The organism is Micromonospora yongxingensis (genome assembly GCF_052601155.1).
Genome location: NZ_JBQXEO010000025.1, coordinates 57,266 through 99,972 on the forward strand (window position 1 = coordinate 57,266; position 42,707 = coordinate 99,972).

33 protein-coding genes (1 of these 33 cut by a window edge) are annotated in these 42,707 nt (G+C 72.3%); 16 read left to right on the forward strand and 17 right to left on the reverse strand.

All coding sequences use genetic code 11. The features are described 5' to 3' along the window. Positions 1–1,739, forward strand: partial view of a PucR family transcriptional regulator gene (locus ACTWLT_RS25365; RefSeq protein ID WP_445320510.1) — the 3' portion only. It extends 16 nt beyond the left edge of the window; the window shows 1,739 of its 1,755 coding nt (coding positions 17–1,755); its start codon lies beyond the left edge, outside the window; the stop codon is at positions 1,737–1,739. 144 nt (positions 1,740–1,883) lie between these two features. Here ACTWLT_RS25365 and ACTWLT_RS25370 read toward each other — a convergent pair whose 3' ends face one another. After that, positions 1,884–3,233, reverse strand: a complete 1,350-nt coding sequence (locus ACTWLT_RS25370; protein WP_445320511.1) for a MurL-like N-terminal domain-containing — start codon at positions 3,231–3,233, stop codon at positions 1,884–1,886. Between the two features lie 92 nt (positions 3,234–3,325). Between ACTWLT_RS25370 and murD the strand changes: the two genes are divergently transcribed. Continuing rightward, on the forward strand, positions 3,326–4,675 hold the full coding sequence (murD, locus tag ACTWLT_RS25375) for a UDP-N-acetylmuramoyl-L-alanine--D-glutamate ligase (protein WP_445320512.1): 1,350 nt from the start codon (positions 3,326–3,328) through the stop codon (positions 4,673–4,675). Between the two features lie 34 nt (positions 4,676–4,709). Here murD and ACTWLT_RS25380 read toward each other — a convergent pair whose 3' ends face one another. After that, entirely contained in the window at positions 4,710–5,666 is a 957-nt protein-coding gene (locus ACTWLT_RS25380; RefSeq protein ID WP_445320513.1) for a hypothetical protein, read from the reverse strand. A 76-nt stretch (positions 5,667–5,742) separates the two neighbouring features. On the opposite strand from ACTWLT_RS25380, the gene ACTWLT_RS25385 reads away from it, so the two are divergent. The 4 genes from ACTWLT_RS25385 to ACTWLT_RS25400 all read left to right on the forward strand — a co-directional run bounded on the left by ACTWLT_RS25385 (position 5,743) and on the right by ACTWLT_RS25400 (position 10,321). Next, complete coding sequence (locus ACTWLT_RS25385) at positions 5,743–6,612, forward strand: hypothetical protein (protein ID WP_445320514.1); 870 nt, start codon at positions 5,743–5,745, stop codon at positions 6,610–6,612. 25 nt (positions 6,613–6,637) lie between these two features. Next, positions 6,638–7,411 carry a hypothetical protein gene (locus ACTWLT_RS25390; protein ID WP_445320515.1) on the forward strand — a complete coding sequence of 258 codons (774 nt, stop codon included), beginning with the start codon at positions 6,638–6,640 and terminating at the stop codon, positions 7,409–7,411. A gap of 127 nt (positions 7,412–7,538) precedes the next feature. Beyond that, positions 7,539–8,837, forward strand: a complete 1,299-nt coding sequence (locus tag ACTWLT_RS25395; RefSeq protein ID WP_445320516.1) for an aspartate aminotransferase family protein — start codon at positions 7,539–7,541, stop codon at positions 8,835–8,837. After that, on the forward strand, positions 8,834–10,321 hold the full coding sequence (locus ACTWLT_RS25400) for a CoA-acylating methylmalonate-semialdehyde dehydrogenase (RefSeq protein WP_445320517.1): 1,488 nt from the start codon (positions 8,834–8,836) through the stop codon (positions 10,319–10,321). Before ACTWLT_RS25395 ends, ACTWLT_RS25400 begins: the two co-directional genes overlap by 4 nt. Here ACTWLT_RS25400 and ACTWLT_RS25405 read toward each other — a convergent pair. Beyond that, positions 10,293–11,666, reverse strand: a complete 1,374-nt coding sequence (locus tag ACTWLT_RS25405) for an acyltransferase family protein (protein WP_445320518.1) — start codon at positions 11,664–11,666, stop codon at positions 10,293–10,295. The genes ACTWLT_RS25400 and ACTWLT_RS25405 overlap by 29 nt on opposite strands. Positions 11,667–11,858: 192 nt before the next feature. Between ACTWLT_RS25405 and ngcE (ACTWLT_RS25410) the strand changes: the two genes are divergently transcribed. The 3 genes from ngcE (ACTWLT_RS25410) (at position 11,859) to ACTWLT_RS25420 (ending at position 15,147) form a co-directional block, all read left to right on the forward strand. Further along, complete coding sequence (gene ngcE, locus ACTWLT_RS25410) at positions 11,859–13,274, forward strand: N-acetylglucosamine/diacetylchitobiose ABC transporter substrate-binding protein (RefSeq protein ID WP_445320519.1); 1,416 nt, start codon at positions 11,859–11,861, stop codon at positions 13,272–13,274. A gap of 62 nt (positions 13,275–13,336) precedes the next feature. Continuing rightward, positions 13,337–14,245: a carbohydrate ABC transporter permease gene (locus tag ACTWLT_RS25415; RefSeq protein WP_252420433.1), complete on the forward strand. Its 909-nt coding sequence runs from the start codon at positions 13,337–13,339 to the stop codon at positions 14,243–14,245. Then, positions 14,242–15,147, forward strand: coding sequence for a carbohydrate ABC transporter permease (locus tag ACTWLT_RS25420; RefSeq protein WP_445320520.1), 906 nt, complete (start codon positions 14,242–14,244; stop codon positions 15,145–15,147). Before ACTWLT_RS25415 ends, ACTWLT_RS25420 begins: the two co-directional genes overlap by 4 nt. 338 nt (positions 15,148–15,485) lie before the next feature. Here ACTWLT_RS25420 and ACTWLT_RS25425 read toward each other — a convergent pair whose 3' ends face one another. After that, positions 15,486–16,475 carry an N-acetylglucosamine kinase gene (locus ACTWLT_RS25425; RefSeq protein ID WP_445320521.1) on the reverse strand — a complete coding sequence of 330 codons (990 nt, stop codon included), beginning with the start codon at positions 16,473–16,475 and terminating at the stop codon, positions 15,486–15,488. Between the two features lie 205 nt (positions 16,476–16,680). On the opposite strand from ACTWLT_RS25425, the gene ACTWLT_RS25430 reads away from it, so the two are divergent. The 5 genes from ACTWLT_RS25430 to ACTWLT_RS25450 are packed head-to-tail and all read left to right on the forward strand — an operon-like array spanning position 16,681 to position 21,722. Then, entirely contained in the window at positions 16,681–17,643 is a 963-nt protein-coding gene (locus ACTWLT_RS25430; protein WP_252418322.1) for a MurR/RpiR family transcriptional regulator, read from the forward strand. Continuing rightward, positions 17,640–18,389, forward strand: coding sequence for a sugar isomerase domain-containing protein (locus ACTWLT_RS25435; RefSeq protein WP_252418321.1), 750 nt, complete (start codon positions 17,640–17,642; stop codon positions 18,387–18,389). The genes ACTWLT_RS25430 and ACTWLT_RS25435 overlap by 4 nt, the downstream gene beginning before the upstream one ends. A gap of 27 nt (positions 18,390–18,416) precedes the next feature. Continuing rightward, complete coding sequence (gene ngcE / locus ACTWLT_RS25440; RefSeq protein WP_445320522.1) at positions 18,417–19,868, forward strand: N-acetylglucosamine/diacetylchitobiose ABC transporter substrate-binding protein; 1,452 nt, start codon at positions 18,417–18,419, stop codon at positions 19,866–19,868. 16 nt (positions 19,869–19,884) lie between these two features. Further along, a complete protein-coding gene (locus tag ACTWLT_RS25445) occupies positions 19,885–20,793 on the forward strand; it encodes a carbohydrate ABC transporter permease (protein WP_445320523.1) in 909 nt (302 codons plus the stop codon). After that, positions 20,793–21,722 (forward strand): carbohydrate ABC transporter permease, encoded by a 930-nt coding sequence (locus ACTWLT_RS25450; protein ID WP_445320524.1) that lies wholly within the window; start codon positions 20,793–20,795, stop codon positions 21,720–21,722. The genes ACTWLT_RS25445 and ACTWLT_RS25450 overlap by 1 nt, the downstream gene beginning before the upstream one ends. Positions 21,723–21,758: 36 nt before the next feature. On the opposite strand, the gene ACTWLT_RS25455 is transcribed toward ACTWLT_RS25450, so the two are convergent. After that, positions 21,759–23,525, reverse strand: a complete 1,767-nt coding sequence (locus ACTWLT_RS25455) for an ABC transporter ATP-binding protein (protein ID WP_445320525.1) — start codon at positions 23,523–23,525, stop codon at positions 21,759–21,761. Beyond that, on the reverse strand, positions 23,522–25,336 hold the full coding sequence (locus tag ACTWLT_RS25460; protein WP_445320526.1) for an ABC transporter ATP-binding protein: 1,815 nt from the start codon (positions 25,334–25,336) through the stop codon (positions 23,522–23,524). The genes ACTWLT_RS25455 and ACTWLT_RS25460 overlap by 4 nt, the downstream gene beginning before the upstream one ends. Positions 25,337–25,430: 94 nt before the next feature. Between ACTWLT_RS25460 and ACTWLT_RS25465 the strand changes: the two genes are divergently transcribed. Both ACTWLT_RS25465 and ACTWLT_RS25470 read left to right on the forward strand, forming a co-directional pair. Then, the gene (locus ACTWLT_RS25465; protein ID WP_445320527.1) at positions 25,431–27,140 is read left to right on the forward strand and encodes a bifunctional 3'-5' exonuclease/DNA polymerase; all 1,710 of its coding nucleotides are present in this window, start codon (positions 25,431–25,433) and stop codon (positions 27,138–27,140) included. A 141-nt stretch (positions 27,141–27,281) separates the two neighbouring features. Further along, positions 27,282–27,875 (forward strand): nucleotidyltransferase family protein, encoded by a 594-nt coding sequence (locus ACTWLT_RS25470; RefSeq protein WP_445320528.1) that lies wholly within the window; start codon positions 27,282–27,284, stop codon positions 27,873–27,875. A gap of 77 nt (positions 27,876–27,952) precedes the next feature. Here ACTWLT_RS25470 and ACTWLT_RS25475 read toward each other — a convergent pair whose 3' ends face one another. The 11 genes from ACTWLT_RS25475 to ACTWLT_RS25525 all read right to left on the reverse strand — a co-directional run. Then, a complete protein-coding gene (locus ACTWLT_RS25475) occupies positions 27,953–29,362 on the reverse strand; it encodes a GH1 family beta-glucosidase (protein WP_445320529.1) in 1,410 nt (469 codons plus the stop codon). Beyond that, positions 29,359–31,599 carry an alpha-xylosidase gene (yicI, locus tag ACTWLT_RS25480; protein WP_445320530.1) on the reverse strand — a complete coding sequence of 747 codons (2,241 nt, stop codon included), beginning with the start codon at positions 31,597–31,599 and terminating at the stop codon, positions 29,359–29,361. Before yicI ends, ACTWLT_RS25475 begins: the two co-directional genes overlap by 4 nt. Beyond that, positions 31,596–32,489, reverse strand: a complete 894-nt coding sequence (locus ACTWLT_RS25485) for a carbohydrate ABC transporter permease (protein WP_445320531.1) — start codon at positions 32,487–32,489, stop codon at positions 31,596–31,598. Before ACTWLT_RS25485 ends, yicI begins: the two co-directional genes overlap by 4 nt. A gap of 1 nt (position 32,490) precedes the next feature. Beyond that, positions 32,491–33,459, reverse strand: coding sequence for a carbohydrate ABC transporter permease (locus tag ACTWLT_RS25490; protein WP_445320532.1), 969 nt, complete (start codon positions 33,457–33,459; stop codon positions 32,491–32,493). Between the two features lie 68 nt (positions 33,460–33,527). Then, positions 33,528–34,832 carry an ABC transporter substrate-binding protein gene (locus ACTWLT_RS25495; RefSeq protein WP_445320533.1) on the reverse strand — a complete coding sequence of 435 codons (1,305 nt, stop codon included), beginning with the start codon at positions 34,830–34,832 and terminating at the stop codon, positions 33,528–33,530. 85 nt (positions 34,833–34,917) lie between these two features. After that, positions 34,918–35,967 (reverse strand): LacI family DNA-binding transcriptional regulator, encoded by a 1,050-nt coding sequence (locus tag ACTWLT_RS25500; RefSeq protein WP_445320541.1) that lies wholly within the window; start codon positions 35,965–35,967, stop codon positions 34,918–34,920. 353 nt (positions 35,968–36,320) lie between these two features. Next, entirely contained in the window at positions 36,321–37,232 is a 912-nt protein-coding gene (locus ACTWLT_RS25505; RefSeq protein WP_445320534.1) for an amidohydrolase family protein, read from the reverse strand. Next, a complete protein-coding gene (locus ACTWLT_RS25510; RefSeq protein WP_252418305.1) occupies positions 37,229–38,038 on the reverse strand; it encodes a metal-dependent hydrolase in 810 nt (269 codons plus the stop codon). The genes ACTWLT_RS25505 and ACTWLT_RS25510 overlap by 4 nt, the downstream gene beginning before the upstream one ends. Before the next feature lie 102 nt (positions 38,039–38,140). Beyond that, positions 38,141–39,772 (reverse strand): serine/threonine-protein kinase, encoded by a 1,632-nt coding sequence (locus tag ACTWLT_RS25515; RefSeq protein WP_445320535.1) that lies wholly within the window; start codon positions 39,770–39,772, stop codon positions 38,141–38,143. 119 nt (positions 39,773–39,891) lie between these two features. Continuing rightward, positions 39,892–41,547 carry a serine/threonine-protein kinase gene (locus ACTWLT_RS25520; RefSeq protein WP_445320536.1) on the reverse strand — a complete coding sequence of 552 codons (1,656 nt, stop codon included), beginning with the start codon at positions 41,545–41,547 and terminating at the stop codon, positions 39,892–39,894. An 83-nt stretch (positions 41,548–41,630) separates the two neighbouring features. Continuing rightward, a partial coding sequence (locus ACTWLT_RS25525; protein WP_445320537.1) for a glycosyltransferase family 4 protein occupies positions 41,631–42,707 on the reverse strand: 1,077 nt, incomplete at its 5' end.

The window sequence follows — 42,707 nt, forward strand, 5'->3', positions numbered from 1 at the left end:
GTGAGGTCCTCGCCCTGGACCCGGTCCGCCACGGCGCGCCGCGCGTGGTCGCCGGGGACGCCGGGCTGGACCGTCCGGTCCGCTGGGTGCACGTCGCCGAGGTACCGGACATCGCGACCCTGCTCGGCGGCGGCGAGCTGGTGCTCACCACCGGCATCGGGCTCCCCGGCGACGACGCGGGGCTGCGCGCGTTCATCGGGGACCTCGCCGACGTCGGCGTCTCCGGTCTCGTCGTCGAGTTGGGCCGCCGGTACGTCAGCGGGGTGCCCCGCGTGATGGCCGCCGCCGCGGAACGGCGTGGCCTGCCCCTGGTGGAGCTGCGCCGGGCCACCCCGTTCGTACGGATCACCGAGGCGGTGCACGCGTTGATCGTCGACGCGCAGCTCACCGAACTGCGTGCCACCGAGGAGATCCACCAGCGGTTCACCGACCTCTCCGTCGAGGGCGCCGACGCCGCCGAGGTGATCCGGCAGGCCGCCGAGCTGTCCGGTTGCCCGGTGGTGCTGGAGAACCTGTCCCGCCAGGTGCTCGGGTACGACCCGGCGGGGGAGAGCGCCGAGCTGCTGCTGGACGGCTGGGAGCAGCACTCCCGGCGGATCCGGCCGGCCGGGCGGACCGCGTACGACCCGGACAGCGGATGGCTGGTGACGGTCGTCGGCGCCCGGGGGCAGGACTGGGGGCGGCTGCTGCTGCGCTGGCCCGCCGGCGGGGAACTGCCGACCCGGCGGGGCACCGATCCGCCGGGGCCCGGTCCGCGCCCCGGCGACGGGCCGCCGACCCGCCTCACCATCCTGATCGAGCGGGCCGCGTCCACCCTCGCGCTGGGCCGGCTGATCCGCCGCGACGCCGAAGGGCTGGAACGGCAGATCCACCGCACCCTGCTCACGGCGCTGCTCGACCACTCCCGTCCGGTGGACGAGGTGGCGCTGCGGGCCAAGGCACTCGGCGTGGTGCTCGACCGGCGCCACCTGGTCGGCGTGATGGTCCGGCACCGGGCCGACGACCCGGCCGGGGAGGGCGGCCCGGAGGCCGGCCCGGCCCGGCTGCGGGACCTGTCCGAGGCGGTCGGCCAGGCGCTGCGGGAGGCGAAGCTGACCGGGTTGACCAGCGCCGTCGACGACCACTCGGTGGGCGTGCTGCTGGCCCTGCCGGAGGCGGTCGCCGAGGACCGCGCCCTGTCCGCGTTCGCCGCCGCGCTGCGTCGGGTACGCCTCGACGCCGGCGCGTTGCGGGCCACGTCCGGCGCTGACACGTCCCGGGCGCTGGCCGACGGCGGTGGCCGGTCGACGGGCGGGGTGATCGTGGCCGCCGGGTCCGGGGTGGGCGGCCTGCGGGAGGCCCGGCGGTCGCTGGTCGAGGCCCGGCAGATCGCCGAGGCGGCTCGCCGTGACCGCCGTGACCTGCCGATCTTCCGGCTGCCGCACGTGGGTCTCGCCGGCCTGCTGCACCTGCTGCGCGACGAGCCCCGCCTGCAGACCTTCGTGGAGCGCGAACTCGGGGCGCTGCTGGAGTACGACGCCCGGCACCCCCGGGAGCGGCTGCTCGACACCCTGCGCGCGTACCTGGAGCAGGGTCGCAACAAGTCCGCCGGCGCCGCCGCCGCCCACCTGTCCCGGCCGGCTTTCTACGAGCGCCTGGCCCGCATCGCCCGCATCCTCGACGTCGACCTCGACTCCGTCGAAGCCTCCCTCTCCCTCCACGTGGCCCTACTGGCCCTCGACGCCGTCCGCACCCCCTGACCCCCCCCACACCCGGCTGGTCCCGCGCCGCCATTTCCCCTGTTGATCAAGAGGTTTGCGTCAGAAATCGAGCGCGCGATGACGCAAACTTCTTGATCAACACGGGGTAGGGGCGCCGGGGAGGGCGGGGGCGCCCGGGGGGGGTTAGGTGAGGGTGGTCAGGGCTTTGGCGTAGGTGGGGGGGATGTGGTTGGGGCCGCCCGGCGTGAAGACGTCTGAGGTGGCCACTGCGGACCAGGCTGTTGCCGGGACGGCGTCGACCAGGGCGCGGATCACCGGGGCGTCGCGCCACTGGTCCTGTTCGGCGAGCAGGCCCAACGCCACCACCGACTCCTCGACCTCGCCCACGCACTCGAACGGCTTGTGTCCGTCGACGCCGAGCAGCTCCCGGTAACCGGGGATCTGCTCCGGGTCGGCGAGCAGGTCGCCGCCGAAGATGTGGGTGACCCGCTCACGCGGCATGAACGGCGCCATGGCCAGGAAGACGAACCGGCACTTCGGGCAGTCGCGGCACCAGCGTTCGCTCGCGTCGCGTAGCTTGAACGCGGCGTTGCAGCTGGTCACCACGTCGTCGTACCGGGTGAACTCGGCGAAGAGCCGGGCGATGTGCAGCTCGGACAGCGAGCGCAGCAGCGAGAAGTACGGCTCGGTCAGGCCGGCGTGCTCGGCCAGCGCCGCCCGCAGCAGCCCCTCCGCCTCGACGCCCTTGGACCACTGGTGGTTGATCTCGTGACCGTTCCAGACCAGGTTGGGGTCGGACGCCGAGCGCTCGTTGGACATCACGACCGGGCCGAGCCCGTGCAGCACGGCGGTGGCCACCGCGATCAGCGAGTTGATCGCGGTGACCGGGATGTGCCCGTTCAGCGCCCCGGCCGCGTTCAGGTCGAACAGCACCGGGTCGATCCGCCGTCGGGCGGCCAACGGGGTCAACCCGGACGCCTCGTTGACCGAGACGATCACGTGGTTCGGGTTGACCGAGAACGGCACCGGGTCCAGCTCGGCCCGGCGCAGCGCCTCCAGGGTGACGATGGAGTCCTTGCCGCCGCCGACCGCCGAGAGCGGGCGACGGTCGGAGTCGTCGTACACCCGGGCCGGCGACACCTCACCGGCCGGCACCTCCGGGCGCAGCTCCAGCACGTGCGGCAGCTGGTTGCGGTACGCGTACTCCGCCAGGCCCTGGGTGTAGACGGCGGTGACGTAGTCGACGGCGGCCGGGCCCAGCGGCGCCGGCAGCACCAGCCGGGGCGGCGCGGCGGCCTTGTAGTAGCTGACCCCGGCGACCAGGTGCAGCACCTCCAGCACCCGGGCGAGGGTGGCCACCGTCTCGTCCGAGGGCGGCTGGGCGGGCAGCGGAAGGGTGATGACCTCGGTGAACCGCTGCTCGCCGGCGGGGCCGGTCAGGGCGTAGTCGAACAACACCTCGCCGGTGGCGAAGTCGATCGAGTAGGACGGGAAGGTGAAGGCGTCCATCCGCCGGAGCTGCTCGTTGGGCACACGCCATACTAGGCCCTGGTTCGTCCGGCCGTGTCCGGCTGTGCCGGACCGCGCCCGCCCGCCCCGCCGCCGCGACCCCCGAGGAGAGCCCCGTGCGCCTGTCTGACCTGCGCGGACGTACCGTCGCCGTCTGGGGGACCGGCCGGGAGGGCCGGGCCGCGGTGACCGCGATCGCCGCGCACGGCCCGGCCGAGCTGGTCGCCGTCGACGACAGCGCGAACTTCCTCTCGCTGCCGTGGGACGGCCCGTTGGCCGAGGCGGCCCCGCTGGTCACCGGGGAGGAGGGCTTCGAACGGCTGGCCGCCGCCGACGTGGTGGTCCGTTCGCCCGGTGTGCCGCAGACCCACCCGTGGCTGGTCGAGCTGCGCCGGCGGGGCATTCCCGTCACCCAGGGCACCGCGCTGTGGATGGCCGACCACGCCGCGCGCACCGTCGGGGTCACCGGCAGCAAGGGCAAGAGCACCACCTCCAGCCTGATCAGCCACCTGCTCACCGCGACGGGCCGACCGAACGTCTTCGGCGGCAACATCGGGGTGCCGACCCTCGACCTGCCCGAGGCGGAGCTGTACGTGCTGGAGCTGTCCAGCTACCAGTGCAGCGACCTCACCGACTCGCCCCGGGTGGCCGTGGTCACCGCGCTCTTCCCCGAGCACCTGGACGCGCACGGCGGGGAGCGGGAGTACTACCGCGACAAGCTGAACCTGCTCGCCCACGACCCGGAGACGATCGTGGTGAACGGCGGCGACCCCCGGCTCGCCGCCGAGCTGGGTGACCTACCGGCGACCCGCACCGGTCGCCCCGACACCACCCACGTCGCCACCGGAGCCGACGGCACGCCCTGGTTCCACCTCGGCGACCAGCCGCTCTTCCCGCGCGCCGTGCTGCCCCTGGTGGGCCGGCACAACGAGGGCAACCTGTGTGTGGCGCTCGCCGTGCTGGACGCCCTGGGCGTCGACGTGGTGGCCGAGAGGGACAGCCTCGCCGTCGCGGTCGCCGAGTTCCAGGGGCTGGCCCACCGGCTCACCGAGATCACCGACCCGTCCGGGTTGACCTTCGTCGACGACACGCTGGCCACCAGCCCGTACGCGGCCATGCACGCGATCGACGCGTACGACGGGCGGCCGTTGACCGTGATCGTCGGAGGCAACGACCGGGGGTTGGACTACTCGCCGCTGGCCGAGCACCTGGCGGAGCGGGAACTGACCGTGATCGGCATCCCGGACAGCGGCGCCCGCATCGTCGAGGCGCTCGCCGGCCTGCCCAAGGTGCGTACCGAACTGGTCGACGACCTGGTGGACGCGGTGCGGCTGTCCCGGGAGCTGACCCCGGCCGGCGGCGTGGTGCTGCTGTCCCCGGCCGCGCCGAGCTACGGCCGGTTCCGCAACTTCGAGCACCGCTCCGAGGTCTTCGCCCAGGCCGTCGCCGACACCGCCGGGGCATAGCCGGGGCAGCGCGCATGCCGGCCGGCGACGGCGGTCAGCGCTCGTCGTGCAGGGCGCGCATCGAGCGGATCGCCGAGCGGATCTCCTGGAGGTAGCGGCCCGGGGTGAGTGTCTGCTCGGGCAGCACCGCCAGGTCGGCCAGCGCCGGGTCCACGCCGACGGTGTCGATGTCGCAGCCGTACGGCACGGCCAGGGTGCGCAGCGCGTCGCAGTGCTGGAACGGCACGTAGATCGGCGCGGTGACCATCAGCACGTCGTCGCCCGGAGCGAGCTGGACGTGCCCGGCCCAGAACCGCTGCGTGTCGGCGGTGTGCGCGCGCCGCCGATCCGGTTCGCTCGACGGCGCGGCGAGCACCCGTACCGACGGCAGTCCCGCCGGTCGGTAGGTCCGCGAGGACCAGGAATGGTGCGGATGGCCGGCGTCGAGACCGTCCTGTTGCGCCGGTGCGGTCACCTGGAAGATCCGCCGGACCGCCGAGTCGAGTACGTCCACCTCGGTCTCGTCGGCCGGCAGGCCCGCGTCGGCCAGGGTCCGGCGTTCCCACTCGGTCAGCGGACGGAAGCTGCCCAGCACGGCGACCTCGCCGGTCACCCGCAGGCCGGCGCGCAGCAGGTGGGCGGCGTACCCGACCCGGCGTACGCAGGCGTGCGCCAGACCGCCGAGGACCACCAGATGGGCGTACGCCGGTTTGGCCGGCGCCACCGGCCGGACCAGCCCGAGCGCGGCCGCCGACGTGAGCACCAGCTCGGTGGTGGCCGGGTCGAGGTACGGCTCCCGGGCGTCGGGCCGCTCCCGGCCGCCCCGGAAGTCCCAGTGCCGGGCGGAGAACTCGTCCAGGAACCGGAGCACCTCGGTGAGGTCACCGTCGGGCCAGCTGCCGCCGAAGCCGGCGACCAGTCGGCGGATCGGGTCCGCGCAGACCCATCCGGCGATGCCGGCGGTCGGCTCGCCCGGCGCGCCGACGGTCAGCGGTACGGGCAGCTCGGGCACCGCCGGATCGTACCGGGACGGCTGCGTTGTCGTCCCGTCGTACCCTGGCGGCAGCCGACGCCCGGGAGGTACGTCGATGACCGATCTGCTCCGCCGCTCCCGCGTCGACCGGGCCGGGCCGGCCGGTGGGTTCGTCCGGCTGCTGGCGCACACCGACCCGGTCGCGCTGGTCGGCATCCTGCTGTCGATCTCGCTGTCGGTCACGTTGGACCTCACCAACGCGGCGACCGGGGTGGAGTCGTTGCTCGCCGGGTTGATGGGCACCACCATCTCGCTGCTGGTGGATTCGTTGGCCCGGGCCGAGCGCCGCTTCCACCTGCGGACGCTGCTGGAGGGGCCGCCCTGGCTGGTGCACGCGGTACCCGAGGTGGTCACCGGCACCCGGGAGGCCGTCGAACGGCACCCGGGCACCCGGGTCGCCGAGGAGGCCCGGCGCCGCTTCGAGCGGTTCCGGGCGCAGACCGAGCAGTTGCGCGCCGGTCGGATCGTCCGGCCGGGTGACGACTGCCAGGACCTGCTCGGCGGCACGCGGGAGTGCGTGCGGCGGCTGGACGCGGTGACCAACGTGATGCCGAGGGCCAGCGGTGAGCTGAGCTGGTGGCGCAGTGACATCGGTCGGCACTACTGGGCGGCCAACGTCGAGGCGTTGGGTCGCGGCGTACGGATCACCCGGGTCTTCCTGCACGCCGGGCTGACCGACGAGCTGACCGAGCTGGTGCGGGCGCAGCGTCGCGCCGGGGTGCGGGTGGGGCTGCTGCCGTGGGGCGTGGTGGACGCCTCGCGGCACGTCAACCTGACCGTGTGGGACGGCACCGCCTGCTGGGAGGGCGTGATGAGCGCGCACGGTGAGATCACCGAGAACCAGTTCTCGGTCAACGCGGCGGACCTGGCCCGGTTGACCGATGTCTTCGACGTCTGCGTCGAGGCCGCGACCTTCCTCGACTGACCGCGACCGGAGGGCATGCGCGCCGATGACCGTCAGCGGAGTGTTGCTGGTGACGGCGGTGGTGTGGGCGGTCAGTCTGATCCGGTCGGTGCGCCTGCGGGCGTTCGTCTACAGTCTCCCGCTGCCGATGACGGTGGCGCTGGTGAGCACCGGGCACCGGGTGGAGGGCGCGCAACTGCTCGGGGTGCTCGGCCTCAACCTGTTCTTCGTCGTCGTGGCGGTCACCCACCACCGGCTGCGCTGGCCGATCCTGCTCGCCGACGCGGCCGGCATCGCCGGTTACGTGGCGTTCAGCGCGGGCCTGCTGGCCGTGCCGGTGCCGTTCGGGCCGGCGCTGGCCGGCACCGTGGCGCTCTGGGCGCTGGCGATGCTGCTGCTGCGCCGGCAGCATCCCGCCCCGAGGCCGGCGCCGGAGACCGACCCGCAGCCGGAGACCGACCCGCAGGCGGGGACGGGGCAGCCGTTGCCGGCGCCGGTCAAGCTGCTGGTGATCCTGCTCGGCGCGACGCTCACCGGGCTCCTCGGTGAGCTGCTGCGGGCGATGGTCGTGACCTTCCCGTACTCGGGGGTGCTGGTCGCCGTCGAGAGCCGCCGCGACCTGGTGGCGTTCAGCCGGCACTTCGCCCGCAACAGCCTGGCGCTGGTGGGCTTCCTGGCCGCGTACCACTGGTGGCAGGGCCACTCGCCGGTCCTTGCCGTGGTGGCCGGCTGGGTGGCCTTCGCGGTGCTCGCGGCGGCGCTGCACGCGCCGGCTGTCGGCGGCGCGGCCCGACGCCGGACGGTGCTGCGCGCCGACTGACGCTCCCGCCGCTGGGCTGACGCACTGTCAGGAGCGGACGACCGCTGCGCTACACAGTGGCAGTTGTCCACACCGGCACCCGGTGGGAGCGTGCGGTATCCATGAATGCCGCTGAAGGGTTGCCACGATGACCGACGACCTGCTGGCCCGGCACCGGGCCGTGCTCCCGTCCTGGATGCCGCTGTACTACGCCGAGCCGATCGAGCTGGTCGCCGGCTCGGGCCGCCGGGTCACCGACGCCCAGGGCCGCAGCTACCTGGACTTCTTCGGCGGGGTGCTGACGAACATGATCGGCTACGACATCCCGGAGATCCGGGAGGCGGTGGAGCGTCAGCTTGCCACCGGCATCGTGCACAGCTCGACGCTCTACCTGATCCGGCAGCAGGTGGAACTGGCCGAGAAGATCGCGCAGCGTTCCGGCATCCCGGACGCGCGGGTGTTCTTCACCAACTCCGGCACCGAGGCCAACGAGGCGGCGCTGCTGGTCGCCACCAACCACCGCCGCTCGCACCAGATCCTGGCCGTGCGCAACAGCTACCACGGCCGGTCGTACGCGGCGATGGGCGTCACCGGCAACCGCAACTGGTCGGCCAGCGGGCTCAACCCGCTGCAGGTGGCCTGGCTGCACTCGGGTGACCGGGTGCGCGGCCTGCTGGCCCGGCTGAGCGACGAGGAGCAGGTCGACGCCGCGGTGGAGGACCTGCGCGAGGTGCTGGCCACCCAGACCGCCGGCGACGTGGCCGCGCTGATCGCCGAGCCGATCCAGGGTGTGGGCGGTTTCGTGCACCCGCCGGACGGGCTCTTCGCGGGCTGGAAGAAGGTCCTCGACGAGCACGGCATCCTGTTCATCGCCGACGAGGTGCAGACCGGCTGGGGGCGCACCGGCGAGCATTTCTGGGGCTACCAGGCGCACGGGGTCACCCCCGACCTGCTCACCTTCGCCAAGGGCATCGGCAACGGGTTCGCGCTGGCCGGGGTGGTCGGCCGGGCCGAGGTGCTGGAGTCGGTGCCGGCGATCAGCTTCTCCACCTTCGGCGGCAACCCGATCTCCACGGCGGCCGGCAACGCGGTGCTCGACTACCTCGTCGAGCACGACCTCCAGGCCAACGCGGCCCGCGTCGGCGCGATCCTCGCCGACGGCCTGCGCGCCGCGGTGGGTGGGCTGGACTGCGTCGCGGAGGTACGCGGCAAGGGGCTGATGCTCGGCGTCGAGTTCGTCCGGGCGGGGACGAACGAGCCCGATCCGGCGCTGACCAACCGGGTCTTCGAGGCGTGCCGGACCGGCGGCCTGCTGGCCGGCAAGGGCGGCCTGTACGGCAACGTGCTGCGGATGGGTCCACCGTTGACGTTGACCGAGGAGGAGGCCCGTGAGGGCCTTGCCATTCTCGTCGACGCGATCCGCTCCTCGGCGGGGGTGGCGGCATGAGCATCGGTCACTTCATCGACGGCAAGCGGGTCGGCGGCACGTCCGAGCGGCGTGGCGACGTGTTCGACCCGGCGACGGGTCGGCGTACCGCCGAGGTCGAGCTGGCCTGCACCGCGGACGTCGACGTCGCGGTGCAGGCCGCCGCCCGCGCCGCCCGGTCGTGGCGGGACGCGTCGCTGGCGAAGCGGTCGGCGGTGCTGTTCGCCTTCCGGGAGTTGGTGCACGCCCGCCGGGACCGGCTCGCCGAGGTGATCACCGCCGAGCACGGCAAGGTGCTCGCCGACGCCGCCGGCGAGGTGCAGCGCGGCCTGGAGGTGATCGAGTACGCCTGCGGCCTGCCGTCGGCGCTGCGCGGCGCGTTCAGCGAGAACGTCTCCACCGAGGTCGACTCGTACACCATCCGGCAGCCGCTCGGGGTGGTCGCGGTGATCTCTCCGTTCAACTTCCCGGTGATGGTGCCGCTGTGGTTCGTGCCGGTCGCGGTGGCCTGCGGCAACGCGGTGGTGCTCAAGCCGAGCGAGAAGGACCCGAGCGCGGCGCTGCTGCTGGCGGAGTGGTTCGCCGAGGCGGGCCTGCCGGACGGGGTGCTGAACGTGGTCAACGGCGACAAGGAGGCCGTCGACGCGCTGCTGGACCACCCGGAGGTTCGGTCGGTGTCGTTCGTCGGCTCCACCCCGATCGCCCGGTACGTCTACCAACGCGGCACCGCCGCAGGCAAGCGGGTGCAGGCGCTCGGTGGGGCGAAGAACCACATGGTGGTGCTCCCGGACGCCGACCTGGACCTGGCCGCCGACGCGGCGGTCAACGCCGGCTTCGGCTCGGCGGGGGAGCGGTGCATGGCCATCTCGGTGCTGGTGGCGGTCGAGCCGGTCGCCGACGCGCTGGTCGAACGGATCGCCGCCCGGATGGCCGGTCTGCGCACCGGCGACGGCCGGCGGGGCTGCGACATGGGTCCGCTGGTGACCGCCGCCCACGCGGCGAAGGTGCGCTCCTACGTCGACGCCGGGGTGGCCGCCGGCGCGGTGCCGGTGGTGGACGGTCGGGACGTGACGCCGGACGGCGACCGAGACGGCTTCTGGCTCGGCCCCACGCTGTTCGACCGGGTGACCCCGGACATGTCGATCTACACCGACGAAATCTTCGGGCCGGTGCTGAGCGTGGTCCGGGTCGGCTCGTACGACGAGGCGGTGGAGCTGGTCAACGCCAGCCCGTACGGCAACGGCACGGCGATCTTCACCAACGACGGTGGGGCGGCCCGGCGCTACCAGCACGAGGTGGAGGTGGGCATGGTCGGGATCAACGTGCCCATCCCGGTGCCGATGGCGTACCACTCGTTCGGCGGCTGGAAGTCGTCGCTCTTCGGTGACCTGCACGCGCACGGTGAGGACGGGGTGCGCTTCTTCACGCGGGGCAAGGTGGTCACCAGCCGGTGGCTCGATCCCCGGCACGGCGGGGTCAACCTCGGCTTCCCCACCCAGACCTGAGCAGCCGCAGCATGCCCGCCCCGGCCAGGTACGCCAGGAGCGCCGGGACGGGCATGCCGAGCGGCTCCGGGGCACCTTTCGGGGTCGCGCTGTTGATCAGCAGTGCGACCACCACGGCGACGTAGCCGGCCACGGTCAGCAGCCTGCGAACCGTGGTGCCGTGGCCGCCACGACGGCCGGTGCGGTGTCGGGCGCTGCGGGCCTCCACCGGCCCGAAGATGGCGACCAGCACCGCCAGGACGGCAGCGAGCAGCAGCAGCCAGGGCACCCGCCATGCCCACCAGTCGGCCGAGCCGGCCGCCGGTGTGGGCAGCGTGCCGGTCACGTCGAGCAGCCCGATCAGCAGGATCGCGGCGGTGAGGTGCCAGAGGAAGACGGTCAGCACCACCAGGTTGACCGCGATCACCACCTGCCACGGGCCGGTGCGGCGCAGCAGGCGCTCGGCGGGGCCGCGCAGCAGCAGGATCAGGCCGAGCTGGGCGGTGGCGAGGGCCAGCAGCGCGAGGCTGGGCGGCGCGGCGTTGTCCAGCCTCGCGCCGGGCACGTTGAGCATGGACACCGGCCAGGGGCCGGGCGCGGTGAGCAGCAGCAGCACCGCCAGCCCGCAGGCCAGGAACACCAGGCCGGCCCGGCGGGAGATGGGCAGCGGGCGTCGGCGTACCCCCGGATGGTCGGCGGCCGACGGCCCGGCCGCGCGGGCGTCGTGCCAGGCGAAGCCGAGCTGGTGGACGGCCAGCCAGCCGAACAGGTAGTTGCCGTAGCTCAGCTCCACCGGCCCGGTGAGCCGTCCCAGATCGCCGAGGCCGACGAGGGCGACCAGGACGACCGGTACGGCCAGGCCGAAGCGGCGGTGCAGCGCGTGCATCGGTGGGGTGAGCGCGACCACCGCCAGGTAGGCGACCAGGAACCAGAGCGGGATGGTGGCGAACCAGACCACCTCGCGGATCCGGGTCGGGTCGGTGCCGAGCAGCCGGGCCAGCGCGGCGGCGGCGCCGAGCACCAGCACCAGCACGCTGGTGGGTCGGACCAGTCGGGTGCTGCGGTCGAGCAGCCAGCCGACGGAGTCACCGCTCCGGGCGCGCAGCCGGCTCAGCGAGGCCGCGTTGGCGTAGCCGCCGACCAGGAAGAAGACCGGCATGACCTGGGCGATCCAGGTCAGCGGGTACGCCCACGGCAGGTCGCCGAGCGCGGAGTGCCCGGTGGGCTGGCCGGCGTCGTCCCGTTCGATCACGCTGGCGGTCCAGTGTCCGAGAACGACCATGGTGATGGCGACCGCGCGGAGCAGGTCGACGTACCGTTCCCGGCCGGCCGGGGTGCGCTCGGCGAGCTGGCGCAGGCGGCGCATCGCCCCAGGCTATGCGACCCGGTGTTGGCCGGTGGTGATAACGGTTCGGCCGTCAGTACTTGAAGTCGGGCCCGCGCTGTCGTAGAAATTCTTCAGCAACATGGTGTGAACTGAAGAGAATCAACGTGCCTCGCGAGACGGACGCCTTCCCCCAGCACCAGGCGACCGCCCGACCCGACCCGAGGAGAACTCATGAACAGGCGTGACATCCTGCGGCGCAGCGCCGCCGCCGGCCTGCTGGCCACCCCCGCCGCCGGCCTGCTGGCCGGCTGCGCCAGTGGCGGTGGCGGTGACAAGGACGACGCCACCGCCTACAAGGGCACCAAGAGCGAACAGAACCCGCTCGGCGTCAAGGAGGACGCACCGCTCGAGGTGGTGATCTTCGGCGGTGGGTTCGGCGAGGAGTACGCCAAGGCCCACGAGGCCATGTACACCGAGAAGTACCCGAAGGCGAAGGTCAAGCACTCCGTCACCCAGGAGATCAGCAAGAGCCTCCAGCCGCGCTTCGTCGACGGCACCCCGCCGGACGTGGTCAACAACTCCGGCGCCGGCCAGATCGACTTCAACGGCCTGGTGAGCCAGAACGCCCTCGCCGACCTCGGCGAGCTGCTGGCCGCCCCGAGCCTCGACGTCCCCGGCAAGACGGTCAAGGACACGCTGCTGCCCGGCGCGGTCGAGGTCGGCTCCTACGACGGCAAGTTCCTGGTGTTGAACTACACCTACACCGCCTACGGCATCTGGTACTCCAACAAGCTGTTCACCGAGCGCAAGTGGGAGTACGCCAAGACCTGGGACGAGCACATCGCGCTCTGCAAGCAGATCAAGGCCGCCGGCATCGCCCCCTGGACGTACGCCGGCCTGCACCCGCGCTACATGAGCTGGCCGGTGATCGCCACCGCGATCAAGCTCGGCGGCCCCTCGGTGGCCACCGCGATCGACAACCTGGAGCCGAACGCCTGGAAGTCCGACTCGATGAGGGCCGCCGCCGACGCGTGGTACCAGATCGTCAAGGACAAGTACATCCTGGAGGGCTCGCCCGGCCTGGACCACAAGCAGTCGCAGACCGCGTGGTGCCAGGGCAAGGCCGCGTTCATCTCCTGTGGCTCCTGGCTGGAGAGCGAGCAGAAGGACGTCACCCCGGCCGGGTTCAACATGACCATCGCGCCGACGCCCAGCCTGGGCAGCGGTGACAAGCTGCCGTTCGAGGCGATCCGGGGCACCGCCGGTGAGCCGTTCATGGTGCCGGCGAAGGCCCGCAACGTGGCCGGCGGCCTCGAATACTTCCGGACCATGCTCTCCCTCAAGGGCGCCCAGGACTTCACCCGGAAGGTCTCCAGCCTCACCGTGGTCGCCGGCGCCACCGAGGGCGTCGAGCTGCCGTACGGGCTGAACACCGTGGTCAAGGCGCTCGACGCGTCCGGCGCCAACGGCTTCAACTGGGTCTACAACAACTACTACCGCAAGCTGGAGCGCAACCTCGTGGACGCCGCGTGCGGTGAGTTCTTCAGCGGTCGGACCAGCCCGGCGGAGTTCCTCGAGCAGTGCCAGAAGGGCGCCGACTCGATCGCCCAGGACACCTCGGTCAAGAAGTACAAGCGAGCGGCCTGACAGCCCGGCCGGTGGGGGTGGATCCACCCCCACCGGCCGCAACACCGCGAAAGGTCCTCATCGTGAGACATGGCAAGTGGCCGCTGATCGTCACCTTCCTGGTGCCGCCGGTGCTGCTCTACGTCGCCTTCGTCGTCTCCCCGTACCTGCAGGCGTTCCAGATCTCCACCACCGACTGGCTCGGCTACTCGCCCGAGGCCAACTCCGTCGGCCTGGCGAACTTCAAGGCCCTGTGGCACGACGACTACGTCTGGAACGCGCTGAAGAACAACGCGATCCTGCTGGGCCTGGTGCCGGTGCTGACCATCGTGCTCGGGCTCTTCTTCGCCACCATGCTGGCCATGGGCGGCCGCAGCGGCCGCGCCGGCGTGACCGGTGTACGTGGCGGCGCGTTCTACCGCACGGTCTACTTCTTTCCCCAGGTGCTCTCCGTGGTGATCATCGCGCTGCTCTGGAAGGAGGTCTACCACCCGAACAAGGGGCTGCTCACGAGCGCCCTGCACGGCCTCGGCCTGCCCGCGCCGACCTGGCTCGGTGACCCGTCGACGGCCTTCTGGTGCGTGCTGGCGGTGATGGTGTGGAGCAACGTCGGGTTCTACGTCGTGCTGTTCGGGGCGGCGATGTCGGCCGTGCCGAAGGAGATCTACGAGGCGGTGCTGCTCGACGGCGCGTCCCGGTTCACCACGCTGCGGCGGGTCACGCTGCCGCTGCTCTGGGACACCGTCCAGGTCGCCTGGGTCTACCTCGCCATCTTCGCCCTGGACGGGTTCATCCTCGTGCAGTTGATGACCAACGGTGGGCCGAACTTCTCCACCGACGTGATCGGCGTCCGGATGTACGACACGGCCTTCGGCAGCGAGACAAAGTTCGGCTACGCCTCGGCGATCGGCGTGGTGATGTTCTTCCTGACCCTCTCGGTGGCGGTGCTGTCGCTGCGGATTGGCCGGCGCGATCGGATCGAGTACTCATGACCACACTGGACAAGCCCGCCTCCGCCGCCACCGCGCCGACGCGGGCCGCCGGGCGGGACCGCCCCCTCCGCCGGGATCTCGGGGTGGCCAACGCCTTCTCGCACGGCTTCCTGCTGATCTGGGGGCTGCTCACCGTCCTGCCGCTGCTGTGGATGTTCATCAGCTCGTTCAAGACCAACGGTGAGATCCTGGCCGACCCGTGGGGGCTGCCCGGCGCGCTGCACTGGGACAACTGGGCGCGGGCCTGGACCGGCGCGCACATCGGCCGGTACTTCCTCAACAGCCTGGTGGTGGTGGCCGGCTCGGTCAGCCTCACCATGCTGATGGGCGCCACCGCCGCGTACGTCTTCGCCCGGTACGAGTTCCGCGGCCGGCAGTTCGTCTACTACCTGTTCGTCGGCGGGCTGATGTTCCCGGTGTTCCTCGCCCTGGTGCCGCTCTTCTTCGTGGTCCGCAACGCCGGCCTCTTCGGCACCTGGCGCGGGCTGATCCTGGTGTACGCGGCCTACTCGCTGCCGTTCACGGTGTTCTTCCTGACCGCGTTCTTCCGGACCCTGCCGACCTCGGTGGCGGAGGCCGCGATGGTCGACGGGTGTGGTCACTTCCGACTCTTCTTCCGGGTGATGCTGCCGATGGCGCGTCCGGGACTGATCAGTGTTGCGATCTTCAACTTCCTCAGTCACTGGAACCAGTTCCTGCTACCCCAGGTGTTGATGCAGGGCGACGAGTCGAAGTGGGTGCTCGCCCAGGGGCTGTTCGCCCTGTCGGTCAGCCAGGGGTACGCCGGCGACTACGCCCGCCTCTTCGCCGGGCTGAGCATCGCGGTCCTGCCGGTGCTCGCCGTGTACGTGTTCTTCCAGCGACAGGTGCAGTCGGGCCTCACCGCGGGCCAGCTCAAGTAGCCAGCCGGTCCGCCAGCCCCGCAGGGCTGACCGATCCTGATCGCCCCGCTGCCTGCCCTCCGGACTCCTACCCCGAGCCCAGGATCCGCGCACTTTCGGTGGTATTGCTGCCTCACGGCGCCGCGAGCCAGCAGCATCACCGAAGGTGCGCGGATCGTGGTCGTGTGCCTGCCTGCGCCGGGCGGGCGCGTGGCGGCTGGGCCGCGGGCGGCGACTTACGCCTTGATCGTGCTCGATCCTGGATGTAGTTGCCTCCTGCCGCGAGGTGGGAACTACATCCAGGATCCAGCGCGATCATGGCCCGGCGGGGCGGGGCGGGGCGGGGCGGGGTTCGGTGGTCAGCCGGTGGTGGGGAAGAGGCGGGCGTGCAGGGCGGCCGGGTTGGTGACCTCGGGTAGTTCGCGGGCGGCGAGCCAGGCCGCGGCGGCGGCCCCGTCGCCGGCGGTGCGCAGCGGGGCCTGCGGCCAGCGCCGGCCGACCTCGGCCCGGACGGCGGCGGCGAGCGGGGTGTCCCCGGTGAGCAGCCCGCCCCCGAGGACGACCGGCGTCACCGCCGCGGGCGGACGGATGCGGTCCACGCTCTCGGCGAGGTGCGCGGCGGCCTCGGCCACCAGCGCGCCGGCGACGGGTTCGCCGTCGGCGGCGGCGGTGACGACCAGCGGTGCCAGCCGGGCCAGCTCGACCGGGGGACGGCGGGTCACCGCCTGGATGGTGGCGTCCACGGTGTCGCGGGGGCGGGGGGCGATCTCGGCGCTGCCCATCAGCTCGGTGAGCACCGCCGTGGTCAGCGCGCCCGGGGTGCGGCCGGCGTCCAGGTCGGCGAGCAGCCGGCGGACCGATTCGCGGCCCAGCCAGAAGCCGGACCCGGCGTCGCCGAGGAGCCAGCCGTGGCCGTCGGCGACCCGGTCCAGCCGCAGGTCGCGGACCTGGGCGGTGATCGCGCCGGTGCCGGCGATGAGGACCGTGCCGTCCGGGTCGGCGGTGCCGGAGGCGTAGGCGACCAGGGCGTCGCCGTGCACGGCGTACGGGCAGCGCAGGCCGGCGTCGTGCCAGGCCCGGTCGAAGGCGGCTCGTCCGGCCGGGTCGGCGAGCAGCCGGGCCGCTCCGGCCAGCCCGATGGTGCCGGCCGCCACCCGGTCGGGGTCGACGTCGGCGAGTGCCCCGCGCAGGGCGGTCAGCAGTTCGGCGGCGGCCCGTTCGGCACCGTGACTGGTGGGGTTGCCGCCGCCGGCGCGGCCGGTGCCGAGGCGTTCGCCGGTCAGGGTCAGGGCGGTCGCCCGGGTGGACGTACCCCCGACGTCGAGACCGACCACGACGGTGTCGGACATCGGCACGGGCCTCCTTGCGGTGGGCGGCGACGGGCTCATTCATGCTGGTCGGTGCCGTCCCACACGGCAAGATCCGACGGGCTCGGCGAGCAGTGCGCCAGGTAACAGTTTGAAAACTTCGCCCACAGTCTTGACACAGAGGGGCCTTCAGTAAGAACTTTTACCACTAACAGTTAACAGTCTTTTCGGAAAGGTGAGGCGTCGCATGGTTGATCACGAGGTGGACACCGCCGCGGGGACCGCGGTGGTCGACGCCGACGCGTTCGACCGGCGGAGCACACTCGGATCGGCCTCCGACGGGGTGCTGGCCCGCGTCCGCAACGGGCTGGCCGACCTGACCGGCGCGCTGCGCCGGGTCGCGGAGCACGTGCTCAGCGACCCGGAGGCCGCCGCCCGATCCACCATCGTGGAGCTGGCCGAGCGCAGCGGCACCTCACCTGCGACCATCACCCGCTTCTGCCGGGCGATGGGCTTCGAGGGCTACGCCGACCTGCGGCTGGGCATCGCCTCCGAGACCGGCCGGGCTCGCTCGGCCGGCTGGACCGTCGACATCGGCCGCGAGATCCAGCCGAGCGACCCGCTGGCCCGGGTGCTCGACCAGATCATGGCCGCCGACACCCGGGCCATGCACGACACCGCCACGCTGCTCGACCTCGCCGAGGTGGAGCGGGCCGCGGTGGCGATCGCTGGCGCCAGTCGGGTGAACATCTTCGGTGCCAGCGGCAGCGCCCTCGTCGGCGAGGAGATGCAGTTCAGCCTGCACCGCATCGGCGTGGCCGCGTGGGCCTGGAACGACGTGCACGAGGGGCTGGCCAGCGCCGCGCTGCTGCGCGCCGGCGACGTGGCGCTGGGCATCTCGCACACCGGGCAGACCCGGGAGACCATCGAGATGCTCGCCGAGGCGGGCAGCCGCGGCGCCACGACCATCGCGCTGACCGGCTTCCCCCGCTCGCCGTTGGCCGAACTGGCCGACATCGTGCTGCTCACCGCCAGCCAGGCGACCACGTTCCGGCCGGACGCGCTCTCCGCCCGGCACCCCCAACTGGTGGTGCTCGACCTGCTCTACATCGCCGTCGCGCAGCGCACCCACGACCGGGCGCACGCGGCCTTCCGGCGTACCGCGCAGGCCGTCGACGGGCACAAGGCCGCGAAGGGAGCCGTCTCATGATCAGCGCCCAGGGGTACGTGGACGCGGTCCGCCCGGTGCTCGACCGGCTGCTCGACTCCGAGGCCGACGGGATCACCCGGGCCGCCGACCTGATCGCCGAGAGCCTGCGCGCCGGCGGTGTGCTCCAGGCGTTCGGCGCCGGGCACTCCGAGGCGTTCGCCGCCGAGCTGGTCGCCCGGGCGGGCGGGCTGGTCCCCACCAACCGGCTCTCGGTGCGTGACCTGGTCGTGCACGGCGACGCCCCGCCGGGCGTGCTCGCCGACCCGAAACTGGAACGCGACCCCTCCATCGCCCACCAGATCTACGCGCTCGCGGCGCCGCAGCCGCGCGACGTGTTCGTGGTGGCGTCCCAGTCCGGCATCAACGGCTCGGTGGTCGAGCTGGCGGCGCTGGTCACCGAGCGCGGTCACCCGTTGATCGCGGTCACCTCCGTCGAGCACACGGCACGGGTCGCCCCGCGACACCCGTCCGGTCAACGGCTCGCCGACCTCGCCGACGTCGTGCTGGACAATGGCGCGCCGTACGGCGATGCACTGCTGCCGCTCGAGGGCGGCGGCGCGGTCTGTGCGGTCTCCTCGGTCACCACGGCGCTGTTGGCGCAGCTGCTGACCGCGGAGGTCGTACGACGGTTCCACCAGGCCGGAGAGGTACCCCCTATCTACCTCTCCGCCAACGTCCCCGGCGGGGACGAGCACAACATCGCCCTCGAGTCGCGGTACGCCGGTCGCCTCCGGCGCACCGCCTGACCCGAAATTCCACAAGGAGAGACGACGATGTCGATTACCCCCGAGCACCCGGCAGCACTCGACCGTCGCACGGTGCTGCGTCGCGCCGCCGCCGTGGGCATGCTCGCCACTCCGGCCATCGGCCTGCTCAGCGCCTGCGCCACCAGTGGCGACGACGGTAACAACGAGCAGGCCTCCGGCGGCACCAAGAGCGCCACCAACCCGCTGGGCGTCAAGGAGGACGCCCCCATCGAGGTGGTCATCTTCAACGGTGGCTACGGCGAGAAGTACGCCACCGACGTGCACGAGCCGCTCTACAAGAAGGCGTTCCCCAAGTCCGAGGTCAAGCACCAGGCGACCCAGGCGGTCTCCACCGTGCTCCAGCCGCGGTTCGCCAGCGGCAACCCGCCGGAGTTCGTCAACAACTCGGGTGAGAAGTTCCTCGACTTCGGTGCGCTCGTCAACGACGGCCAGCTGCAGGACCTCACCGAGCTGTGGGACGCGCCGTCGGTCGACGACGCGAGCAAGAAGGTCCGCGACACGATCATCCCGGGCGTCGTCGAGCAGGGCATGTTCAGCACCGCGGACGGGCAGCGCAAGCCGTTCGTCCTGTACTACGTCTCGACGGTCTACGGCATCTGGTACTCGGGCAAGCTGTTCAAGGACAACGGCTGGACCGCGCCCACCACCTTCGACCAGTTCAAGGCGCTCTGCGAGCAGATCAAGGCCAAGGGCATCACCCCGTACGGCTACGCCGGGGCGAACGCGGCCTACTACCAGTGGAACGTGATCCTGAGCCAGGCCGCGAAGATCGGCGGCCCGGACGTGCTGAAGAACATCGACAACCTGGAGGACGGCGCCTGGCAGCAGGACGCCGTCAAGCAGGCCGCGGAGGCGTGGGCCGAGATCGGCGCGAAGTACTCGGACAAGAGCTTCGAAGGGCTCAAGCACACCGACGTGCAGCTGCGGCAGAACCAGGGCAAGGTCGCCTTCTACCCGTCCGGCGACTGGCTGGAGAACGAGCAGAAGAAGGACACGCCGGCGGGCTTCACCTACCAGCTCATGCCGGTGCCCAGCCTCACCGCGTCGGACAAGCTGCCGGCCACCGCCATCCGGGCGGCCGGTGGCGAGGGATACTTCGTCTCGTCCAAGAGCAAGAACCCGCGTGGCGGCATGGAGTACATGCGCCAGATGCTGTCGAAGGCGGGCGCCCGGGGCTTCACCGAGACCGTCGGTGCGGCCACGGTCGTGCCGGCCGGCAGCGAGGGCTTCCAGTTCCCGCCGGGTGTCGCCAGCGCGCAGGCGGCCCTGAAGGCGGCCGGCAAGGACGTGTTCAACATGCTCTTCGACAACTGGTACAAGGAGCTCGACACGGAGGCGCGGACCGCCACCAACGAGCTGATGTTCGGCCGGATCAAGGCGGACGCCTTCGTGGAGCGGATCCAGAAGCGCGCCGACGCGATCAAGAAGGACACCTCCGTCACCAAGTTCAAGCGCTGATCGGAGCGTAGGGGTCATGCGGCACGGCAAGTATCCGTTCGTGATCGGGTTCCTGTTCGCCCCGGTCGCGCTGTACGTGACCTTCGTGATCGCGCCGTACGCACAGGCGTTCCAGATCTCGATGACCAACTGGCGGGGGCTGTCCGCCCCGCAGTGGGTGGGCTTCGACAACTACCGGAGGCTCCTCGACGACGGCAGCTTCTGGAAGGCGGTCCAGCACCACGGCGTACTGCTGCTTGCCCTGCCGCTGATCACCATCGCCATCGCGCTGTTCTTCGCCTTCCTGCTCAACGTGGGCGGGCGGAGCAGCGGCGGGCAACGCCAGGGGGTCTGGGGGTCGAAGTTCTACCGGGTGGTGTTCTTCTTCCCCCAGGTCCTGGCGGTGGCCATCATCGCGGTGCTGTTCCAGATGGTCTACCGGCCCAACGAGTCGGGCCTGATCAACGGCGTGCTGATGAAGCTCGGCTTCGATCCGGTGCTCTTCCTGATCCGGCCGAACCTGGCCCTCTGGTCGATCATCGCGGTGCTGGTCTGGCAGGCGGTCGGTTTCTACGTGGTGCTCTTCTCGGCCGGCATGGCGTCCATCCCGGGTGAGATCTACGAGGCCGCCGAGATGGACGGCGCGACCAAGGTGACGCTGTTCTTCCGGGTCACCCTGCCGCTGCTCTGGGACACCCTCCAGGTGGCCTGGGTCTACCTGGGCATCGCGGCGTTCGACGCGTTCGCCATCGTCGCGGTGCTCTCGGTGGACAGTGGCGGCCCGGACGGCGCCACCACGGTCCTCGCCATGGAGATCTACCGCAACGCGTTCGTGTACTCGAAATACGGCTACGCCTCCGCCATGGGTGTGGCCCTGTTCTTCCTGACCCTCACGTTCGCGGCGCTGACGCTGCGGCTCAGCAAGCGGGAAAGCGTGGAGTACTGATGAACCCGCAGTCGACGCTGCCGCCGACGCCGGCGGCGCTACCGCCGAAGACCGGAGACCCCGGCGCCTCCACCGGACGGGGCCGGAAGGGCCCCCGATCGGAGGTACGGCTCTTCGCCGGCCTGGGGCACGTCGCGCTCGCCGTGTGGGCGGTGATCGTGATCGTGCCGATCCTCTGGACGTTCCTCGCCGCGTTCAAGAACACCAGCGAGATCTTCAGCAGCCCGTGGACGCTCCCGGCGGAGTTGCGCTGGGAGAACTTCGGCCGGGCCTGGACCAAGGCGAACGTCGGCCGGTACTTCCTCAACAGCGTCATCGTGGTCACGTGCAGCACGTTCGGCACGATGCTGCTCGGGTCGATGGCGGCGTACGTGCTGGCGCGGTACAAGTTCTGGGGCAACCGGGCGATCTACTACCTCTTCGTCTCCGGGTTGGCCTTCCCGGTCTTCCTGGCCCTGGTGCCGCTCTTCTTCGTGGTGAAGAACCTGGGCCTGCTGGACACCCACACCGGCCTGGTGCTGGTCTACATCGCGTACTCGCTGCCGTTCACGATCTTCTTCCTGGCCGCGTTCTTCAAGACGCTGCCGTCGTCGGTGGCCGAGGCCGGGTTGATCGACGGTTGCGGGCACACCCGGCTGTTCTTCCAGGTGATGATGCCGATGGCGAAGCCGGGCCTGATCAGCGTGGCGATCTTCAACATCATCGGTCAGTGGGCGCAGTACCAACTTCCCCTGGTGCTGCTCTCCAACGCCAAGGAGAAGTGGGTGCTCACCCAGGGCATCGCCGACATCTCGGTCAACGCCGGCTACGAGGCGGACTGGTCCGGGTTGTTCGCCGCGCTGACCATCGCCATCCTTCCGATGATCATCGTGTACGCGGTCTTCCAGCGTCAGATCCAGGCCGGCCTCACCTCCGGCGCCGTGAAGTAGACCGACACCCGACGCACGCCGGCCCGGAGCGGGTGGTCAGGACGACCACTTCCTCCGGGCCGACGTGCGCTCGTCGGTGTGCCAGGAGTGCCACAGGGCCGCGTACGCCCCACCGGCCGCGACGAGGTCGTCGTGGCTGCCGATCTCGGTGATCCGGCCGTCCGCCAGGACGGCGACCCGGTCGGCGTCGTGCGCGGTGTTGAGCCGGTGCGCGATCGCGATGACGGTCCGCCCGACGAGCACGGCGGCCAACGCCCGCTCGGTACGCCGGGCGGTCGTCGGATCGAGCGCGGCCGTTGCCTCGTCCAGGATCAGCGTGTGCGGGTCGGCCAGCACCAACCGGGCCAGCGCCAGTTGCTGCGCCTCGGCCGCGCCGAGCTGCCGGGCACCGTCGCCGAGCGCGGTGTCCAGGCCGTCGGGCAGGTCGGCGTACCAGTCGGCGCCCACGGTGGCCAGCGCGGAGCGCATCTGCTCGTCGGTGGCGTCCGGGGCGGCGAAGGCCAGGTTGTCGCGCACCGAGCCGATGAAGACGTGGTGTTCCTGGGTGACCAGGGCGATCCGGCGACGCCGCTCGGCCGGGTCGAGGTCGGTGACCGGGCAGCCACCGATGCTGACGACACCGCGGCGCGGTGCGTCGATCCCGGCCAGCAGCCGGGCCAGGGTGGACTTGCCTGCCCCGGACGGGCCGACGACGGCCAGCCGCTCGCCGGGGCGTACCTCCAGGTCGATGCCGTGCAGCACGTCGTGCCCGCCGGCGTACGCGAACCGCGCCTGGCGCACGACGAGTCGCTCACCTCGCGACTCCGCCGTCGTGCCGGGCGGCTCCGGCGGGACCAGGCCGACGCCGAGCACCCGGGCGAAGGACGCCAGCCCGCGCTGGGCCTGCTCGGTCCACTGCAGCAGCCGGTCCAGCGGCTCGATCGCCTGCTGAAGGTAGAGCGCGGCGGCGATCACCGCGCCGAGCGAGACCATGTCCCGGGAGAGCAGGTACCCGGCGACGAGCAGAACGATGGCGATCGGCAGCGGATAGCTGGCCTCCACCACCGAGAAGAACACGGTCCGCAGCGCGAGGGTCGCTCGCCGGGCCCGCCAGACGCGCGCGATGCGGGTGGTGCCGTGCTGGATCCGGTCGTCGGCCAGCCGCAGCGCCTCCACCGTCCGGGCACCCTCGGCGGTGGTGGTCAGCGTCTCGGTCAGTTCGGCCGCCGCCGCCCCCTCGGTGAGGTAGGCGGAGCTGGCCCGCCGCAGGTACCAGCGGGTCACCGCCAGGATCGACGGCAGCCCGGCCAGCGCCGCCAGTCCGAGCAGCGGGTGGAGCAGGAAGACCGCCCCGAACAGCAACGTGAGCTGCACCGAGGCGATGACGATGGTGGGCACCACGTCCCGGACGGTGGTGCCGACGGTCGCGACGTCGACCGAGCTGCGGGTGGCCAGGTCCCCGGAGCCGGCGCGCTCGACGACCGAGACGGGCAGGCCGAGGGTCCGGGCGACGAACTCCTCGCGCAGTTCGGCGACGGCACGCTCACCGAAGCGGTGGCCGGCGTACTGGGCGTACCGGGAGAGCAGCGCGCTCACCAGCACGCAACCACCGATCGCCAGCGCCAGCCGGTCCACTGTGGCCACGTTCGCGCCGGCCGTGACCCGGTCGACGATGGTGCCCAGCAGCCAGGGCGGGGCGAGCCCGGCGACCGCGGCGGCGCTGTGCAGCACCAGCACGACGCCGACCGCGCGCCGGTGCCGGCCGATCAGGTCGCGCAGCGCGCGGCGGACGGTGTGACGCTCGGCCACCGGCAGCCGGCTCACGGGCGGACTCCTTCGGCGTCGGCGGACCGCTCGACGGCGGGGTCGCTGTCGCGGGCCACGAGGTGCCGGTAGCCGGGATCCTCGTCGAGCAGGTCCGGGTGGGTGCCGGTGGCGACGATCCGGCCTTCCGCCAGGTGGGCGACGACGTCGGCCCGGCTGAGCAGCAGCGGCGACGTGGCGAGCACGACCGTGGTCAGCCCGGCCCGCGCGGCACGCAGCCGCTCGGCGATCCGCGCCTCGGTGTGCGCGTCCACCGCCGATGTCGGGTCCACGAGGATCAGCACCTCCGGCTCGGCGAGCAGCGCCCGGGCCAGGCGTACCCGCTGGCGTTGGCCGCCGGAGAGCGAACGGGCGCGGGCGTCGATCACCGAGTCCAGGCCGGCCGGCAGCGCATCGACGACATCCTCGGCCGATGCGGCCCGCAGCGCCGCGCGGATCCGGGCGTCGTGGGCCTCCGGCCGTGCGTCGTCGTGGGCCTCGGGCCGGGGGAGCAGGATGTCGCGCAGCGTCCCGGCGAAGAGGTACGAGTCGTGGTCGGCGACGAGGATCCGGGCGCGGATCTCGTCCAGGGCGATCCCGGTCAGCGGAGTGCCGCCCCAGGTGCAGGAGCTGGCCACGTACCGGCCGAGCCGGTCGGCCAGTGCCAGCGCCGCCGCCGGGTCGTCGGCGGCCACGCCGGTCAGCCGGCCGGCGCGGACGGTCAGCCCGGTCACCGGGTCGTGCAGGTCGGCGGGGCCGTCCGGCGCGACCCCGACATCCGGCCTGCGCGCGTCGGGTACGGCGTTCGGGCCTCGCCGACCCGGGCCGCCGACGTCGTCCGGGCTCAGGTTGAGCAGGGCGACGATCCGCCGGGCGGCGACCCGGCCACGGATCAACTGGTAGCTGCCCTCCAGCAGGAACCAGACCGGCACGATCAGGGTCGCCACGTAGCCGTAGACGGCGACCAGTTCGCCGATCGTGACGTCGCCGGTGACCGCCATCCGGGCCGTGAGCCACACCACCGCCGCCAGGAACAGCCCGGGGATGGCGACCGTCGCCGCGTCGATCCAGCTGTTGACCGCGCCGACGCGGTACCCCTCGGCGAGCAGGTCTTGGGATCTGGCCGCGTACCGGCGGGCGAAGAGGTCCCGGCCGCCGACCCCGGCGAGCACGCGCAGCCCGGCCACGATGTCGCCGGACCGGGCGGTGAGCGCGCCCTGCTGCTTGCGGTAGACCGACTCCGCGCGTTCGAGGCGGCGCAGCAGAGGCCCGACGACCAGCGCGACCGCCGGCACTCCGACCAGCACGCAGAGCGCGAGCAGCGGGGAGATCGACCAGAGCAGCACGGCGATGACCGCGTACGCGACGACCGCGCCGACCCCTGGGCCGGTCAGCGTCAGCACCTGCGCCGACCAGTCGATGTCGGAGCCGCCGATGGTGGCGACCTCGCCGGCGGCGGCCCGCCGTGGCAGCGCGGCGCCGATGCGGGAGACCTGGCGGAGCACGACGGCCGCCGAACGGGCCTTGGCGTCCTCCCGGATGAAGGTCATCGTGCGGTGCCGCATGGTGCCCAGGTACGACAGCCCGCCTCCCGCGACGACGATCGCCGCGACCCAGAGCGCCAGGGCACGGGTGTCGCGGTTGCGCAGCCCGTCGTCGACGGCGCGGGCGATCAGGTAGGGCCGCAGCGACAGCCCGACCATCCAGGCCGTTCCGAGCAGGCTGCCGCGAACCACCCGCCAGGGCTGGCAGCGGACCAGCCACCAGAGGTAGCGCATGGGCCCCCTGGTGTCCGGAACGCCGGGGTCGGGGTGTGGGATCTGCGGGGGCATCTGGCCACGCTACCGATCTCTGCCACGACCCACCGACCCGTTTACGCGCGCCCGACCCCGTGTCTGGCCGGTTCGCGGTAGAGGCGCCCGGCCGATGTCACAGGGGCGAGGCAGAATCGCATCCGTGCTGGTGGCGGTGGTGGCGGATGAGCGGGGTGGGGGAGAGCTGCGCCCGCTGGACGCCGCCGGCCACCCCAACGGTCCGACCGAGATCGTCACCGACCTGGCCGCGGCGGTGGCAGCGCGGGAGGCCGCCGAGCATCCGCGCTGGGTCTGGCCGGCCGCCGGCACGGTCTATCCGGCCCTGCTGCGGGCCGGGGTGCGCGTCGAGCGCTGCCACGATGTGGAGCTGACCGAGGCATTGCTGCTCGGCCACGCCGGCCGCTGGGGCGAGCCACGCTCGTTCGCCGCCGCCTGGGCCCGGCTCAGCGGCGCGCCGGTGCCGCCGGATCCGCCGCCGCGCCCCGCCGCTCCGCCCGGGCACGGTCAGGGCGCGCTCTTCGACGCGCTTCCGGGGCCGGCGGGTCCGGGCATCGAGGCCCTGATCCAGGTGTACGCCGACCAGCTCGTCCGGGTCGCCGCCACCGAGCACCCGGGCCGGTTCCGGTTGCTCGTGGCCGCCGAGTCGGCCGGTGCGCTGATCGCGGTGGAGATGGGCGTCGCTGGGCTGCCCTGGCGGGCCGAGGTGCACGACGCCATCCTCGGTGACCTGCTGGGTGAGCCGTCCCCGGTCGGCGGCCCGCCGCGCCGGCTGGCCGAGCTGGCCTCCCGGATCGCCGACGCGTTCGGCGTCCGCCGGCTGCACGCCGACTCCCCGGCCGAGCTGCTGAAGGCGTTCGCGCGGGCGGGGGTGGAGCTGCCCAACACCCGGGCCTGGGTGCTGCGGGGGGTGGACCATCCGGCGGTGCCGTTGGTTCTGGAATACAAGGAGCTCTACCGGATCTGGACGGCGCACGCCTGGTCCTGGCGGGAGCAGTGGGTGCGGGACGGGCGGTTCCAGCCGGAGTACGTCCCGGGCGGGGTCGTCTCCGGCCGGTGGGCCACGCGGGGCGGTGGCGCGTTGCAGATCCCCAAGGTGATCCGCCGGGCGGTGGTGGCCGATCCGGGCTGGCGGTTGGTGGTCGCCGACGCCGGTCAGTTGGAGCCCCGGGTGCTGGCCGCGGTCTCGGGTGACGCCCGGTTGGCGGCGGCGGGCGGGGCCGGCGATCTGTATGCCGCCCTGGCCCGGGACTCCTTCGCCGGTGACCGGGCCAAGGCCAAGGTGGCCCTGCTCGGCGCGATGTACGGGCAGACGGGCGGGGCCGCGGTGCCCGCGTTGGCGGTGCTCAAACGCAGCTACCCGACGGCGTTCGGCTATGTCGAGGCGGCGGCGCGCACCGGTGAGGCGGGCGGCCTGGTGCGCTCGTGGCTGGGGCGCACCTGCCCGCCCGGCTCGGCCGGGTTCGGCGACCCCGACGACGCGCCCACCGACCCGGACGGCGCGGCCGACCCGCAGGGTCCCCGGGCTCGCGCCGCCCGGTCGCGGGGGCGTTTCACCCGGAACTTCGTCATCCAGGCCACCGCCGCGGAGTGGGCCTCCACGCTGCTGGCGACGTTGCGCACCGAGCTGGCCGGCACCGACGCCGAGCTGGTCTTCTTCCAGCACGACGAGGTGATCGTGCACTGTCCGGCGGTGCAGGCCGAGGCGGTGGCGGCGGCGGTGGGCCGCAGCGGTGAGCGGGCCACGAGCCTGCTGTTCGGCGAGACTCCGGTGCGGTTTCCGCTGGATCTGTCCATCGTCGACTGCTACGCCGACGCGGCATAGCGCACGATTTTCCTATTTGCCCCGCTACCCGGGGCCGGCCGTACTCGTTGCATCCGGTGTCCGTAGGACGGGACGGACCGGGCACCGCCGTGCCCGGTCCGCTCCACGGTGGAGGGGGCGCAGCTGAACCGGATCGCAGGAATGATCATCGCCGCGGGCGGGGGCCGCCGCATCGGTGGTCCCGAGGCGCTGCTGCACCAGGGTGAGAAGCCCCTGGTCAACCAGATGATCGACACGATGACCCAGGCGGGCTGCGAGCAGATCGTGGTCGTGCTGGGTGCCGCCGCTGACCAGGTGCGAGAGACCGCCGACCTGGGCAGGGCCACAGTAGTGATCAACAAGGCGTGGGGCACCGGGGTCGGCTCGTCCATCCGGGCCGGCCTGGCCGCCATGGACGACGACGGGATCGAGGCGGTGGTGGTGGTCCCGGTCGACATGCCGGGCCTGACCGCCGTCGCGGTCCGGCGGGTGGCCGCGCTGCCGTACCCGGACGTGCTGGTCTGCGCCACGTACGACGGGCTGCGCGGCTACCCCATGCTCTTCGGCCGCCGGCACTGGCCCGGGATAGCCACCCTCGCCAGCGCCGACGTGGGCGCGCGGCCGTACCTGCTCGCCCACAAGGACCAGATCGTCGACATCGCCTGCGACTCGGTGGCCGACGGCAGCCGGGTCGACACCCCGGAACTGATGGCGCTCTACGGGCTGACCGTCCCGCCGCAGCGCGTCGGCGTCTGAGCGCCGGCCGTGACCCGGCCGGCCGACCTGCTGGGCAGATGCCCGTCGGGTCGGCCGCCGCGTCACGGCGGTCGCCGTCAGTCCGTCGGCTGGTCGGGCGTGCCGGTCTCGGCCAGGCGCCGGTACCAGTGCGCGCTGTCCTTCCAGGTGCGCTCCTGGGTGTCGTAGTCGACCCGGATGATGCCGAACCGCCGGTCGTAGCCGTAGCCCCACTCGAAGTTGTCCAGCAGCGACCAGACGAAGTAGCCCCGGACGTCCGCGCCCTGCTCGCGGGCGTCGGCGACGGCGGCGATGTGCCGGCGCAGGTAGTCGACGCGCCGCTCGTCGTGCACCGTGCCGTCGCCCGACACCACGTCGTCGAACGCCGCGCCGTTCTCGGTGATCATCAAGGGCTGGCCCGGGTACTCCCGTCGCAGTCGCAGCAGCAACTCGGTCAGCGCGGCCGGGTCGATGTTCCAGCCCATCGCCGTGTGCGGGCCGGGCTGGGGCAGGAAGTCGACGTCGTCGGCACCGACCCACGGTGAGTGCGCCGAAGCGCCGTGACCGTCGGCGTCCGAGCGGGCCGAGTGCCCGTCCCAGGCGCGGACCAGGGTGCTGGAGTAGTAGTTGACGCCGAGCACGTCCAGCGGCACGGCGGCCACCTTCTCGTCGCCGTCGCGGACGAACGACCAGTCGGTGACGCTCGCCGTGTCGGCCAGCAGGTCGGCCGGGTACGCCCCGCTCAGCATCGGCCCGAGGAACGACCGGTTGGCCAGCGCGTCGATGCGCCGTACCGCGTCGGCGTCCGCCGTCGAGCCCGACGCCGGCCGGATCACGTGCAGGTTGAGCGTCACCGACAGCTCGGCCGTCGGCGCCAACTCCCGCACCACCCGCCCGGCCAGGCCGTGCGCCAGGTTGAGGTGGTGCACCGCCGCCAGTGCGGCGGCCGGTTCGGTACGCCCGGGCGCGTGCACGCCGGAGGCGTACCCCAGGTACGCCGAGCACCACGGCTCGTTCAGCGTGGTCCAGGTGTGCACCCGGTCGCCGAGCGCGGCGACGATCCCGGCCGCGTACTCCTCGAAGCGCAGTGCGGTCTCCCGCGCCGGCCACCCGCCCGCGTCCTCCAGCTCCTGCGGCAGGTCCCAGTGGTACATCGTGGCCACCGGGCGTACCCCGCGCTCCAGCAGGCCGTCGACCAACCGGGAGTAGAAGTCCAGGCCGGCCTGGTTGAAACGGCCGGCGCCACCCGGCTGCACGCGGGGCCAGGAGATGGAGAACCGGTACGCGCCCAGGCCCAGCCGGGCGATGTGGTCCAGGTCCTGCGGCCAGCGGTGGTAGTGGTCGGCGGCCACGTCACCGGTGTCGCCGTTGTACGTCCGCCCGGGGGTGTGGCTGTAGGTGTCCCAGATGGACGGGCCGCGGCCGTCCTCGGTGGCGGCGCCCTCGATCTGGTACGCCGCCGTGGCCGAGCCCCAGACGAAGCTCTCCGGGAAGGTCCGGGACGTCATCGCGCCGCCACCTCCGACCCGGACACCACGCAGTGGTACGCCGACGAGGCACCCGCCACCAGTTCGGCGGTGGCGACGCCGTCGCGGAAGCTGACCTCGAACTCCGCGCCCGGCCCGTTCCCGGGCGACGGGATCCGTACCCGTTGGCGTTGCCCCTCCGCCGGTGTGTAGAGCCGCAGGTGCACGTCGTCCGCCCATTCGTAGTCCGGCCGGTCGGAGCGTGCTCCGAACGGGATGATCGCGCCCGGCCGGGCGAGCACCGGCAGGCTGTCGAACTCGTGTTTCTCGGTGACCCAGGCCGGGCCGGTGAGCTGCGCGCCGGTGACCAGGTGGGTCCACGTGCCGGCGGGCACGTAGAAGGTGACCTCCCCGTCGGCGCTGAGCACCGGCGCGACCAGCACGTCGGAGCCGAGCATGTACTGCCGGTCCAGGTGCGCCGCGGCCGGGTCGTCCGGGAACTCCAGGATCATCGGCCGCATCATCGGAACCCCGTCGCGGTGCGCCTCCTGCGCCGCGCCCGCCAGGTACGGCATCAGGCTGAGCTTGAGCCGGGTGAAGTGCCGCAGCACGTCCACGGCCTCCTCGTCGTACGCCCACGGGACCCGGTACGAGCCGGAGCCGTGCAGTCGGGAGTGCGAGGAGAGCAGGCCGAAGGCGATCCACCGCTTGAACACGGCCGCGTCGGGGGTGCCCTCGAAGCCGCCGATGTCGTGGCTCCAGTAGCCGAAACCGGATGCGGCCAGGGACAGCCCGCCGCGCAGCGACTCGGCCATCGCGACGAACGTCGACTCGCAGTCGCCGCCCCAGTGCACCGGGAACTGCTGGCCGCCGGCGGTGGCCGAGCGGGCGAACAGCACCGCCTCACCCTCCCCACGCTCGGCCTCCAGCAGCTCGAAGACCGCCTTGTTGTAGAGGTAGGAGTAGTAGTTGTGCATCCGCTGCGGGTCCGAGCCGTCGTGCCACACCACGTCGGTCGGGATGCGCTCACCGAAGTCGGTCTTGAAGCAGTCGACGCCCATGTCCAGCAGGGCCTTGAGCTTCCCGGTGAACCAGTGGACCGCGTCCGGGTTGGTGAAGTCGACGAGCGCCATGCCGGCCTGCCACTTGTCCCACTGCCAGACCGACCCGTCGGGGTTGCGGACCAGGTAGCCGGCCTCGCGTCCCTCCTCGAACAGGTACGAGCGCTGCGCGATGTACGGGTTGATCCAGACGCACACCTTCAGGTCGCGCTCGTGCAGCCGGCGCAGCATCCCCTCCGGGTCGGGGAAGGTCGCCGGGTCCCAGACGAAGTCGACCCAGTGGAACTGGCGCATCCAGAAGCAGTCGAAGTGGAACACCGACAGCGGCAGGTCCCGCTCGGCCATCCCGTCGACGAACTCGGTCACCGTCTTCTCGTCGTACGAGGTGGTGAACGACGTGGACAGCCACAGGCCGTACGACCAGGCGGGGACCCGCGCGGGCCGGCCGGTGAGCGCGGTGTAGCGGCGCAGTACGTCCTTCGGGGTGGGACCGTCGATGACGTAGTAGGTGAGCGACTGGCCTTCGACGCTGAACTGGGTCTGCGTGACCACCTCGGAGCCGACCTCGAAGGAGACGTGCTCCGGGTGGTCCACGAACACCCCGTAGCCGGCACTGCTGAGGTAGAACGGCACGTTCTTGTACGCCTGCTCGCTGGCGGTGCCGCCGTCGGCGTTCCAGATGTCGACGGTCTGGCCGTTCTTCACGAACGGGCCGAACCGTTCGCCCAGCCCGTACACCGTCTCGCCGACACCGAGGGCGAGCCGCTCGTGCACGTGCCGGCGGCCCTCGCCGTCGGTGACGATGCCGACGCTGCGTTCGGTGGAGGCGGTGACCAGCCGGTCGCCGTGCAGGAAGTCGACCCGCCACCCGTCGATGAGCGCGACTCGGGCGGTCAGCTCGCCGGTGGTCAGTGAGGCGGTGATGCCGGTGACGTCGATGGTGACCGGGTGCTCGTCGTCGGTGGTCAGCCCGAAGCGGGGCTCCTGGGGCAGCCCGCCGCTGTGGTGGCCGATGGTCACCCCGACGACGCCGGGGGCGGGGGAGAAGAACCGGACGGTGACCACCGGCCGGTTGAGGGTGTCGCCGCGCCCGGTGATCTGACCGGCCGGCGCGAAGACGGTGAAGCCGCGCTCGTCCGGCTCGACCGATTCGACGGTGCCGGGGCGCAGCACGCTGACCCCCGGGCGCAGTTGCCAGTACCCGTCGGTGAACTTCACTTCTCGGCTCCTGCCGTGATGCCGCGCGCCAGAGTGCGCTGGAAGATGAGGAAGAAGAGGATGGCCGGCACGAGGCTGATCAACGCGCCGGCGTTGGTGGTCGGGGCGTCCATCAGACGGTCGCCCTGCAACGACGCCAGCGCGACCGGAATGGTCTGCGTCTGGTTGTCGATGAGCATGACCAGCGGGATCAGGAACTCGTTCCAGGTCCAGATGAAGAAGAAGATGAGCAGCACCGCGAGGGTGGGCCGCAGGTTGGGAAAGACCACCCGCCACAGGATGGTCCACTTGCCGGCGCCGTCCAGCGCGGCCGCCTCCAGCAGCGAGCGCGGGAACGTGCCCATGACCGAGGCGAGCAGGTAGGTGCCGAACGCGCTCTGGATGACGGTGAAGATGATGATCACCGACAGTTGGGTGTTGTAGAGACCGACCTGCTTGGCGACGTAGTAGAGCGGGTAGATCAGCGCCTCCTGCGGCAGCATGTTGGCCAGCAGGAAGAGCCCGACGATCCAGAGGCGCCCGCGCACCCGGCCGATGCCCAGGGCGTACGCGTTGAGCAGTGAGACGGCGACGCCGAGCACCGCCACGGAACCGGCGATGAGGGTGGAGTTCCAGAGCTTCAGCGGGAAGTTGACCGTGGTCCAGTACGTCCGCAGGCCCGTGGTGTAGAACTCCGTGGGCCAGCTCAGCGGGCCGCCGTTGGAGTAGTCGCTGGGCGATTTGAACGCGTTGAGCAGCATGAACGCGAACGGCACCAGCATCACCAGGGCGCCCAGTGTGACCAGGGCGAGCACCACCCAGCGGCCGGCACCGCGGTGGTGCCGGTCGCGGACCGGTGTGGCGCGGATCGTGGCGGGGGCGCGGTCGACGGGAGTGAGCGTCACGGCCATGTCAGATCCCCCGGTCCCGGCGCTCGCTGCGGTACTGCATCCCGATGAACAGCACGGCCACCACCACGATGATCAGGGTGAGCACGGTGGAGATCGCGGAGCCGTAGCCGACCTGGAGCTTCTTGAAGAACGTGTAGTACGCGAAGTACGACGGCACGTTGGTGGCGTTCTCCGGGCCGCCCCGGGTCAGGGCGAAGATCGGCCCGAACACCTTCAACGCGGCGATGGTGCAGGTCAGGGCCACCACGAAGGTCTCCGGCCGGATCTGCGGAAGGGTGATCGCCCGGAACCGGTGGAGCCAGTTCGCGCCGTCGACCTCGGCCGCCTCGTACAACTCCGGGTCGACCCGCTGCAACGCCGCCATGAAGACGACCACCGGGTAGCCGATCTGCACCCAGATCATCACCGCCATCACGGCGGGAAGCGCGGTGCCCGGGTCGCCGAGCCAGTCGTGGCGCAGCGCGCCGAGACCGACCGAGTCGAGCAGGCTGTTGAACGCGCCGTCGGGGCGCAGGATCCAGCCCCAGACGATGCCGGCCACCACGACGGGCAGCACCTGCGGCAGGTAGAACGCGGCCCGCAGCGCGGCGGCGGTGCGCGGCCGGAACCGGCGGCCGATGATGTCGAAGAGCACCGAGGCGAGCAGCAGCCCGAGCAGGGTGGGCACCACCACCATCGCGACGATCATCGCGACGGTGTTCCGGAACGACGCCCAGAAGACCTCGTCGTGCAGCAACTGCTGGTAGTTGTCCAGGCCGACCCAGGTGGGGTCGCCGATCCCGGACCATTTGGTCAGCGACAGATAGACGGTGCCGACCAGCGGTGCGCCGATGACCAGGACGAAGAGCACCGCTCCGGGCAGCAGGTAGAGCCAGTACGCGGCGTTGCGGCCGGGACGCTTCTTCCCGGGTGGGGGTTGGGTCGGGGTGTCCGCCGGGCGTGCGGCGGCGACGGTCTCGGAGACTGCCATGGAAGTTCCTTCCCGGACGGAGCGGGCGGACGCGCCGGTCGTGCCGGTCGCGCCCGCCGCTCGCCGCGTCACTTGCCGGTGATCTCCTTGACGCCGTCCGCGTACGGCTTGGCGATCGAGTCGAGGACCTGGTCGGGTGACTTGGAGCCGTTGATCAGGCCCTGGAAGCCGGAGACCAGCACGTCGTAGTAGCCGGGGACCGGCCAGTCCGGGTAGAAGGCCAGGCCGTCCTGCTTGCTGACCGTGTTGAAGTCCTCGATCAGCTTGCGGTCCTTCGGGTCGCTGATCCTGGTCGGGTCACCGGCGACCGGGACACCACCGTTGTTGCCGATCAGGTCCTGGATCTCCGGACGCAGGGTGATGTCGATGAAGTCGTACGCCAGGCCCTTGGCCTTGCTGGTCGCCGGGACCACCCAGAGGTTGCCCGACGAGCCGGCCTGCAGGGTGTTGCCGGGGAAGAGGAAGGTGTCCCAGTTGGCCTTCATCTCGGCCTTGAACCGGCCGTACCACCAACTGCCGGAGACGATCATCGGGGTCTTTCCGCCGATGAACGCGGTGCCCATGTCCTCGGCCTTGAGGCTCGCCGAGTCCTTGGCGACGTAGCCCTTCCGCACCCAGTCGGCGAAGGTGACCGCGCCGGACTTCAGCGGGTCGGCCGTGAAGTCCACCGGGTTCTTGTAGAGCTGGTAGTTGTCGACGAACTGCCGGTCCGCCTTGGCCAGCGCCAGCTGGTAGAAGAGCTGACCGGCGGGGTACTCGGCGCCGGCCATGCCCAGCGGGGTGACGCCCTTGCCGACGAAGGTGTCCATCGCGGCGGTCATCTCGGCCATGGTGGTCGGCACCGTGACGCCGTGCTGCTGGAAGAGGTCCTTGTTGTAGTAGACCGTCACGTACTCGCCGTAGTTCGGCACGCCGAACCAGTTGCCCGAGCCCATCACGCCCTTGTCGCTGTAGCGGGCGGTGGTCTGCAGGCTGGGGCTGAGCTTGCCGGCCCAGCCACGCTTGTCGGCCTCGGCGCTCAGGTCGGTGAGCAGGCCCTGGGAGGAGAGCAGGCCGGCCGTCGCGTTGCCCTTGTTGTACTCCATGATGTCCGGGCCCTCGGACGAGTTGATGATCATGCCGGCGTTCTGCTGGATCTGCTCGAACGCCTTGCGCTCGAAGCGCACCTCGACGCCCGGGTGCTCGGCCTTGAAGATCTCGATCGCCCGGTCCCAGGCGACCCCCATGGCACTGTTGGCGCTCTCGTAGTGCCACAGCTTGAGGGTCTTGGCCCCGCTGTCGGCCCCGCTGTCCCCACCGCCGCACGCGGCCACGGTGGTCGTCGCGGTCGCCGCCAGGGCGATCGCGGCGACGATCCGGCGGAATCGCTGCATTGCTATCCTCCTCGTTGAGTATCTAGCCGGTACTTCACTGGGCCCGTCGTCGCGTTGCAGCGCGGCGGCGGGCCGTTTCAGCTGGTCAACCCCCGTCATCCGGTGGCCGGCCGGTTGCGTCCGTCGTCGGCCGTCGTGGCACGGCGGTCGATCCCCGGATCTCCAGCGCGCACGGCAGCAGTTGCTGGTGACGCTCGTCGCCGGTCCCGTCCAGGTGGCGCAGCAGCGCCTCGATCGCGATCCGGCCCATCGCCGACCCGGGCGACGTCATCGCGGTCAGCGCCGGGGTGGCCAGCTCGGCGACCTGCGGTGAGGTGACCATCGAGACGACCGAGACGTCGTCGGGCACCGAGAGCCCCCGGCCGGTCAGCTCACCGAGGATGCCGAAGATCGCGGTCTCGTTCATCGCCAGCACGGCGGTCAGCTCGGGGGCCCGCGCGAACGCGGCGGCCAGGGCGGCCCGCCCGCCCGCGGCGCTGTCCTCCGCGGGGATCATCAAGGGCTCCAGGCCGTGCCCGGCCATCGCCGCGACGAACGCGTCCCGGGTCCGCAGCGCCGGGCCGTAGCCGCTGGCAAGGGTGGCGGCCGAGTGGTTGACGTAGACGATGCTCCGGTGGCCGAGCCCGACCAGGTGGGCGACGGCCTCCCGCACGGTCTGCTCGAAGTCGATGTCGACGTAGGAGAGCGCGGTGGTGTCGCCGGTGCGCCCGATCAGCACCAGCGGAACGCCGGCCTCCTGGAGCACGGTGACCCGCTCGTCGGCGAGCTGCACCTCCATGAGCACGACACCGTCGAGCATCCGTTGGCTGGCCAGCCGCCGCAGGTCGTCGAGGTCGCCGCCGCCGACGGGAGACAGCACGAGGTGGTAGCCGGCGGCGCTGGCAGCGGCGGCGGCGCCGGTGACGAAGGCGGTCTCGGTCGCGCCGAGGCCGCGCTCGTCCATCGGCATCAGCAGGCCGAGGATCCGGCTGCGCCGGCTGGCCAGGCCGCGGGCCATGGCGTTGGGCTGGTAGTCCAGCTCGGCCATCGCGGCGAGCACCTTGTCGCGGGTGGCCTGGGAGATCGGCCGGGTGCCGGTGAGCACGTACGAGACGGTGCTGACCGAGACCCGGGCGAGGCGGGCGACGTCGTGCATGGTGGCCACCGCGCGCCTCCTCCGGCCGGGCGTGGGATCGCTCCCGAATGATCGTCGAAGCGTTTCGACGAAGCGTTTCGACAGACGCTAGGGCACCTGTTACGACGACGTCAATAGCCGATGTCGAAAAGAAGTCGGGCTGCTCCGCGGCCCCGTCGCCGCTGCCCGCGCGCCGGTCCGCGCCCCCGCCGCCCGCGTCCGGGCCGCGCCTCGCACCCTGCCCGCACCCGGCGGGTGAAAGGTCATGATCGTGCTCGATCCAGGAAGTAGTCCCCTCGTGCCGCAGCGGAGGCCGCTACATCAAGGATCGAGCGTGATCATGAGGCCGGCGGGCGCGGGTGGGGGGCCGTGGATCAGGAGAGGTCGAACAGGGCGGCGGCGCTGTCCCAGCAGACCGCGCGCAGCCAGTCGTCGCCCAGGTCCAGCCGGGCCAGCCCGGTCAACTGGTCGGCGTACGGGTAGGGGATGTTCGGGAAGTCGCTGCCCAGCAGCACCTTGCCGGTCAACCCCAACTCGCGCAGCCGGGGCAGTTCGTCGGCGGGGAAGGGCACGAAGCGGTCGAAGAACGGGGTGAACGCCATCGTGGTGTCCAGCCGGACGCGCTCGTACGTCTCGGCGAGGTCCAGGAAGGCCCGGTAGTCCGGGGCGCCGAGGTGCGCCACCACGGCGGTCAGCCCGGGGTGGCGGGCGAGCAGGGCGGCGAACGGCTCCGGCCCGGTGTGCGTGGTGCCCACCGGGGCGTGCCCGGCGTGCACGACCACCGGCACGCCCGCGTCGGCGAGCATCCCCCACACCCGGTCCAACGCGGGGTCGGTGGGCGGGAAGTTGCCGACCTGCACGTGCACCTTGAACAGTCGGGCCCCGCCGGTCAGCGCCGCCTCGACGTACCCGGGGGCCTCCGGCTCCGGAAAGAACGTGGCCGAAGGCAGGCAACCGGGAGTGGTGCGGGCGAACTCCAGCGTCCAGCGGTTCAGCTCCGCCGCCATGCCGGGTCGGTGTGGGTACGCCAGCGCGCTGAACGCCCGCACCCCGAGTCGCCGCAGGTGCGCGACCCGGTCGGCGTCGCTCCAGCGGTAGCGGATCGGCCACTCGGTGCCGACCAGCGGCCCCGCCGCGTCGAAGTAGGCCCACACGCGGCGCAGCAGCCTCGGCGGCAGGAAGTGCACGTGCACGTCCGCCAGCCCGGGCAGACCGAGCGCACGCCAGAACCGCGGCACCTGCTCGTCCGCGGCCGGTGGGGACTGCGGCGGCACCGGGTCGGTCATATGTCGATGTTGAACCGTTGCAGCACCGACGGGGCGATGAGGCCGGCGGTGGAGAGCACCGCGATCACGGTCAGGACGGCGCGCAGCACGACCACCTCGGTCTTGCTGCCGGTGCGCAGCGCGATGCTGTTCGGCAGGCCGACCATCGTCCACATCCGCCGTTTGATCGGGATCGGCCAGAGGATCGGCACCCCGGCCCGGGTGATCATGTCGCCGAGGATGTGCACGAAGCAGCCCACCCCCACGGCCGTGCCGATCAGCGGATAGCCGCGCCCACCCGGGAGGTTGACGAAGGTGAACCAGGCGGCACCGGCCGAGGCGAGGGTCACGATCACCCAGCCGGCCCGCTCCGCCCAACCGTCGAACAGCCCTCGCAGGGCCAGGCCGAACATGAAGAACAGGATCGTGATCACCGCCCACTTGCCGTACGCGGCGCAGAGCGCGGTGGTGCCCCAGCCGACCAGCAGGGTGAACGGGATGGTGTGCGTCAGCGTTCGGTGCCCGTTGTTGCGCCGGGGATCCTTGCTGAGCTTCGTCGCGTAGTAGACCCCGAGGGAGATCTTCTCCATCACCTCGGCGACGAAGAGCGAGAAGACCCCGAAGGTACGCGCGACGGTGGCGCCGCCCTGGTTGCGGGTCACCTTGCCCGACAGGTCGAGGTCGGGAAAGAGCGCGCCACCGGCGCACACCGCGGTGCCCACCGCCAACGCGAGTGGCGACTGCTGGTAGTCGGCGAACTGGTCCAGCGCCCAGGACCCGGCCAGCCATACCGCCGCGCCGGACAGCGCGTGCGACGGTCCCATCATCTCGGCTCACCCTCCCCAGGGATCTTGAGCGCCAAAACTACGCCACTGTAGTCAGCACCCGCGTCGCAGGGGCATCACCCGGACGGTCCACAACGGACAGTCTCAGAGTGCGGGGGTGAAGCTCTGCCGGATCATCGGCAAGTATGTCGCGTTGACCTGCCAGTCGAACTCTTTTGTCAACCACGAGACGGTGTAGGCGCGCCCGGGCGAGGTGTTGGCCAGCAGGCGGAAACTGTGCACCCGCTCGCCGGCGGCGTTCTCCCAGCCGCACTCCCAGATCGCGCCACCCTCGAAGATGTCCAGCGCGGAGATGTCCACCCTGCGGTAGCCCGGCAACGCCTCGCCGCCGGTGAGCCGGGCCTCCGCGGCCCGCCAGTACGCCACCGGGTCGGGTCGGGCCGGCCCCGCCTCGACGCTGAGCACCCGGGCGCCGTCGGCCTCCCGGAAGCAGGTCACCGCCCCCTCGGTCCAGCGCAGCCAGGCCACCGGCACGGCGATCCGGAAGCCCGCCGGGTCATCGTGCCAGGTCCAGCCCTCCACCAGCCGGTACCGGGCGCCGGCCGGTGGCGGCACCGACGGCACCGGGGTGGCCGCCGGCGGCGGGGGAGCCGCGCAGGCGAACGCGGCCGGCCGCGCCGTGGTCGAGCCACCCCCGGTACCGGAGGGCGGCGGCCGTTCGTCACCGCGGTTGACCAGCGCCAGCGTGACGCCCACGGCGGCGAGTAGCGTCGTGACGGTGGCCGTGCCGCCCAGGGCGAGCAGCCGCCGACGCCGGCGGCTGCGGGGGAGGCTGGCCGGCCCGCCCGTCGCCGGGTCGCCGGGCGGGGACAGCGGGTCGATCGGGTCGGGCGCGGCGGCGCGGCCCGCGCTGCGTACCGCCGCCACCGCCGACGACCGGGCCGGCTCGACCGGCCCGTCCTGGCCCGCCGCCGCGCTGCGCAGCAGCGGCTCCGCCTCGCCGGCGGTCAACCGCCGCCAGGGGTCGCGTTGCAGCAGCCCGGTCAGCGCGGGACGCAACGGCCCGGCACGGCGCATCGGGTCGGGCGGCTCGGTGGCCAACGCGCTGAGCGTCGCCATCGCGCTCGACCGGGCGTACGGTGAGCGGCCCTCGACCATCGCGTAGAGCGTCGCCCCCAGCGACCACAGGTCGGTCCGCGGGTTCGACACCCCTTCACGCGCCCGTTCCGGGGCGACGAACTGCGGCGAACCGAGGACCGTGCCCGGCCCGGTCATCGCCCCGTCGCCGCCGTCGAAGGTGGCCAGCCCGAAGTCGGTGAGCACCACCCGCCCGTCGTCGGCGACCAGCACGTTGTGCGGCTTCACGTCGCGGTGCAGCACGCCGGCGCTGTGCGCCGCCCGCAACGCGGCGAGCACGGCCAGGCCGATCCGGGCGGTGCGTTGCGGGCTCAGCGGCCCCTCGTCGCCGATGATCTGCTGCACCGAGCGGGACTGCACGTACTCCATCACGATCCAGGGGCTGTCCCGGTCGTGCACGACGTCGTAGATGCGGACCACGTTCGGGTGGTTGAGCCGGGCGGCGGTGCGTGCCTCGCGCAGCGTCCGCAGCCGCAGCTCGGCGCGCTCGGTCTCGGCCAGCCAGGACGGAGGCACGACCTCCTTCACCGCGACGTCACGGTGCAGCATCTCGTCGCGGGCCAGCCACACCCGGCCCATCCCGCCGGTGCCGACCAGGTCGAGCAGCCGGTACCGACCCGCGATCAGCAACAGCCGCACGATCGCTCCCCCTCGGTGACCCCGTGTTACACGATAGCCACCGGAACTGCTTTTCTCATCCGTCGAGCGGCCTCGATCCACGCCGGACGGCGGTCCGGAACACGACCGAACGGAGCAGGTCAGAGGGGTGATCGGAAGCTGTTTCGCACCTGCGTCCAGTCCGCCTGCGCGGCCGCCCAGTCCCGGTCGTCGGTGATCCAACCGAGCATCCAGCGGCTGGCCCCGCCCGGCCTGCCGAGGACCTGTTGCCGGGCGTGCAGCCGGGCGCCGTACGGCGCGTCCCACCGGCACTCCCACTCCGCGCCGCCGCCGCTCGCGGCGAGTCGGACCTCGTCGTAGCCGGGCAGCGCCCCGTAACCGTCCGCCGCGTCGCGGGACGCGCGCAGCCGGGCCAGCGGATCCTTGGCGCCGCCCGCGGCGACGCTGAACGTCCGTCCGGTCGCCGGGTCCTGGAAGCACGCCACCGCTCCCTCCCGGGAGTAGCGCCAACTCGCCGGCACGGAGACCCGGAAGCCGGTGGTGTCGGCGTGCCAAACCCAACCGGCCGGCGGGCGGAACCTCTCGCCGGCAGCCGGCGAGCCGGCCGGTACCGGTGCGCCGCCGATGTCGGGGCGGACGCACGGGAAGGGTGGTGGTGGCACACGCCCGCCCGGCGGTGGGCCTGGTCGGCCGGGGCCGGGGCCACCGGGACCGAAGGGTCCGTCCCGGCCGCCCCCGTCGCGTGGGCGGTCGAGCGGTGACGCGGTGGTCGACCGGCCCGCGGTCCCCGTCGGCTCGTCACCGGTGACGGCCAGCGCGGTGCCGACTCCGGCGGCGGCCGCCACCAGCAGCAGCGCCGTGACGATCAACGCCGCCCGTCGCCGGACCGACCGGCCGACCGCCGGGACGGGCGCGTCGGTGGGCCCGCCGGGTCGGTCGTCCTGGTCCCTTGCCGAGGCTGCCGCGTCGGCCGTCGGAGGTGGGCCGGTGACTCCGTTCGCGGCGGCGGTCAGCAGTCGGCGGGCCTCGTCGTGGTCGAGGCGGTGGAGCGGGTCGCGGCGTAACAGCCCGGCGAGGACTGGCGCGAGCGGCCCGGCGTGCGGGGCCGGGTCCGGCGGCCCGGCTGCCAGGGCGCTCAGCGTCGCCATCGCGGTGCTGCGGGCGTACGGGGAGCGGCCCTCCACGGCGGCGTGCAGGGTGGCGCCGAGCGACCACAGGTCGGCGGCCACCGTGGAAACCCCCTCGGCGGCCCGTTCCGGGGAGACGTACTGCGGGGAGCCGAGCACCATGCCGGGGCGGGTCATCGCCCCGTCGCCGCCGTCGAAGGTGGCCAGCCCGAAGTCGGCGAGCAGCACCCGCCCGTCGTGTGCCATGAGCACGTTCTGCGGCTTCACGTCGCGGTGCAGCACACCGGCCGTGTGTGCGGCGTGCAGCGCGTCGAGCAGGGCCAGGCCGATCCGGGCTGCCCGGACCGGCTCCAGTGGCCCCTCGTCGTCCAGCAGGTCCTGGAGGGTGTGCGACGGGACGTACTCCATCACGATCCACGGGCTGTCCCCGACCGGGACGACGTCGTAGAGCCGGACCACGGCGGGGTGGTTGAGCCGGGCCGCCGCGCGCGCCTCCCGCAGGGTGCGCGAGCGCAGCTCGGCCCGCTCGTGGTCGGCCAGCCAGCTCGGCGGCACGACCTCCTTGACCGCGACCTCGCGGTGCAGCATCTCGTCGTGGGCACGCCACACCCGGCCCATGCCCCCGCGACCCACCAGGTCGAGCAGCCGGTACCGACCGGCGATCAGCACCTGCGCACGCTCCTCCTCAGCCGCTGTCCGGGCTACACCCTAGCCAGCGGATCGGAAGTCACCTATCGGTCGTCCGCCTCACCTCAGCAGGCGGCGTGGCCGGCCCTGGCGAGCAGATTGCCCTCCGGGATGGCGATCCGGGTACGTCCACCCGCCAGTTGGGCGGCGGCCCGTCGGGCCTGGAGCGGGCCGTGTTCCCGCCGGGCGGTGGTGTAGCTGGCGGCGGTGCGGGCCGCGATGGTGGCCCAGCCGTACCGCTCGCCGACCATCGTGCGGGCGCGTCGGGCCACCCGCCGGGCGAAGACCTCGTCGCCGAGCAGTTGACCGACGGCGCCGGCCAGCGCGTCCGGGTCGCTGTGCGGGAACGTCACGCCGGTCACGCCGGGTTCGACGATCTCGGCGAGGCCACCGGTGCGGGCCACCGCCAGCGGCGCCCCGGCGGCGGCCGCCTCCAGCGCCACCATGCCGAAGGGCTCGTAGAGGCTGGGCACCACGGTCGCGTCGGTCGCACCGAGCACCGCGGGCAGTTGGGTGGCGTCGAGGAAGCCGGTGAAGCGGACCGTCGAGCAGAGCGCGAGGCGGCGGGCCTCCTCCTCCAGTTCGGCGCGGTACGGGCCGTCGCCGGCGATCACGACGCGCAGTCCGGGGTGCCGCTCCCGCAGCCGGGGTACGGCGTGCACCAGGTGCTGCACGCCCTTCTCGTAGACCAGCCGTCCGGCGTACCCGACCAGCGGCCCCTTTCCGGCGAAGCGGGCCCGGGCCGAGGCGACCGCGCGTGGCCGGGCCCGCCAGGCCCGGTCGTCCACCCCGTTGGGCACGACGTCGACCTGCGCGGTCGGCAGGTCGAACAGCGCGGTGACCTGCTCGCGCATGTACCCCGAACAGGTGATGACGCGGGTGGAGGAGCCGCTGAGCCAGTGCTCGACGCCGTGGATGGTGCGGTTCATCTCCTCGGGCAGCCAGCCCTGGTGCCGGCCCGCCTCGGTGGCGTGGATGGTGGTGACCAGGGGCAGGTCCAGGTGCTCGGCGAGGGTGATGGCGGTGTGGGCGACGAGCCAGTCGTGGGCGTGGATGACGTCGTAGGTGCCGGCTTCGGTGGCGCGCAGGGCGGTGCGGGTGAGGGTGTGGTTGAAGGCCATGGTCCAGGCCAGCAGCGAGCT

Coding starts and splice junctions, on each gene's coding strand:
- ACTWLT_RS25390 (WP_445320515.1), top strand. CDS start 6,638: ATGACCGTCAGCGGAGTGTTGCTGGTGACGGCGGTGGTGTGGGCGGTC.
- ACTWLT_RS25485 (WP_445320531.1), bottom strand. CDS start 32,489: ATGGCCGTGACGCTCACTCCCGTCGACCGCGCCCCCGCCACGATCCGC.
- ACTWLT_RS25490 (WP_445320532.1), bottom strand. CDS start 33,459: ATGGCAGTCTCCGAGACCGTCGCCGCCGCACGCCCGGCGGACACCCCG.
- ACTWLT_RS25450 (WP_445320524.1), top strand. CDS start 20,793: ATGAACCCGCAGTCGACGCTGCCGCCGACGCCGGCGGCGCTACCGCCG.
- ACTWLT_RS25385 (WP_445320514.1), top strand. CDS start 5,743: ATGACCGATCTGCTCCGCCGCTCCCGCGTCGACCGGGCCGGGCCGGCC.
- ACTWLT_RS25465 (WP_445320527.1), top strand. CDS start 25,431: ATGTCACAGGGGCGAGGCAGAATCGCATCCGTGCTGGTGGCGGTGGTG.
- ngcE (WP_445320519.1), top strand. CDS start 11,859: ATGAACAGGCGTGACATCCTGCGGCGCAGCGCCGCCGCCGGCCTGCTG.
- ACTWLT_RS25460 (WP_445320526.1), bottom strand. CDS start 25,336: ATGCCCCCGCAGATCCCACACCCCGACCCCGGCGTTCCGGACACCAGG.
- ACTWLT_RS25445 (WP_445320523.1), top strand. CDS start 19,885: ATGCGGCACGGCAAGTATCCGTTCGTGATCGGGTTCCTGTTCGCCCCG.
- ACTWLT_RS25430 (WP_252418322.1), top strand. CDS start 16,681: ATGGTTGATCACGAGGTGGACACCGCCGCGGGGACCGCGGTGGTCGAC.
- ACTWLT_RS25405 (WP_445320518.1), bottom strand. CDS start 11,666: ATGCGCCGCCTGCGCCAGCTCGCCGAGCGCACCCCGGCCGGCCGGGAA.
- ACTWLT_RS25420 (WP_445320520.1), top strand. CDS start 14,242: ATGACCACACTGGACAAGCCCGCCTCCGCCGCCACCGCGCCGACGCGG.
- ACTWLT_RS25495 (WP_445320533.1), bottom strand. CDS start 34,832: ATGCAGCGATTCCGCCGGATCGTCGCCGCGATCGCCCTGGCGGCGACC.
- ACTWLT_RS25505 (WP_445320534.1), bottom strand. CDS start 37,232: ATGACCGACCCGGTGCCGCCGCAGTCCCCACCGGCCGCGGACGAGCAG.
- ACTWLT_RS25500 (WP_445320541.1), bottom strand. CDS start 35,967: ATGCACGACGTCGCCCGCCTCGCCCGGGTCTCGGTCAGCACCGTCTCG.
- ACTWLT_RS25510 (WP_252418305.1), bottom strand. CDS start 38,038: ATGATGGGACCGTCGCACGCGCTGTCCGGCGCGGCGGTATGGCTGGCC.
- ACTWLT_RS25475 (WP_445320529.1), bottom strand. CDS start 29,362: ATGACGTCCCGGACCTTCCCGGAGAGCTTCGTCTGGGGCTCGGCCACG.
- ACTWLT_RS25470 (WP_445320528.1), top strand. CDS start 27,282: ATGATCATCGCCGCGGGCGGGGGCCGCCGCATCGGTGGTCCCGAGGCG.
- ACTWLT_RS25400 (WP_445320517.1), top strand. CDS start 8,834: ATGAGCATCGGTCACTTCATCGACGGCAAGCGGGTCGGCGGCACGTCC.
- ACTWLT_RS25435 (WP_252418321.1), top strand. CDS start 17,640: ATGATCAGCGCCCAGGGGTACGTGGACGCGGTCCGCCCGGTGCTCGAC.
- ngcE (WP_445320522.1), top strand. CDS start 18,417: ATGTCGATTACCCCCGAGCACCCGGCAGCACTCGACCGTCGCACGGTG.
- ACTWLT_RS25425 (WP_445320521.1), bottom strand. CDS start 16,475: ATGTCCGACACCGTCGTGGTCGGTCTCGACGTCGGGGGTACGTCCACC.
- ACTWLT_RS25395 (WP_445320516.1), top strand. CDS start 7,539: ATGACCGACGACCTGCTGGCCCGGCACCGGGCCGTGCTCCCGTCCTGG.